Source organism: Proteiniclasticum sp. C24MP, from assembly GCF_043951855.1.
Classification (GTDB): Bacteria; Bacillota; Clostridia; order Clostridiales; family Clostridiaceae; genus Proteiniclasticum.
In genome coordinates, this window is record NZ_JBINJW010000010.1 from 1 (window position 1) to 57,671 (window position 57,671).

Here is a 57,671-nt window from a genome sequence, read left to right on the forward strand (position 1 = left end):
AACATCATAATGTAGAGATTGACTAGAAACTGAATATACAAAAGATTGTTATAACAGTCGCAATAAATAGTAACAGAAATAATGATATTGATAAAATAGGGTGGTATTTTGCAGAATGTTTCTTATAATTAAAGAAATTTTCTGATTTTGATTGATAATGTAATCAGTTACAGTTTATAATTTAATTGTAATCCTTAAATTCTGAATTTTCAAAATGAATTTGAAGGACATTCAAGCATTAGACAAATGAAGGAGGTTTACATGAACATTACAGACGTAAGAATCAGAAAAATTGCAACAGACGGTAAAATGAAGGCGATTGTTTCTGTCACCTTTGATAATGAATTCGTAGTTCATGACATCAAGGTGATCGAGGGACAGAATGGCCTGTTCATTGCAATGCCGTCAAGAAAGACTCCTGATGGAGAGTTTAAGGATATTGCACATCCGATCAACACCCAGACCAGAGAGAACCTGCAGACTTCTATTCTGTCAGAATACGAGAAAGTAAGATCAGAAGAAGAAGAGCCCATTGTCCATGAACCCATAGCAGTAGATTAAGGTGAGAAAAAATAACCCTCGTGAGTGTGGGTTATTTTTTCGTCCCATTACACGATTAATAGATTCTAAAGGAACAGGTGCAAATACCTCTCTTTTGTCAGTGAATCAGGTGAATTTGAATTTTAAGTGTATTTTACTTCGGTGAAAGTGCAATAACCGTTGCAATCGGTTGAAATAAAGAGGAACCTAAACTATAATTAAATAGAAAATCAAAGGCTTTTGGCACAGACGTGTCGAAAGCTCATTGTCATGTCGGTGAATATTAATTGAGGTGAAATATGGGTAAATATGCATTAATTCTGGCTGCAGGAGAAGGAAAGCGCATGAAATCAGCTACTTCCAAGGTCCTTCATAAAGTCTGCGGCAAGGAAATGGTCAATCATGTGATTGACATCATGAGGAAAGCTGGTTTTGAAGATGTCAATGTCATCGTAGGCAAGGGCAAAGACCAGGTGATGGCAAAGACTTCAGACAGACAAGTGAGTTTCTCCGTACAGGAGGAGCAGCTTGGTACAGGTCACGCGGTGTTATGTGCCAAAGAGTTTCTGGAAGGAAAAGAAGGAACCGTGGCAATCTTCACAGGCGATGCGCCTCTGATCCGGGAAGAAACCGTCAAGGAGATGCTTTCCAGTCATGAAGAGGGTGCCTACAGCGCGACACTGCTGACATCCATCATCGAAGATCCTTCAGGGTATGGTCGTGTGAAGAGAGAAGGAAATGATGTGGAGAAGATCATCGAGCATAAGGACTGCACCAGTGAGGAGCTTCTGCTTACGGAAGTCAACGCCGGAATGTACATGTTTGATGTGAAGGAGCTTCTTGCAGCGCTGGAACTTCTGAAGAATGACAATGCGCAGGGAGAGTATTACCTGACAGATGTCATTGAGATCATGAGAATGAGAAACCACAAGATCGGAGCGAGCATCACAGAGTTTGATGAAACCAGAGGCGTCAATTCAAGAGTGCAGCTAGCCGAAGCGGAAGCAATCCTCAGAAAGAGAATCAACCACTTCCATATGGAAAACGGCGTCACACTCATAGACCCGAACAGCACATACATCGGCGCAGATGTTGAAATCGGCAATGACACCATCATCTATCCGAACAATGTCATTGAAGGCAGCACGATCATCGGAAGCGGGGTCACTTTATATCAGAACTCCAGAATCGTGGATTCCGTGATTCATGATGAAGTCAGTATCACTTCCTCTGTGATTCTATCTTCACAGATCGGCAGAAAGACTACAGTAGGTCCTTTTGCCTACATCAGACCGGAATCGGTCATCGGTGAGGAAGTCAAAGTCGGAGACTTTGTGGAAATCAAGAAATCCTCCATCGGCAATGGAACGAAAATATCTCATCTCACCTATATAGGAGATGCTGAAGTAGGTTCCAAAGTCAATTTCGGATGTGGTACCGTAGTGGTCAATTATGACGGTAAGAACAAGTTCAAGACAGTCATCGAAGATAATGCGTTCATCGGATGCAATACGAACCTGGTGGCACCAGTCACAGTCCATAAGGGTGCATTCACAGCGGCAGGCTCCACCATCACGGATGACGTTCCGGATGAAGGTCTGGGCATTGCACGTGCGAAACAGGTGAATAAAGAAGGCTGGGTCAAGAAAAGAAAAGAAAGCGGTAAATATTAGGAGGATAATGTAATGATTAAGCAGTACAACAATTTCAAGGTTTTTGCGGGAAACTCGCATCCTGAACTTGCAAAGCAGATTGCCGACATCCTGGGCGTTAAACTTGGCGACAATAAGGTGGGCACATTCTCAGATGGTGAAATATTTGTGGAAACCAATGAAACGGTAAGAGGATGCGATGTCTTCATCGTCCAGTCCACCAACAATCCTGTAAATGACAACCTGATGGAGCTTCTCATCATGATTGATGCATTCAAGAGAGCTTCCGCTGGAAGAATCAATGCCGTCATTCCATACTATGGTTATGCGAGACAGGATCGAAAAGTGAAGTCCAGAGACCCTATCACCGCGAAGCTTGTGGCTGACCTTCTGACCAAAGCAGGTGCTGACAGAGTTCTCACCATGGATCTTCATGCAGCACAGATTCAGGGGTATTTCAACATTCCGCTGGACCACCTGCTTGGCATGCCGATCATTGCAGATTACTTCATCAAGAAGGGATTCATGGAGAATTCCGATGTGGTTGTGGTTTCTCCTGATCTTGGTTCCGTCACAAGAACAAGAAAGCTTGCAGAAAGACTTCATGCACCGATGGCCATCATTGACAAGAGAAGACCGAAGGCCAATGTGTCTGAAATCATGAACATCATAGGGGACATCAAGGGCAAGACCTGCATTCTCATCGACGATATGATCGATACCGCCGGAACCATCTCCAATGCGGCCAATGCGCTGATGGATCTTGGTGCGGTGGAAGTCTATGCGGCCTGTACCCATGGCGTACTTTCAGGACCAGCCATTGACAGAATCAATCATAGTGCAATCAAGGAACTGGTTATGCTGGATACCATTGCACAGCCTAAGAGAGAAGATATGCATAAGTTCACCTCCTTATCCGTGGCGCCTCTGTTTGCGGAAGCCATCAGAAGAATCACAGAGGATGTTCCGCTGTCAAAGCTTTTTGATTAGAATACATTTAAAATTTAAGAAGGTCTGCAAGGTTCAGATGATGAATCCTTGCAGACCTTCTTTTATCTTTTTCAGTGCTTCAGGGATGCATCGCTTTTCTTCCGGCCAGGGCTGAAAGAATGAAAAAGAGCATACCGAACGCGAATACAATGAGCATGAAAGTGAAAACGGAATGATCCTGCGCTTCCTGAAGGCTTCCGAGGGAGGAGATTCTGTTGTTGGCGGTGACGTACCAGTAAGTGGGGGTCACTTTCGCCATGGACAGGACACTGCTGCCCAGAAGTTCCTGAGGGACGAAAACACCGCTGATGAAGGAAGGTCCCAGAGAAACCACATTACTGACAGCGGAAATGGCGTTTCGGCTCTTAAGGAGCGTTCCGATGAGGAAACTCATGCCCATGGCTGTGAAAGAGAAGACCAGAGAGTTTCCCATATGGAGAAGTGTTGGAAGATCCGGCGTGCTGCGAGGATTCACCAGGAAATAGGCTCCGTTTAAAACCGACCAGGTAAGGAGGGTGAAGATGCCCAGGGCCAGATACTTCTGGAGACTGATGCTGCTTCTCTTCAGGGGAGACACTTCGGTTCTCGCATAGAGATCCTTATCTTTCCAGACCAGCATGATGAGGCTTGTGCCGAGAACCAGGATGGAAACCAGGGAATAGGACATGTAGTTGAAATAGAATTTTGCATACCCGTCTTCTTCTTTCTGATTCTGACTCTTCACTTCGACAGGCGTTCTCTCTTTGAGGGCGGAGACGGTCTTATCCACCAGGGCTTCTTCGCTGAGGGTTTCATCTGCCGCAAGATACAGGGCTGCCGTGCTGAAGAAGCTGTTCACGGCCAGATCCGTGTAGGTGTTGCCGAAGGTGCCGGAGATGGTCTCCTTTTCCAGAATCATTTCTTGGCTGCGCATGAAGCTTTGCGTAAAGCCTTCCGGAATACGGATCACGTAGGTCACGATTCTGAAATAGAGGGCATCACTGATGGTATCCTCTTCGTCTTTCAGCTCCACGATTTCGGCGGTTTCACTCAGATTTTTGACGAATCCTCTCACAAGAGGGGTATCTTCCTCTGCGAATACGGCCACAGGCGTCTTTACGGTTTCAAAGGAGGTGTATTCTTCTTCCTGCCGGCTCCCTTGGGATGCGAACAGGAGGGAAAGTCCGAGAAAGATGCCGAGGTAGATCAGAATGCTGGGATAGTTCCTCTTGAGAACCTTCATACTCACCTTAAATACTTGCATACTTACGCCTCCTTAGGACCATGTAGGTGCCCAGACTGAACACGATGGTCATGACAAGTAGAATGAGGATGTTCATGACGTAGCGGCCCAGATCCTCAAAGTAGTACAGGGAATAGAAGGAATCCGTGATGAGGTTGACGGGGTTGATATAGGCAAGAATCGGTGCCTTGTCATAGACGATGTATTTCATCTGCGCATACATCATTCCTGCCAGAAAGGACCCTGTCATGCTCACGGTGATGATGATGGCCACTTTGAGGTTTTCTCCCTTTTTCACCAGGGAGCTTACAAATGCACCGAAGGAGATACCGGTCATGGTGCCTACGAAGGTGGTCAGTACAATGAGAAGGACACGACTTCCGAAATCAATGCCGAGAACGAATCTCAGAAACAGCAGAAGGATGCTCATATTGATCATGAGCACCAGATACGAAGCGGAAGAGCTGGCGATGAAAGCCTTCAGCTTATGAACAGGTGCCACGTTGATTCTGGCGGCTCTGTCGGAGATGTTTGCCTGAATGTCCGTCACTTCGTCCGTTCCGAAAAATGCTCCATACATGCAGCTCATGGCGATGAGAGAATAGAAGTAGTTCAGGACCTGACTGGGTGGCGCTGTCTCTTTTTCCTTTTCGGCTGTATAGGTCTTTGTGTCTTCCAGCTCTGCGAAGACAGCCTGGAGAGATTGTGGATCAGCGGCGGTGACATCTTCAATGACGGCGAAGGTCTGATTCACATTGTCCAGAAAAAGTCTCAGGATGTTCTGGGAAAAGCCGGAGGACTTCACATGAAGACGTATGGGGTTTTCAGCGGTGATGTAGCCTCTGATCTTCCCTTCTTCCAGAAGCGACTCGGCTTCGTCAAGGGAGACCTCACGGAGCGTGAGAAGGGGGTCTTCACCCGCGGAAACTTCCTTCAGCACATCTTTCAGGAAAGGGTGATTCTCATAGGAATCATCCGTCACCACTGCAGTGGGAATGGGATCAAAGCCTTCACTGGAATCCAGATTCTGGAAAGCCAGATTGAAGAAGATGGAGAGAATGATGGGGAAAGCCAGGGTCCAGAAGATCATCTCCTTCGTTCTCAGGAGTTTCTTCAGGCGGTATTTGAATATATGTCCAAACATTTCATTTCACCTCAGTCCCGAAGCTCTTTGCCTGTGATTTCGAGAAATACGTCGTTTAAAGTAGGCATTTCAGAGTAGATGTTGGTGTAGCTGATTCTCTGATTACTGAGAAATGCCAGTGTCTTCTCCAGGATACCGTCTTCCTCTTCCGACCTGAGATGGACGGTGGGGCCACTCTGCTCGACGCTGTGAACACCGGGCAGCTTTTTCAGAAGTTCGATCTGATCTGCGGAGATTTTTTCTGCTTCGAAAGACACTTTCTTCCCCAGATGAATCATGGATTTCAGTTCCTCTTTGGTTCCCGTGGCAATGGCCTTTCCTTTGTCGATGATCATGATTCTGGAGCAGATGGTTTCCACTTCTTCCATATAATGGGAAGTATAGACAATGGTGGAGCCTTTTCTGTTCAGCTCCAGGATCCCTTCCAGGATTCTGTTCCGGCTTTGAGGATCCACTGCTACGGTAGGTTCATCCAGAAAAATCAGTTTCGGCTTGTGGGCGATGCCGCAGGCGATATTCAGCCTACGCAGCAGTCCCCCCGACAGCTTTTTCGGGATGAACTTTCTGAACTCATCCAGCCCGGTGAAGGAAATCGCCTCATTGACCAGTTCCTTCCTCTTTTTTCGGTCAGGGATATAGAGGCCGCAGAAATAGTCGATGTTCTCTTCCACGGTGAGTTCCGGAAAGACTGCCACATTCTGCATGACCACACCGATATCCTTTTTCAGATCATAGGATTCCGGTGTCATTTCCTTACCGAAGATACGGATGCTTCCTGCATCGTACTTCAAGAGGGAGAGGATGCAGTTTATGGCTGTGGTCTTCCCGGATCCATTGGGACCCAGAAGACCGAAGACTTCGCCTTCTTCGATGGCGAGATTCAGGTTGTCCAAGGCGAGGAGCTTGCCGTAGCTCTTTTTAAGATTTTCCACTTCAATGATCATATTGATGTTCCCCTTCCTGTTGTTAGGATTTTCACATACATTATAGACTAAAATATCTGCAGATGGATTAAAATCACATGAATTTATAGAAGATATTTAGAAGTGGATTCATTATTATAGTATGCATTCTGGTTTAATAAGCAGGCACGAAGGAGAGTGGAAACTGGAATTTCTAAATTTTAACAGATTATAATAAGTATAATCTGTTAATAATTGCCTCGTTGCATGAATTAATTGTTAAGTATATGATTTTAGTCTGAAAATCATATATCATGTAAGTAAGTAATGTTCATTAATTATGATGAACAGAAGATCCAAGTAAAAGAAAGGGGATTTAGAAAATGGAAGGTAAAATAGGAAAGATTCTGATTGTCGATGATGATGAGAACATAAGTGAAGTGCTGAAGATGTATCTGCAGAGCTCAGGCTATGACATCAAGGTGGCAGGAGACGGTAAGGTGGCACAGGAAGTGTTTGTGGACTACAAACCGGATCTTGTACTGCTTGATATCATGCTGCCCTATATTGATGGGGTGGATGTTCTGAAGTGGATCCGAAAGGACTACGAAACACCTGTCATCATGCTCACAGCCAAAGGCGACACCTTTGATAAGGTGCTGGGACTTGAACTGGGTGCGGATGACTACATGGTAAAGCCTTTTGAACCGAAGGAAGTGGTTGCCCGTGTCAAGGCCGTCATGAGAAGATTCAACACCGACGGCGGCGGCAAGGAAGTACTGAACTTCCCTGAGCTGAACGTGGATGTGAATTCCTACAATGTGGTCTACAAGGGTCAGGATGTGAAGATGCCACCGAAGGAGTTCGAGCTTCTTTATCATCTGGCTTCCAACAAGAACAGAGTATTCACACGAGAACAGCTGCTCTGCGAGGTCTGGGGATATGACTATCCTGGAGACTCCAGAACAGTGGATGTGCACATCAAAAGACTGAGAGAAAAACTTCATGGCGGTCCCAACTGGCAGCTTGAAACTGTCTGGGGCGTAGGATACAAGTTTGAAGTCAAATAAGAAGGGGTTACGAACATGAAAAACAGTTCTCTAGTAACAAAACTGGTAGCCACCTTTGCTCTGGTGGTGACCATTGGTTATGTATTGATAGCTGTTGTTCTTTCCATGTGGTTCCAAAGTTATTTTCTGGAAAAAAACAGAGAGGATCTGGAGGAGACAACAGCGCTTGCCTCCCCCAGTGTTCCTTTGTATCTGAATAAGGAAATCGATGACACGGAGCTGCTACGCAACCTTTCTCTGATCAAAGGGGTGGAAAAGGGGGATATTCTCCTTGTGGATGCCTCGGGATATATTTTCTTTGTGACCAACGAGGCTTATGACAGCCTTGTTTTCACGAGGTTCAATTTTCCGGACAGAGATCGGCTGGTAGAGGGCAATTCCATTGAAATCAACGGGGAAATGAATCCCATAACCAATGAGGAAATGTCATTATTCATAAAGCCGGTGCGGTCCGGCATGAGCTATCAGGGAGCCATTGTCGTCTATACGCCGCTGGAGACCATAAGAGAACCGCTCAATGACATCTATGTAAGAATATGGACCATCACCGCCACGGCGGTGCTCCTTTCTGTGATACTCATCTACTACATCGCGCAGAGGATGCTGTTTAAGCCATTGGCGGAGCTCAATACCATTGCCAGGAAAATCTCCAAAGGCGAAGTCACCCAGAGAGTGCTGGTCACATCCACCGATGAGATCGGACAGCTTTCCGAGTCCTTCAACAGCATGGCGGAGTCTCTGGAGCAGACGGACAAGAACAGGCGGGATTTTCTGTCCAACATTTCCCATGAGCTGCGATCGCCCATCACCTCCATGAGAGGATTCATTGCAGGCATCCTGGATGGAATCATTCCTATGGACAAGGAGAAGTATTATCTGAAGATCGTCTATGACGAGATCCAGAGACTCACAAGACTTGTCAATGATCTGCTGGATCTTTCAGCCATGGAATCGGGAAAGTTTTCTTTCAAGCTCACGGAGCTGGATATCAATGAGATCGTGAAGGTCTGCATCAGAAGATTCGAGACGAAGATTGACGATAAGGGATTGAAGGTGAATGTAACCCTGGAGGGGGATCACCTCTATGCGGCAGGAGATCGTGACAGACTGATTCAGGTCATCACGAATCTGGTGGATAATTCCATCAAGCATTGCCCGGACAACGGCAATATCAGAATACAGACAAAAACAAAAGCCAAGAAAGTCCATGTCAGTGTCTACAATGACAGTGAACCGATTCCTGAAGAGGACATCAAGTACATCTGGGACAGATTCTATAAAGGTGACAAGTCAAGAACCAATAAAGTGTCCACGGGTCTGGGGCTGCCTATTGTCAGAAATATCATCACGCAGTTCGGTGAAGATATCTGGGTGGAAAACAAAGGCCAGGGAGTCCTGTTCACCTTCACGCTGAGCATGACTTAGGAGAGTAATATGGAAGAGAATAAGAATCTGGATAAGGAAAACAAAGTAGAACAGGATGTTCTCAAAGAGCAGACAAGAACAGGAGAAATAAGATACAGACAGGATCAGAGATCAAGAATCAGAGGAGGAGTCCTCCAGTTCGTATCCCTTTCGGTCCTGGTGGTGCTCATTTCTTTTCTGACGGCCACTTTCGTGGCTAGAAGAATTCATTCGGATGCCTTTGTTATAGATGACAACAGTGATTTTGCCCAGGTGCTCAGAAAGTCTCTGGATAATTTCGAAAGCTCCTTCTATGACAGGACAAAGATCAGAGAAGTCTACGCCAATCTTTCCACGTCACTTGTAGGTGTGACAAATAATCCCGAACTGTTTTATGAAGACGCCTATGACAATGTCTATACGGGTGTGGTCATGAATGTGCAGGGATATATTCTTGTACCTTACGGGGCGGTGGAAAATGAGGAAGAAACGGTCTATGTGAGAACCGACAGAGATAATGACAGGATCTATCAGGCCGAAGTGATAGGACGTGATGTGACCATCGGGGTGGCACTGATTCGTGTGGAGAACATCGGTCTCAGACCACCTAAATTCTCCGATTCCACCACTGTTCGTACTGCCCAGAGCGTCATCGCCATGGGGAATCCTTTTGGAGAAAGTGATCGTGGTACGGTGACATTCGGTGTCATCTCCACGGTGAACAAGGCGTTTCATACCACCACCTATGATGAGCGGGAAGTGAAGGTCTATGCCATCGAAACCGACGCCATTCTCAATCACGGGAACAATGGTGGGGTGCTTGTGAATATGGAGGGAGAAGTCGTGGGCATCAACAGCCTGAGGCTCACAGAAGGACTTCAGAGCGGCCTTGGTGCCGCCATCACCTCCAATGAAGCCAGAAGCATCACCAGAGCCTTCATCAATACAGGGGAAGAGCTTCTGCCGTTCATCGGCATCTTCGGTGATGTGATTACGGACATTCCCGACATCGGTACAGGCTTCTATGTACAGAGGATCGCGCCGGAAGGAACAGCAGACCGTGCTGGCCTGAGACCAACGGACATCATTCTCAGTATCGATGGAAATCCTATTGAGACAAGCACTACGCTGGATGACTACATCAAGACGAAAAAAGTGGGCGATGTGGTGAAAATCAGGTATCAGAGAGTGGATGAAATCATCGAAGTGGATGCCACGCTGTACGGCACTGCAGTGGATTAATAGAGCACTTACTTAAGGGACTTGCAACAGTCCCTTATTTTCATGTAAACTATGAGACTACAGGGAAAGCGGCTGCGGAACCAGTCGACATAGGACAGAAGGAACTTGCACTCAACAAATACGGGATTAAATAGTATAATAAGGAAAACAGGGAATCAGGCTGAAACAGAAGATTCCTCGTATTTTCACGCTCAGGAGGAGAAAAAAATGTACCTAATTGCAGGACTTGGCAATCCAGGGAAAGATTACGAGCATACAAGGCATAATGCAGGATTCATGGTCATGGACAGACTTGCAGAGAAGCTTGGCATACAGTTTGACAGAAATAAATTCAAAGGAAAGGTCGCGGAAGGAAGAATCGGCAGCGAGAAGGTGGTGCTGCTGAAACCCCAGACGTTCATGAATCTTTCGGGGGAAAGCATCAGAGAAGCGGCAGACTTCTACAAGCTCGCGCCGGAAGAGGTCCTTGTGGTCTTTGACGATGTGAGCCTGGAAGTGGGCAAAATCCGGATCCGTAAAAAGGGAAGCGCCGGCGGCCACAACGGGATCAAATCCACCATACTTCACCTGGCGACGGAGAATTTCCCGAGGGTCAAAGTAGGTGTCGGTGCACCGAAACATGACATGGTGAAGCATGTGCTTGGAAAGTTTTCGCAAGAGGAAGCAGAGAAGATGGAGAAGACACTCAGTGCATCGAGAGATGCCGTCATCGCCATCCTTGAAAACGGCATCGATTCTGCCATCAGTGAATACAACGGATTTATAGCGGAGTAGGTGAAATATATGAGACTGGATGGATTAAGGCAGGAGCTCTATAAGGATCAGACCTTCAAAGAGCTCCGAAATGGAATAAAAGACAGGAAATATCCCGTGGGTGTATTCGGGGTTTCGGAGTCGGCAAAGGCTTTCCTCATTTCTGCACTGTTCGGAAAAGAAAAGGATAGCCTGTTTGTTTTCGCCTCGAAAGACATGGATGCGAAGAATCTCTATGAAGACCTGCTTCTCTATGAGAGCGAGGTCTATTACTTTCCTGCAAAAGAAGCGGTTTTCTATAACATAGATGCCATTTCCGGTGATCTCCGATGGGAGAGACTGAAGGTCATGAAAGAGCTCATGAATGACAGAAAGAAGATCATCGTGACCACCATTGAAGCTCTGGCAGCGACCTATGCTCCGTTTCACTATTTCAGCGAGTATTTCTTTAAAATAGAAAAGGACATGGAAATCGACCTTCAGGACCTGGCTAAGAAACTAACCAGCTCAGGGTATGTAAGATCAGAACTGGTGGAAGGCAAAGGTGAGTTCGCCTTACGAGGAGGGATTCTTGACGTATTTCCTCCGGATGGTGTGCTTCCTTATAGAATCGAGCTCTTCGGAGACGAGATCGATTCCATCAGAACCTTCAACGCCGAGACCCAGAGAAGCATAGAACAGGTGGATTCCTTTGAAATCTTCCCGGCCAAGGAGATCATTCTGGATGAGGCGCTCATGAAAAAGGGTGCTGAAGCCATGAAAAACGAGCTGGATTCCATCATCAGAGACAAAGCCAGGAGAAAGGGCTACGACAAGGAAGCTCTGGAAAAGCTGAAGAGCCACACTGCGGCAAACCTTGAGCATCTCAAGGAAGGGATGTTCTTTGACAGCATTGATGCTTTTCTTCCTTACTTTTTTGAAAAACCATCGACGTTTTTCGATTTCATCGGCAACGGGAAGATCATCATCGATGACACGGCAAACGCTTTAGGGAAGCTGGAGTCCACTTATACGGAGTTCACGGAGGACTATGAAGCGTTTCTGGCACGAGGCGAAATCATGCCGAGCCAGGGGAAGATGCTCATAGACAAGGACTTCCTCATTGATACCCTGAGGGACGGGCAGGTCATCACCCTGAATCAGTTCCAGAAGACGGAGCGTTTTCTGCCGCCAAGATCCCTTGTGAGCTTCAACCAGATGACCATCTACAACTATCAGGGTCAGCTGGATATGCTCATCAGTGACATCAAGGAACGGAAGAAAAGAGGCTACAGAGTGGTGATTCTGGCGGGAACCCGTCCCAGGGGAGAAAGGCTTGTGGATGTCCTGAGAGACAAAGGGATTGAATCGGTCTATAAGGATACTTTAAGCACGCTGGATTATGCTAATGTAGTTATAACTTTTGGGAATCAGCTGAGAGGGTTCGAATTTCCGGATCTTAAGCTTGCGCTTATCTCAGACAAGGAAGTCTTTGGAGAAGCCAAGCGAAAGAAGAAGAAAAAAGTCAACAAAGGAAAAGGACTTGCGAAGATCAACAGCTTCACGGAGCTGAAGAAAGGCGATTACGTTGTTCATGTGAATCACGGGATCGGTGTATTTCTAGGGATCAGGCAGCTGGAAGCACAGGGTCTCATCAGAGACTATCTTGAGATCCAGTATGACAGAAACGATAAACTTTTCATTCCGGTGGAGCAGCTGGATATGGTTCAGCGCTATATCGGCACAGAAGGCAAAGACCCCAAGATCAATAAGCTTGGCGGTCAGGAATGGAGCAAGGCCAAGGCGAAAGTCAAACGCTCGGTGGATGAAATTGCGGAAGATCTGGTGAAGCTCTATGCGGAAAGAGAAAAGGTGAAGGGATACCAGTTCAGCGATGATACGGAGTGGCAGAAGCAGTTCGAGGATGAGTTTGCCTATGAAGAAACAGAAGATCAGCTGAAATCCTCTGAAGAAATCAAGAAGGACATGGAAGAGGCCAAGGTCATGGACAGGCTCCTCTGTGGAGACGTGGGGTACGGTAAAACGGAAGTGGCCATGAGAGCGGCATTCAAGGCTGTGATGGATTCAAAGCAGGTTGCTGTCCTTGTGCCCACCACCATTCTGGCGGAGCAGCACTATCACTCCTTCCGGAAGAGATTCAAGGGTTATCCCATGAAAGTGGACATGATCTCGAGATTCAGAAATCCCAAGGAGCAGAAAGAGACGCTGAGAAAACTCAAGGAAGGCAATGTGGACATTCTCATCGGAACCCACAAGATTCTCTCCAAGAGTGTTCAGTGGAAGGATCTGGGACTGCTCATCGTGGATGAGGAGCAGCGATTCGGGGTTGCCCATAAGGAAAAGCTGAAAAGCGCAAAGAAGAATGTGGATGTGCTTACACTCTCCGCAACGCCGATTCCAAGAACCCTTCATATGTCCCTTTCTGGCATACGGGACATCTCGCTCATCGAGACACCTCCGGATGAAAGATACCCCATTCAGACCTATGTGGTGGAATTCAACGAGCAGCTGGTAAGAGATGCGATCTTAAGAGAGAAGGCGCGTAACGGCCAGGTGTACTTTGTGCATAACAGAGTGGATGACATCCATGTGGTGCACAGCTATCTTTCAAAGCTGGTACCGGAAGTGGTATTTGATGTGGCCCATGGTCAGATGAATGAGAGAGAGCTGGAAAACGCCATGAAGAACTTCATGGAGAACATGACCGATGTGCTCATCTGCACCACCATCATCGAGACGGGGATGGATATACAGAACGTCAACACCATCATCGTGGACAATGCCGATAAGCTGGGACTGTCACAGCTATATCAGCTGAGAGGCAGAGTAGGCAGAACCAACAGAATCGCCTATGCCTATCTGACGTACAAGAAGGATAAGGTGCTCACTGAAGTTGCGGAAAAGAGACTTCGTGCACTGAAGGATTTCACAGAGCTTGGTTCAGGATTCAAGATCGCCATGCGGGATCTGGAGATCCGAGGTGCGGGAAATCTCATGGGAAAAGCGCAGCATGGCCAGATGTCTGTCGTAGGATATGACCTCTATGTGAAGATGCTTGATACCGCCATCAAGATGATCACCGGCGAAATCATGGAAGAAAAGGTGGACACCACCATCGACATGAAGATCGACGCCTACATTCCATCTTCCTATATTGCGGAAGAGATGCATAAAATCGAGGTCTACAAGCGTATCGCTTCCATGGAAAGCGAAGAGGATTATGAAGACATCAAGGAAGAGCTTCTGGACCGCTTCAGTGATATACCGGACTCGCTGTACAATCTCATGGACATCGCGAGACTGAAGTTCTATGCGAACCGTGCCGGCGTGCTGGAGATGAGAGATCGCGGCAGAGATATTCTGATCACCTTCGCATCTGCCGAGAAACTGACACCGGAGAAGGTGGATGTATTCCTGAAGAAGTATGCGGCAAGAACGGAGTTCCAGAGAAAGGAACCTGCCGTGGCGTTCAAAATCACGGAAAAGGAAAAATATCAGACCATGGATGCCCTGACGAAGCTCATGAAAGAGCTCATAGAGACGGACGCAGTTGCAAAAGAGGCCTAAAGCCTATATAATATTAAAATGTGTCAATGAAATGTAACATAAAGAGTTTATAATGATATGAACCAGAAAAAGAGATTAAAAAAGAGAGGGAATTAACTTGATTAGTTTAAAGAAAAAAGTGCTCACAACCCTATCTGTATCTGTATTAGCCATCGCGCTTGCAGGCTGCGGACTAGTAGAAGAAACACCTGAATCCATTGAAGGAACAGTTCTTGCGGAAGTAGGCGATGAAAAAATCACACAGAAGGATGTGGATGCGGAAGCGGTATCCTACATGGACAGCCTGAAGGTCACCTACGGGGAAGACATTCTCGAGCAGGAAGAAGGCAAGGAAGTCGTCAAGCAGCTGAAGGTGGATATTCTGAACAGCCTTGTGGAGATGAGAATCATCGACAAGAAGGTGGAGGAATCCGGTATGGAAACAGATACCGAGGAAATCACCAAAGCCATCGAAGAGAGAATCGAGCAGGTGAAGGCAGCTTATCAGGCAGAAGAAGGCGCTTATGAAAAAGCTCTGGAAGATGCGGGATTCACAGAAGAAAGCTACTATGAATTCGTAAAAGAAGATGTGATCAGACAGAACTACTATGTGAAACTCATGGAAGATGTGACAGTGACAGAGGAAGACATCAAAGCCTACTATGAAGAAAACAAGGCGGCTTTCATGACTCCGGCTGGAGCAAACATCTATCATATCTATTTCGGAACCGATGACGCCGCCAAAGCGGAAGCGGAAGAAGTGCTGAAGATGATCAAGGAAGACGGAAAAGATTTTGCGGAAGCAGCAGAAGAGTTCGGAAACGATATGTCTGCAGAAGCGGGCGGTCTTCTTGGGTACTATGCTTATGACAATCAGGAGCTTTATGCTGACTTCATGGACCATGTGAAAGTCCTTGAAGAAAATGAGATTTCCGATGTGGTGAAATCCTCAGCAGGATACCATATCATCAAGGTGGATACCGTTCAGAAGGAAGCTGTACAGCAGTCCCTTGAAGAAGTGGAAGTTGCCATCTCCTCCAATCTTCAGACAGAATTGAAGAACGAGAAGTATGCTGCCTCCATGGAAGAGTGGAAAGAAGAATACAACGTCAAGATCTACGAAGATAAAATCAGATAATGATGAAAATGCACTGCCTGTCAGCGGGTTCTCCGCTGGCAGGCAGTTTTTCTCGTGATGATTATCTCGCTTATTCAGTTTTGACAGAAAGAATAGGGGCTGCTCACGCAGCCCCTTTGATTCTGTTCAGTTTGATTTACACTAGATGGAAGTCTTTTTCTTCCTGAGTAGTGTGAATCCTGCAAGTGCAAGCATAGCGCCGAATCCGTACCAGATGAAGCTGCTCTGTGCACCGGTCTTTGGTAGTGTTGGTTTAGGTAGTGGAAGTGGTTCCACTTCTTCGATTTCCAGTATATTCACAACAGTGAGTTCTACTGTTTCACCGTCTTCATCGAGGGTGACTGTCTTTTCCTCATCGTCCATGATGTAGTCTTCTGGAGCGTAGATCTCTCTTACCGTATAGGTTCCAAGAGGTAATACGATCTCTGCGATCCCATCTTCATCAGTGGAAACTGTGTCGATGAGTACGCCGTCTTCATCTTCGATTTCAAAGATCACGTCTTCCACTGGGATGTCGAAGTCATCTATCTTCACGATACGCAGGGTTCCTCTAAGCTGTCTGTTCATGATGTTGTAGCCTTCTACGGTAGGCTCGTAACCTGAAAGGGTTTCCTCTGTTACGGTGTAGGTGTATGGGATGCCGTCTTCATCGAATTCTGGTAGGTCTGTAAAGCTGTAGAGCCATTTACCTTCTTCGTCTTCCGTAACCAGCATTTCATTGATTTCCACTCCGTTTCGAAGCAGGTTGATGGTGATGCTTTCCGGTCTGTTCAACAGATCATCCCAGGTCTTTTCACCGTTCACATTGGTGATTCCGGTTCTTGTATTCTGGATATCGAATCCTACGATGAAGGTGTTGTAGCCTTCTACAGGCAGTTCTTCGATTTCATAGAGATACTCGATTCCTTCTTCGTCGAATTCTGGAAGGTCTTCGAAGAGGTATGTCCATAGTCCTTCTACTTCTGAGACTTCCATTCTGTCGTATTCTTCACCGTTTCTCATGAGAACTACGGTGATGGATTCAGGTCTTGCTTCCTCATCTGCATCAAACCAGGTCTTTTCTCCTGCGATGTCGATGATGCCTGTTCTGAGGTTCGTGAAGGTATAGCTGCCGTCTTCGTTCATTGTCATGGTTCCCGTATATCCTTCCACTGCTTCTTCTTCCAGGAAGTATTCGATGGGGTATCCCTTATCGTCGAATTCTGGAAGGTCTTCAAAGGTGCCTTTCCATTCGTTTTCAGCATTCAGTACCAGAGCCTTCACGAATTCCATTGATTCTGAGGCCGAAGCTTCTTCTGCATCCGCTGCCAATACTTCTTCCATGTCCACTTTTCTGTATAGATTGACAGTGATTTCTTCTATCGCTCTTTCTCCGTTATCCAGCCAGATTTTTTCTACTGGAATGTCGATCATGCCTGTTCTTAAGTTGAAGATGTCAAATCCATCATAAGATGTTTCGTATCCTTGTACGGATACTTCATCTATGGTGTATTCATAAGCGATGCCCTTGTCATCGAATTCCGGAAGGTCTTCGAAGAGGTATGTCCATAGTCCGTCAACTTCTGAGACGTCCATTCTGTCGTATTCTTCACCGTTTCTCATGAGAATTACGGTGATGGATTCCGGTCTCATGCTTGTGCCTTCCTCATCCAGCCAGGACTTGGTTCCGCTTACGCTTGTGATGCCTGTTCTGAGGTTTGTGATGGTAAAGCTTCCGTCCTCGTTTTCCACGATGGAGGTGCTGTATCCATCCACTGGAATTTCTTCCAGGAAGTAGTCGATCAGGTAGCCTTTTTCGTCAAATTCAGGAAGATCCGTAAAGGTGTCTTTCCATCCATTGGCTGCGTTCAGTTCCAGTGTGTCCACTAGTACCAGCGCTACAGCCGATGGGGTGACGATTTCAGCATTCATTTCCATTGGCGGCTGACTTGTAACCTGTTTGTATAGATTAACAGTAATTTTATCTATGGTTCTTGTTCCGTTATCAAGCCAGATTTTTTCTACAGGGATGTCGATTTCGCCGGTTCTAAGGTTTGTGATGGTGAATCCGTCCACTGAGCTTGTGTAGTACTCAACGGCTTTTTCTCTGATCGTGTAGGTGATTGTCTTTCCATCTTCATCATAGATCGGTTTATCTTCGAAAATGTAGGTCCATCCTGTTTCTTTTGTGATTTCTGCTGTATCAACTACGGTTCCGTTTGCCAGAAGACTTACTGTGATGCTCGAAGGTCTGGCAGAAGGATCATCACCATCCAGCCATAGCTTTTCAACTGGAATGTCTTTGTCTCCGGTTCTGGTGTTGGTAATGGTGAATCCGCTTACTTTACCGCTGTATCCGTCGATGTTGTTCTCTGTGATTGTGTAGGTGATCTTCTTTCCGTTTTCGTCAAATTCCGGTACTTCAATGAATGTGTATTTCCACTCCATGAGGCTTGTGAGTTTCGCCTCTTCGACCTTCACGCCATTGGCAAGAAGATTGATGGTGATGAATTCAGGCCTTCCTTCAGGTCCTTCATCCTTCCAGAATTTTTCGACTGGTATATCTCTTTCGCCGGTTCTTACATTTGTGATGGTGTAACCGTCAATACTTGTGTTGTATCCGGTCACAGCTTCTTCAGTGATGGTGTAGACAATGAGTTTACCCTTATCATCGTATTTATCCAGATCCTCAAAGATGTATTCCCAGTCCATACCCGCTGTGATATCCATACTGTCCACTTTCATGCCATTGGCAAGAAGATTGACGGTGATGAACTCAGGTCTTGAAGAGGTGTCATTGTCATCCATCCAGACCTTATCCACGGATACTTCAGTTGTGCCGACTCTTACATTGGTCACTTCGAACCCGTCTACTGTTCCGATGTATCCAGGCACCTCGCCTTCAGTGATGGTGTAAGTGATGGCTTTTCCTTCTGTATCGTAGGCTGGTTTATCTATGAAAGTATGTTTCCAGCTGCCTTCAGCGGTGAGCTGAATTGAATCCACCTGGTTGCCATTTGCGAGGAGATAGATTGTAACGCTTGAAGGTCTTGCTCCAGTGGCGTTGTCATCCAACCAGATCTTTGAAACGTCGATATCGGTGGTTCCGGTTTTCGTGTTCGTTACTTCGAATCCTTTCACGTCACTCTTGTATCCTTCTACAGGATCTTCAGTGATGGTGTAAACAATAAGTTTACCCATATCATCATATTTGTCCATTTGTGAGAAGGTATACTTCCAGTCCATGTCTGCTGTGATGTCCTTCTGTGCGACTTCTTCGCCATTGGCGAGAAGATTGATTGTGACGCTGGAAGGTCTTCCTTCAGATCCGTCATCCATCCAGAATTTTTCTACTGGGATGTCGACTTTTCCTACTCGGAGGTTCGTGATGGTCAGTCCGTCGATGGTAGGGGTATAACCCGTCACGGCATCTTCGGTTACGGTATACTTGATGAGCTTACCGTTTTCGTCATATTTATCCAGATCTTCAAAAGTGTGTTTCCAGCTCATTAACGAAGTGAGTTCAACAGAATCGATTTTCACTCCGTTGGCAAAGAGGTTGAAGGTGACGCTTGGAGGTCTGCCGGATGGGTCGTCTCCGTCTTTCCAGAGCTTCATGACTTCCACATCGGTCAAAGCTGTTCTTACGTTTGTCACGGTGAGTCCGTCGATGGAGGTTTCATACCCATCAACAGGAGCTTCCTTCACGGAATACTTGATGAGCGTGCCATCATACTTTGTCTTTGGAAGATCCTCGAATGTGAAATTCCAGTTCGGGCTGTATACTGTCTGTGTTCGTACAGCGACTGGATCATCATCTGCATATAAATAGTAGGTTAAGGATGATGGTCTTCCGGATGTGTCGTTGTCATCTTTCCATACTTTAGTTACTTTGATGTCCGTCATTGGTGGTGTATAAGTATTCTTGATTGCAATGGTAAACACTTGAACACCTTCAACTAAAGTCGGGCCGGTCACATCCACTGATGAGCTGTAACCTTCTCCCAGGTTGACTTCTTTTGCGGTATAGGTATAGATTCTTCCTATATTATCTGTGAAGTCAAGATCTGAAATGGTCTTTGTAGGATTTTCGGTTGTCAAAGTGAATGCATTTCCCACAGGTGCGTAGGTGGTGTCGTCTGCATCTTTCAGTTTTCTGTAAAGCTGAATGGAAACATCATCCATGGGACCATTTTCCCAGGTCTTGCTGACCTCGACTTTTGCTCTAGGTATATGAATGGTTAGTGTTCCGTAGATCCAGTGTCCCAGACCCTGCTCGGATTCGTAGGTAATAGCATAACTGCCGCCGGTTACGCCGAGCTTCAGGATTTCGCTTAACGGGAATTCAAAAACACTCAAATGAGCATCCTTGGTGTTTCCTTGCGTCTCATTGGGATAGTAAGTCTTATCTACAGTCACGGTATCACCGGGATCGAATGCAGTGAAAGTGGTGGATCTGTAAGAGTTTCCTCCGTTTGCCAGTACGATCGCTTCTGCATCATGGGTGCTTTCAACCATAAGATATACAGTGGAGCCGTAGGTCCAGAATGCTTTGGCATAAGTGTGGTCATTGATCGAAGTGCCAGTGATGTCTGCATCGAGAATGATGTTATTCTGTACATCATATGGATAAGAGGTATCCGCAGCATTGACTTTAACCGCACCAGGGAAAACCATAGCGAATGCAATGAAAAAACTTAAGAGTGACCGAAGTGTTTTGCCGACTTTCATTATTTTCACCGTCCTTTGTTTAGTGTGTCGAAATATGACAGATATGAACGCTTGAATGGCTGTTCATGGTGTTTCGCATGAGGTTGTTGAAGATTCCTTCTGTTCACACTGTCACCTTATACCCATATTCTACTTTATTCGACATAGCTTATCAATATTAATTGAATCTGAAAAGATAATTATTAATAATTAGACGATAAATTTACGGTGAATTCATCGTAAACATGTGATGATTTATAGCAGAGAGGCATATAGTGCGATTAAGATGATGCGCATTTCAATAAATTAACAATATTATTTAATATTTTATTAACTTTACACGCATTTTCTTGTTATTTTTAATATTCGAATATAATTGAGAGGCTAATAATAATGTTTTGTAAACTAAAACCGATTTGTATTAAATATAATATGAAACAATTATTTAAGATAGTGTCAAAAAATTATCACTATAAGTTTATTGCTATTTTTATAATTATAATTAATATTATGCAATTACATGGATAATGATTATCAATTAAATGCAAGGATTTTAATAGAATGATAAAAGCTGGAAGCGTGATACTCCTTGGATTATCAAACAAATACTGGATATTTGCTGTACAAAGATGATGAAACTTAAGAAAAGATGCCTGTTCTTTTCGAAGGCAGATTGTATGAGCATTAAAGGTGTTTCTGATCTGTTTTTTTGTCATGACACCTGAATCCGGGTGTTATGATTCTGCGGGATCTGCAGGAAGGCTTCATAAAAATGTGTGCTGTGATATAATTGTCCTAGTATATTTGTACGGTCTGTACAAAATAAGCAGAGGTGAAAAGATGATACATATCGTTGGTTTAGGTCCAGGGAATATTGATGCGCTCACAATGGGTGCGGTAAAGCTGCTTGGTGCATATCCGCTTTATCTGAGAACGGAAAAGCATCCCACAGTGAATTATCTGATGGAAGAGGGGATCGCTTTTGAAACATTTGACTTTCTGTATGAAGAGGCAGAGAAGTTTGAGGATGTCTATGAAGGGATCAAAGAGAAGATTCTCGCTCTTGCAGGAAAGGAAGAACTTGTCTATGCGGTGCCGGGGCATCCGCTTGTAGCTGAAAAGTCTGTGATTCTTATTATGGAAGCCTGCAGAAAAGCGGGGATCGCTTATAAAATCTATCCATCTGTAAGTTTTGTGGATACCATGCTGGAAGCCCTTGAGATTGATCCCATCAGTGGTCTGCGCATCGTGGATGCGTTGACGATAGAAGAGGAGACTCCGGATTTTTCCAAAGGTAGCATCATAACGCAGGTGTTCTCGCCGTATATGGCGAGCAGGGTGAAGATTGCCCTGGGGCAGTATCTGGATGATGAAGATGAAATCATCTATGTAAGAGCAGCGGGAACCGAAGAAGAGGTTCTGAGGCGGATTCCGCTTTATGAGCTGGACAGGCAGAAAGATGTGGATGATCTGACGAGCGTATATGTTCCGCCATTTAAAGGAAGGTATGATTTCTACAGCTTCATGAGGATTGTTGAAAGACTTAGAGACCGCGACAGTGGTTGTCCCTGGGATATGGAGCAGACCCATGAATCTCTCAGAAGATATCTTATTGAAGAAAGCTATGAAGCGCTGGAGGCGGTGGATCTTAAAGACTATGACGCTCTGGCGGAGGAGCTGGGTGATGTGCTTCTTCAGATTCTGCTTCACGCAACCATCGGAAAAGAGGAAGGGGAGTTCACGGTGCATGATGTGATTCGCGCAGTATCGGAAAAGATGATCTACCGTCATCCTCATGTGTTCAACAAGGAAAAGGAACTTACTGCGGATGAAGTGCTGGTCCAATGGGAAGAGCTGAAGAAGAAGGAAAAGAGTGAGGAATCTCTCAGTGACTCGCTCAGCGGGATCTCGAAATACTATCCGAGTCTCTCCAGGGCGGAGAAAATCCAGAAAAAAGCAAGGAAATACGGGTTTGACTGGGATGAGATTTCCTTTGTATTCAATAAGGTAGAGGAAGAGATTGAGGAAATCAAGGAAGCTATGGAGGAAAAGGATCCGGAAAAGGTGGAGAAAGAGCTGGGAGATCTGCTCTTTTCGGTGGTGAATCTCTCGAGGTTCCTGGAGGCGGATCCTGAGCTTTCGCTGAACAGAACTTCAGATAAGTTCATCCGTAGAATTCGCAGAATGGAAGAGCTTTTATTGGCTGAGGGACTCACTTTTAAGGATCTTCCCCTCGAAGAACTGGACAAATACTGGGAAATAGCGAAAAAAGATGAAAAAAATTAAAAAAAACGCTTATAAATAAAGGGTTTCAGGGTTTTTAATAGAATAATAACAGTAGATTCCATTATAAAACAAAAACAAGGAGGAATTTATTGTGAACAAAGCTGAATTAATCTCTGCATTAGCTGAATCAACCAGCTTCACCAAGAAAGATTCTGAGGTTTTCCTGAAGGCATTTCTTGACACAGTGGTTGGAACACTTGAGAAGGGTGACAAAGTTCAATTAGTTGGATTTGGTACCTTCGAAGTAAGAGACAGAAAAGAAAGAGTTGGAAGAAATCCAAGAACGAAGGAAGAAATCAAGATACCAGCATCAAAGGTACCTGTTTTCAAACCTGGTAAAGAATTCAAAGAAAAGGTGAACGTTGTTCCTAAGAAGAAGAAGGCAGCACCTAAGAAGAAAAAATAACTATAATCAGAAACATAGTATTAAAGATGTAGGGAATTCGATTCTTCTACATCTTTTTTCATCTTATGCAATGAAATGGCTTCTGGAACAGGGCTATATTCGTTGAAAATCGAAGTTTTGCTTCACATTAGAGCAATCAAAATATATAATATACACAATGAATGAAAACTATGTTTATTCATGAAGAATGAGGTGAAGAAGTTGAGACTAGATAAATTCCTGAAAGTATCCCGGATCATCAAGAGAAGAACAGTGGCAAAGGAAGCCTGCGACGGAAAGAGAGTTTCCATCAACGGGAAGATCGCCAAGGCGGGTTCTGAAATCAATGAAGGGGATATCATAGAAATTACATTCAAGGAAAAAGGAATCAAAGCGAAAGTGCTGAAAATACAGGAGCATGTAAGAAAAGAAGAGGCATCTGAGATGTATGAGATTCTGGAAGGTGAAGAAGATACAGACGAAGAAGGCGAATAAAGCGTCTTGAAGTTTGGAGGAATACCATGAAAATCGGGAAAGTGTTCGTAAGAGTGTTTCTGATACTGTTTGCAGGTGTCATTGTTTTTACGGTATATAGACAACAGGTCATGATGAATAATATCGAAAAGAATATCGCGCTGCAGCAGGAAGAATTAGTAAAAGTTATGGAAGAGAACGAAAAACTGACTAATTTGGTAGACAGCACCCGGACGGAAGACTATACTATAAGAAGTGCCAGAAGTAGGCTGGGTTTATTAAGACCAGGTGAAATTCCGGTAATTGACTCGTCAGGAGACTGATTGGGTTTCATTATATACTTTATTTATTTAAAATTTAAGGAGGATTCTTATTAACATGACCTTAGAGGTAGGAAACATTGTAGAAGGAACTGTAGTAAATATTACTAACTTTGGAGCTTTCATAGATCTGAACGGAAAGACGGGCTTAGTCCACATTTCAGAGGTAGCTGATACCTATGTTAAAGACATCAAAGAATTTATCAAAGAAGGCGACAAGGTACAGGTCAAAATTTTAGGAATTGATGATAATGGAAAAATCAGTCTATCCATAAAGCAGGGCGTCGCAATAGAGCAGAAAAGATCATCCAGACCTGCAGAGGTTGAGTGGACTGCTCCAGAAAAGAAGAAGCCTGCATCCAGTGATTTTGAAGATATTATGTCTAAATTCATGAAAGAAAGTGAAGAAATCATGTCTGACTACAAGAAGAAGCAGGAAGTCAGAACAAAAAATAGAAAAGGGTAAACCCTAGTCTATCAAAGAGAATAATGAGAGTGGAAAATAATACCTGGTTTGCCCAGGTATTATTTTTATTTTTAATGTTGACAAGGCATAGACCATGATATATAATTAATTTTGTCGCTGAGATGAGGCGGCAGCATATGTGGCGGAATAGCTCAGCTGGCTAGAGCATTCGGTTCATACCCGAAGGGTCGCAGGTTCAAGTCCTGTTTCCGCTACCATTTCTTTTATATATGCTGGAGTGGCGAAACTGGCAGACGCACAGGACTTAAAATCCTGCGGTAGCGATACCGTACCGGTTCGATTCCGGTCTTCAGCACCAACTTAATTTAATATCGCGGGGTGGAGCAGTTGGCAGCTCGTCGGGCTCATAACCCGAAGGTCGTAGGTTCAAGTCCTACCCCCGCTACCATTGAGAAACAGTCTGATGTGTCAGGCTGTTTTTTCGTATGTGGAATTCCGGCTTTGTAAACAGTGCTTCATTGAAAGTTCACAGCGGGATTTCCTGATCGTGTTATAATATTCACGAAAAAATGGAAAGGAGCGAATAAAGATGAAACAGGCAATGCTTGCGATTGAGGTCAGACAGCAGCATTATCAGCCAGTGCTCAGTATCAGAACGCGTACGGACGTTACCCGTCTTCCTGACCTTATTGCTGATTCCTACAGCAGAATCGGTGCGTACCTGAATGAGCTTGATATCGAACCTGAAGGGGCTCCCTTTATTGCGTATTATAACCGGGATATGAATGATCTGGATGTGGAAATGGGGTTTCCTGTGGATGATGTGATTCCTGGAGACCGTGATATGTGTCCGGGAGAGATTGAAGAAGGCAGAATGGTCACCTGTATGTATGTGGGGCCTTATGAAGGTATGAAAGAAGTCTATGGTGAGATGCACAGATATATCGAAGAGAAGGGTCTTCAGACCAAGGGACCAGCTTATGAAACATACTATAATTCTCCCGAAGAAGTGGAGAATCCGGAAGAGCTCATGACTAGAATTGACTTACCGGTATATTAGAATTTGACCGACAGCACCAGTGCTGTCGGTTATCTGTTATTAGGGGTGACATATTCTCTCTTAATGATACAATAGCAATAATGTAAAAAATACACATTTTGGAGGAGATATGAAAGTAATGATTGTTGGGGCAGGCAAGCTGGGTGTGAAACTGGCCGAAGCCATGACCAATGAAAATATGGGTTCTGTTCTTTTGCGTTAGAAAGGAGAAATGGGTCATGGAAATCAGAGAGTTGAGTATTGACGAAGTGGAGGAAGCACTTCTTCTTATTAAGGAAGTGTTTCTTGCAACGGAAGCGAAAGAATGCACTCCTGGAGGTGTCAGTGTCTTTCTTGATTCGCTTAAAGTATCTGATTTCATTGCCATGATCAGGGAGGAGCAGTATATTCTGCTAGGGGTTTTTGATGAAGAGGACCGCTTTGCGGGTGTGCTGGGTGCAAGGGGTGGATTTCTTGCGTTGCTCTTTGTAAGTCTGGGTTGTATGGGTCGGGGTTACGGGAAAAGACTATACAGGTTCTATGAAGATAGACTTCTTTCTGGTGAGGTGGCTTATAGTAAGATTTCAACAAATTCTTCCCTTGGTGCAGTATCTTTCTATGAGAAGTTGGACTTTTACTCTACAGGTGATCAAGAGCAGATTCATGGGATTCCTTTCGTGTCCATGGAGAAGATGCTTTCTCGTGAAGATGGATACACCATATCAAAGACCTGAAAGAAGGAAAAAGATCAAATAAATCAAACATTAGCATTCAGATCAAGGGGGCTGGGTGCTTTTTCTTATGGTTGTATGCACAAGAGGGTATGAGGAGCCTCTTAAGAGAGTATGGTTTAAGTTGAGTTAAAGAGAATCGAGTTTTATCGCTTCTCATTCAGGTATAAAGATGCAATATTTCAGTTAAAGACAGTTCGGATTGGATTCTTCAATAATTTTGAGTGAAACGATGGTAATTCGATCTATTAATTAACGTGATACATAAATAAAAGGACCAGAGAAAATCACTGATGATTTCCTCCGGTCCTTTTATTTTCGGCTATAACACTTCTTACATCCAGAGTGCAAGAACAAGTGCAACTGCTGATATGCCTAGGGTGCTGACTCCTAAAGTCTTATACTGCTTTGGTTTCTGGTATTCCATCAGGTTTCTGTTTTTCTTCGGCACGGATTTCATCTTTGCCAGAGTGAAGAAACTAAGGACGAATATGCCAAATGAGCATGCAGCGATGATGAACAGAAATGCACGCAGTATTTCTCTTAATTCCATAATGTACCTCTCCATTTCCCATTGGGACAAGATTATTTTACATTAGATAGTATAGCATAACTTACCCGGAGAAGTACAAAATGTTATTTTCTTCACATCAAATGCTTCCAAGAAATGCCTCGTATTCTGCCACGAACTTTTCCGGTTCCTCGATCTGAGGACTGTGACCGGACTTTTCAAAGACTGCCTCTTTGAAGATGCCGCCTTCTTCCGCGTACTTTTCAAAAACGGTTCTGGTCTGGGTCACCATGGGCTGTGGCGGATAGACTTCAGCGCCTGGCCAGCCTGGGATGACGCCCAGTTGTCCCAGAAAGCCCACATCACTGAAGGAGGTGTCCGAGACGATCTTATCCTGGGTTCCTCTGAACCAGATGACTGGAGGTTTTGGACTGATCTGTGTAATACCGGTGAGGTTCACATACTTCGGACTCATGGTGTTTCCCACACCTCTGGTACCGGGCCCGAGGAACGGCCATTCAGCTACGGGAGTCGCATCTCCTGGATAGAAATCGTCCCCGATCTCCATGAGGAACATGGATTTCACGAAAAGGTTCTGAAGTTCTTCGGTGATCTCATAGTCGCTGCCGAAAAGTCCTTTCAGCACGTTAGGTGCCGAGGCTGGATTATCCGCACTGACATCCTTGTTTCTGAGGCTTTCCACAAAGGCCTTGTTCACAAGACCTCCACCGGTTCCTGCGTGGGACGCATGGGTCACTTCTCCATCCTTTCCTCTGGTTCCGGAGAAGCCGTAAGGGGAAAGAGGGTTGATGAGTCCAAGGCTTTTAACGTCTTCCGGATAATCCATGGTGTACTGCATGGCGACGCCACCGCCCATGGACCAGCCTATGATATGAGGCTTTTCGATCTTCAGTGTTTCCACAAAGCTTCTGATATCCTCCGACCAGGTCTTCATGCCCTTCGTGGAGTCAATAGGCAGTTTTTCCGTATAGCCATATCCTCTAAGATCCGGTGCAAAGATATGGAATCTGTCTTTCAGAGCATCTATGGTAGGGGTGAAAAAGAGGCTGGAAGAGGTGTTTCCATGGATGAGAACCAGAGGTTCCTTCTCCTTGTCTCCGGCTTCCAGATAGGAGACCACAAGCCTTCCGGTGCTGATTTCTTTCTTTTCTACTTGGGACATCATATACATCCATCCTTTCAAAATCATAGTAAAGGTTATTTTAGACCAAGTTTTCCGCTATGTAAACAGTTTCTAGAAAATCATCTGAATGGAAGAAAAGAGAAAGACCTAAAAAGGTCTTTCCCTGTAGCTTCTGATTTCCTGGGTGAGAAGGGGCAGGATTTCAAGGACATCACCCACTAGACCGATGTTGGAGGAGCCGAAGATCGGTGCATCCGGGTCTTTGTTGATGGCGATGATGTAATCTGACTTCTCCATTCCGGCCATATGCTGGACGGCGCCCGAGATGCCGCAGGCGATATACACTTTCGGTTTGACGGTTTTTCCCGTCTGGCCTACCTGGAACTCCTTGTCGATGCGACCTTCATCCACAGCGGCTCTTGAACCTGCCACTTCAGCACCGATCATATCAGCACATTCTCTGAGAACATGGAAATTATTTCCCACTCCACGCCCACCGGAAATGATGATGTCCGCCTTGGCGATGTCTATGGCCATGTGGTCCTTCGGGAGCACTTCAAGAATCCTTACGGAATCTCTGATGGTCTCAGGCTGGACTTCTCTTTTCTCTATTGTGAAAAGTCGATGCTCATCTATGGGAAGGGCATCCATGACACCGGGTCGTATGGTGGTCATCTGAGGTCTCTTTGTCTCATTGATGATGGTGCCGAAAAGATTGCCCCCGAAGGCAGGCCTAGTGACATACAGAAGAGAGGAGTGCTCATCTTCCGGATCAAATTCAAGTTTTGTGGCATCTGCTGTGAGGCCTGTGTCGCAGCGCGCTGCCAGTCTTGGTGCCAGATCTCTTCCAAGTACTGTGGCCGGAACAAGGAATATATCCGGCTTATCGGTCCTGATCAGTTCATCAAGAAGTGTGGTATAGACTTCCGTGCTGTAGGAATGAAGAGATTCATGATGAATATTTATGATCTGATCCGCACCTCGGTAACCGAGTTCTTTGAGTGCTTCCTCACCTGGTGCACCGAGAATCACTGCTATGACGCTGTAACCCAGATTCGTTCTGTTTTCCTTCAGCCTTACGGCTTCACCGAGAAGCTCAAGGCTTGCATCGTGGAGCTTATCTTCATGATGCTCTATAAAAATATAGATGTCGCGATAGGATTTAATATTCATAGTGAGCCTCCTTCTTTCCGATGAAGTTGTTGTCCATGAGCATTTCAAAGATCTTTCTGGCGGATTCCTTGGGTTCCAGAGAAAGGATGTCCGAGTTCTTGTGGACTTCTTTTGTGAAAGTCTTCTTCACTTTTGTAGGAGAACCCTTCAGTCCTATGGTCATGGGGTCCAGGTTCAGGTCATCGTATTTTATGATGCGGATGTCCTTGTCGAAAGCTTCCATGATCTTCTTCACATGCATGTATCTTGGCTTTGCGATGGTGCTTAAGGTGGTGATGAGGCAGGGCATGTCGGATTCGATGATCTCATATCGGTTCTCCAGCGCTTTCTTCACTCTGATCTTCTCTTTGCTGATTTCAAGAATCTCATCCACGTAGGTGATCTGAGGAAGATTCAGTTTTTCTGCGGTCTGAGGTCCCACCTGGGCGGTATCGCCGTCAATTGCCTGTCTTCCCGCGATGATGAGATCATAATCCATGGTAGCCAGAGCTGCACCGATGGTGTTGGATGTGGCCCAGGTGTCTGCACCACCGAACCTGCCGTCACTGATCAGGATGCATTCGTCTGCGCCCATGGCGTAGAGCTCTCTTAGCATGGACTCCGCCTGAGGAGGCCCCATGGTGACGCAGATGATCCTGGCATCCTGATGATCCCTGATCTTCAGAGCAGCCTCGAATCCTGCCAGATCATCCGGATTCGTGATGGTGGGTACACCGGTGCGTATGAGGGTTCCTCTTTCCTTATCGATCTTCATTTCTGTGGTGTCGGGTACCTGTTTCAGTAAAACAACAATATTCATGATTTCCACTCTCCTTTACTTCAGCACAGATGCGGCAATGACCATCTTCTGCACTTCTGTGGTGCCTTCATAGATCTCAGTGATCTTCGCATCACGATACATTCTTTCCACGGGATACTCTCTTGTATAGCCGTATCCCCCCAGAAGCTGTATGGAAGTTCTTGTGCTTTCCATGGCTACGTCTGAAGCATAATACTTCGCCATGGCCGCTTCTTTGGAATAAGGAAGTCCTTTGTCCTTGAAGGAAGCTGCGCGATAGGTGAGGAGTCTGGCTGCATCTATTTTCGTCTGAAGCTCTGCGATCTGGAACTGAGAGTTCTGGAAAGCGGATAGAGGTTTTCCGAACTGTTTTCTTTCTTTTGTGTATTTTATGGCTTCATCCAGTGCACCCTGAGCGATGCCAAGAGCCTGAGCTGCGATTCCGATTCTTCCGCCATCCAGTGTATTCATGGCGATCTTGAATCCCTTGCCCTCTTGTCCTAGAAGGTTCTCTTCCGGAACCAGAACATCTTTGAAGATCAGTTCTGTGGTGGAGCTTCCCTTGATGCCCAGTTTGTGCTCTGTCTTACCGATGGTGAATCCTTCCATGCCTTTTTCCAGTATGAAAGCGGAAATACCACGGGTTCCTTTGGTTTTATCGGTCATGGCGAAAATGATGAAGATATCCGCATAGCCACCATTGGTGATGAAGATCTTTGAACCATTGATTCTGTAATGAGATCCTTCTTTCACGGCAATGGTCTGCTGCATGGCGGCATCACTGCCGGCATTGGGCTCTGTAAGGCCGAAGGCTCCGATTTTTACACCGGATGCCAGAGGCACAAGATATTTCAGTTTCTGGGCTTCGGTTCCGAAGCTCTGCAGTGGACCGCATGCCAGTGAAGTGTGAGCGGAAAGAATGACGCCTGTGGTTCCGCAGAACTTTGACAGCTCTTCCACAGCCATGGTGTAGATTAGGTTGTCCCCGTCGGATCCTCCGTAGACGGAAGAAACGGGGATGCCCATCATACCGATGGAAGCCATTTTTTCGACGGTTTCCGAGGGGAATCTTTCCATTTCATCCACTTCGGCCGCGATGGGCTTCACTTCATTCATTGCAAAATCCTTGAACAGTTTAAGAGAGAGTGCCTGCTTTTTACTCAGATCAAAATCCATTTTAGTCCTCCTACTTAGGTGGCATGACGGTAGCAGATCCTTTTACTACCACTTCACCCTGCTGATTGTATGCGATGGTTTCCAGTTTTATGATGTTTTTTTCTTCTATGATTTCTGTGACGGTGGCGACCGCCTTGATGGTATCCTGAACACGTACCGGCTTTGTGAATTTAAGCTCCTGCCCCAGATAGATGGTTCCAGGTCCTGGAAGGAGTGTGCCGAGGATGGTGGAAAAATAGGACGCGGTGAGCATGCCGTGAACGATTCTGCCTTTGAACATAGTGTCCTTGGCGTACATCTCGTTGAAATGTGCTGGATTGAGATCTCCGGATACACCTCCGAACAGTACGACGTCTGTTTCAGTTACGGTTCTTTCATAGCTTTCGCTATCTCCGATCCGGATTTCCCTGATGGTCTTTCCTTTCATAGTTACCTCCCGTATGATAATCGGTTCACAAAATCATGCAGTGAAAATGTTTAACATGATGAACCTTTCATGTTTAATCCCATTATAAACTTTTAAATCGGAAATTCAATAGGTAATGAGAAAAAACTGTTATTTTTTTAACATGGATCTGATTTGAGAAAAAAAGCACCTGTTTACAGGCATCTCTATGGATCTGCCTCTTTCATTATAATTCAGGTTTCCTGAAATGCCTATGGAAAAGGAGAAAGAAGGACAGGAGAAAAAATGACAGAACGAATTGTTAAATGTATAACGATATGTATATAATGGTTCTATGTGCCAGAAGGAAATCGGATCATTGTCTGAAATAGACAAGATTGTTGCTTTGTTCACGTAAATGCAGATATAACCAGGAGGAATCAGCATAGAACCTGAATTCATATATCGAATAAACACGGTAAATAGCATTGATATACAAGGGAATAATCTGATTTCTCATATTGTATTAAAGATGCGATCTGTGTGAGAGAATTATCATATGGAAGGAGGGGCTCTTGTGAACCTTTACATTGGTTTACATAAAAAGTGCGAATGTGTTTAAAATTGAGATGTTCCATTGGTGAAATTAAAATTTGAAGGTGATTTCAGTTGGAATTCATTAAAAGTATGCGCTCTTTGTTAAAATAGTTGACTTTGGAAACGCTATCATTTACTCTAAACATGAAGAGTGATTCATATTTCATGTTGGTGATTCTGAACGGATTCCTGAAAGAGAAACTATAATCAGATTCAACTATGTGTGATGGAACCAAATATAATATCAGGAGGGAATACTAAGATGAGATTACAAGACAAAGTTGCAGTAGTTACCGGAGGAGCAAGAGGACTTGGGCAGGCCATGGCGGAGCTTTTTGCCAGTGAAGGTGCCAAGGTAGTGGCAGTGGACATGGGAGACCTGTCCTATGAAAACCCCAATGTGGAAGGCTACAAGCTGAACGTCACCGACGTGGAGGCATGCAGAGCGTTCACAGAATATGTCACAGAGAAGTATGGCAGAATCGATATCCTGGTGAACAATGCAGGTATCACAAGAGATGCGCTGACCAGAAAGATGACAGACGAAATGTGGGATCTCGTCATTGATGTGAACCTGAAGGGTGTCTTTAATCTTACAAGATTCGTGGGACCTAAGATGCAGGCAGACGGAAAAGGTTCCATCATCAATATCTCCTCTGTAGTGGGAGAGTTCGGAAACATCGGACAGGCGAACTACGCGGCCACCAAAGCAGGCGTCATCGGCATGACCAAGACCTGGGCCAAGGAATTCGCCATGAAGGGTGCCCAGGTAAGAGTCAATGCGATTTCTCCTGGATATACCATGACAGACATCCTAAAGACCGTACCACAGGATCTTCTGGACAAGTTTGCGGCGCAGACCATGCTCGGCAGACTGGCACAGCCTGAAGAAATCGCAAGTGCAGCGCTTTTCCTGGCATCCGATGAAGCATCCTATATCACTGGACACAACTTATCCGTTAACGGAGGAATGAGACTGTAAGGAGGAATATCATGGCAAACGTTGGAATTGTCGGTACCGGCATCTACATCCCTGAAACTTACATCACAGGGGAAGAAATTGCGGAAAAGACCGGCGGTGTCTGGGCGAAGGAAGCGGTGGTCGAGAAGCTTGGTATCAGGAAGAAGCCTGTACCAGGTGAAAAGGACGGAACCCAGGAAATGGGCGCACTGGCTGCACTGGATGCATTAAAAAGAACCGGAGTGGATCCTCTGGACATCGATGTGATTCTCTGTGTCGGAGAAGAGTGGAAGGAATATCCCTTGACCACGTCTGCGCTCTATATTCAGGACCGCATCGGAGCGGTGAACGCCTGGGGCATCGATCTGGCAAACAGATGCTGCACCACCGTATCCACCATGAAGATCGCGAAGGATATGCTCATGGCAGATGACTCGATCGACACGATCCTCATCGTAGGCGGATACCGAAACGGTGATTTCGTGGACTACACGGACAAGAACATGTCCATGATGTACAACCTGGGTGCGGGCGGAGGAGCCATCATCCTGAAGAAGAACCACGGCAGAAATCTTCTTCTGGGTTCCCACATCATCGCGGATGGTTCTCTTGCAAGAACCGCCGGCGTGGAAATCGGTGGAACCTGTAATCCCATCACACCGGAGAATACAGAGGAAGCATACAAGAGCTTAAGACTCATGGATGCAAAGAAAATGAAAGACAGACTCAATGAAGTATCCATGCCCAACTGGTACAAATGCATTGACGAGTCTCTTAGAAAATCAGACCTTGAAAGAAAAGACATCGACTTTCTGGCCATTCTTCATATGAAGCGCTCGGGTCATCTGGCCATGCTGAGTGAACTGGGCATGAAGGAAGACCAGTCCATCTATCTGGAGGACTATGGACATATCGGTCAGATCGACCAGATCCTCTCTCTGCATCTGGCACTGGAAGAGGGCAAGGTTAAAGATGGAAGCGTTGTTTCCATGGTGGCTGCCGGCATCGGATATGTCTGGGCAGCGAATGTGATCAAATGGGGTGAGAGCTAATTGAGTACCTTTATACAGATTATATTAAGAAGTCTTGAGACGGGAAGCATCTATGCTTTGGCCGCTCTTGGTATCATCATCATCTACAGAACATCCTACACCACAAACTTCGCACAGGGTGTTGTGGCCATGTTCAATACCTTCGTGGTCACCTTTCTCTTCAATAAATTCGGACTGCCCTTATGGTTGGCAGTGATTGGAGGAATCTTAAGTGCGATCCTCACGGGTTTCCTCATCGACGTTCTGATCCTGAGGCATACGAAGAATGTTTCGCCGGTGGCGAAACAGATCATCACCTTGGGGCTCATCATGATCGTATTAGGCCTGGCTCCGATTTTTTTCGGGGTGGACCCTTTAAGGCTGCCAAGGCTCATTGAAAGTGGTGACCTGGGGATCCTAGGAGCATCCATCTCCTATAATGGACTGTTCAATATCGCTTTAGGTCTGGCCATCATGATGGGGATGTTCTACATTCTCCAGAGAACCAAATGGGGGCTGGCCATCAGAACCACTGCTTCCAATGAGTATGTGGCAAGACTCATGGGTGTGCCCACAAAGAATGTGACCATGGCTGCCTGGGGTGTCGCGGGTGTACTTGGTGTCATCGCGGGAGTCATGACGGCGCCCATGACCTCAGTGACCCTGAACCTCATGGATGAAGTGCAGATCACGGCACTGGTTGCCTGTGTGCTGGGTGGATTCCAGACCTTCCATGGACCCGTCATCGGGGCCTATATCATGGGTATCGTGAGAAACCTGCTGCTGTTTTATGTCTCCTCCGTATGGGGTGGACAGATTCTATACATTCTTATCCTGATTTTCATAGTGTTCAGGCCCTATGGACTGATCGGTAAGAAGATTGTGAAGAAGGTGTAAGATGAAGAGTATGAAAGCAAAGAAGAATATATTTCAGAAGCATCCTGCAATCGGATTTATCCTTTTCGGATTACTCCTTGCCCTGATTCCTACACTGGCTGAAATGGGCATCATGAAAAACGGGTATGTGACCACCATCGGTGGAACACTGATCTATGCCATTGCGGCTTTGGGACTGAACATCCTGCTTGGATGGTCCGGCCTCATCTCCCTTGGTACAGCCGGATTCATGGGGCTTGCAGCCTACATATCGGCATACCTTACAGTGGATCTGAACCTGCCCTTCGAAGTTTCCTTTTTCCTGGCAGTGCTCATTCCGACCCTCATCGGTATACTGGTAGGGCTGGTCTCGCTGAAGATCGAGGGACTCTATCTTGCCATTGCAACGCTTGCAGTAGCGGAAGTGCTTCGAAAGACCTTTGAGGAGCTTGGGAAATATACGGGAGGATTCAGCGGAAAATCCGCCGAGTATCCTACACTGTTTGGTGTTCTTGAACTGGACCGAACCACCATGTTCTACTTCATCATTTTTGTTCTTGTGATCATCATGATCCTCACATCCAATATGATGAAAGGAAGACTGGGCAGAGCACTGAACGCCATGAGAGGCAGTGAAGCTGCAGCACAGGCCATGGGTGTCAATCTATTGACGCACAGACTCATCGCCTTCGCACTGGCCACCATTTTTGCAAGTGTTGCGGGTGTACTCTATGTGCACTTTGTGAAGTTTTCGTATCCATCTACCTGGAGCCTGGCCATGTCACTGAATTTCCTGGCCATCATCATCATCGGTGGTCTGCGATCCATCTATGGAACCGTACTGGGGGCCTTCATTGTATACGCCGTACCGGATATGTTCCTGAAGCAGATTCCCTTTTTCGAGGATCTGTCCTACGTACTGAACGGAGTGCTGATCATTCTGGTCATCATCTTCTATCCCAATGGACTCATCAGTATCGGCTATGACATCAGAAAACTTTTCAGAAAGCTGACGAAAGGAGGGGCGAAGAATGAGTAAAATGGAAAATCATGTGCTGACAGTGGATGGATTATCCATCGCATTCGGCGGCCTCAAGGCCGTAGATGATCTCTCCTTCGATATTAAGAATAACGAAATATATGGACTCATCGGTCCCAATGGAGCAGGTAAGACCACAGTGTTCAACTGCATCACCCAGTTCTACAAGCCGGACAAAGGAGACCTCAGATTCAAGGGGCATGACGATCAGGTCGTGGACCTGACGACAAAGCCTGTACATGACATCATCCGGCAGGGACTTGTGAGAACCTTCCAGAACGTGGAACTGATAAGAGAGCTGAGTATCATTGATAACGTGCTCATCGGTGGACATATCGACTTCGAAGCCAACACCCTTTCTCAGGCGCTGAGGCTTCCCAAAGCAAGAAGAGAGGAAAAGAAATACAGGGAAGAAGCGGAGAAGATCCTGGACGACCTGGGTATTCTCGATCGAAAAGACATGCTTGTGGGCGGACAGCCATACGGAATCCTGAAGAAGGTGGAATTTGCCAGAACACTGATGGCAAGACCGAAGCTCATCATCCTGGATGAACCTGCTGCAGGACTCAACGACAGTGAAACCATTGACCTGGCAAGACTCATCAAAAGAATCAGAGACCAGTATGACTGCTCGATTCTACTTGTGGAACATGACATGAGACTGGTCATGGACGTCTGTGACAGAATCTGCGCCATCAACTTCGGAAAACTCCTTGCCATTGGAACACCAAAGGAAATACAGGGAAATAAGGCTGTTCAGGCAGCATATCTAGGAGTGGAGTAATATGAGCGAAAAGAAAATCGCACTGGAAATCAAGAATCTCAAAGTAAGCTACGGAGCCATCCAGGCCTTAAAGGGCATTGACCTTACGGTCTACGAAGGCGATGTGGTGGCGATCCTTGGTGCCAATGGTGCAGGAAAGACCACAACGCTGAAGAAGATCAGCGGTATCATCGATGGAGAAGACGGATTCATCAAGCTCTACGGGCAGGACATCACGAAGATGGAACCGGAAAAGATCGCGCGACTTGGCATCTCCATGTCGCCGGAAGGAAGAGCCGTATTCAAGGACCTCACCGTGGAGGAAAACCTCAAAGCAGGTGCCTTCACACTGAGGGACAAGGAGAAGATCAGAAAGAACTTCGAAAGAGTCTACAGATATTTCCCGGTCCTTGAAGAAAGAAAGAATCAGGTTTCCTCAACCCTTTCAGGTGGAGAGCAGCAGATGCTGGCCATCGGAAGAGCCCTTATGAGCAGCCCTAAGGTGCTGCTGCTGGATGAACCTTCTCTGGGACTTGCTCCGCTGATTGTCCAGGACATCATGAAGATCGTCAAGGAGATCAAGGAAGAGGGCACAACCGTTGTCATCGTGGAGCAGAACGCCGCTCAGACACTGAAGATCGCAGATTACGGATATGTCATAGAACTGGGGAAGGTAAGTACCCATGGTAAGGCATCTGTTCTGGCTGACGATCCGAAGCTTGTGGAGGCTTACCTCGGCAAGCACTAGCATTCCTATTTAATGTACTGTTAGGGTACTTAAATAATATACCATTCACAACATACCAGACTATTATTTTGAAGATGACAATGGAAACCATTGTTAATTTTAAGGAGGAAAAATCAATGAAAAAGATCGTTTCTATGTTAGCATCCCTGGCATTAGTCGCATCCCTTGCCGCTTGCGGTGAAAAGACAGAAACACCAGCAGAGACTCCTGGGGAAACACCAGCTGAGACTCCAGCAGAAACTCCAGAAGAAGATGAGGAACCAGCACAGGGTGTTACAGACACATCCATCCTGGTAGGTAACTCTGCTGCCACATCAGGTGCTTATGCACCAGTTGGTGTACCTTTCAACGCCGGTATCGAAGCTTATTTTGCCATGATCAATGATGCTGGCGGAGTAGACGGAAGAATGATAGAATTTACACATATCGATGATGAATTCGACCCTGTCAAGGGTAAGGCTGCTCTTTCCACACTGGTGGAAGATGAAGAAGTCTTTGCACTTGTTGGTCACTTCGGAACACCAGTAGTTGGTGCCACCATCGAAGACATCAAGGAATATGGAGTTCCTGCAGTGTATTTCGCAACAGGAATCGGTCAGCTTTACAACGATAAGGCTGAAGGAAGAGACAAGGGAATCTTCCCTGTACAGCCGATCTATCAGACCGAAGGTCAGATCATGGTTGCTCGTGCAGTAGGTGACTTTGATGCACAGAAGATCGGTGTCATCTATACGAACGACGATGCCGGTAAGGACCTCTATTCAGGTGTTGAAGCCAAGGCGAAGGAACTGGGCATCGAAGTTGTAGCGGAACAGGTTGCAGCAGGTGCTACTGACGTATCCTCTGCTGTCACATCCATCAAGAATGCTGAAGTGGACTTCATCATCGGAGCTGCAATTCAGGCTACCATTCCTACCATCGTAAAAGAACTTGCTGCACAGAACGTGAACAAGGATGTCATCACAACCTACGTGAACGTTTCTCCAGTAATTTCAGAAGCGGTAATCAATGAAATCGACGGGAAATTCGACGTATACGGACTTGGCTGGGTTGACCTGGTGGAAAATGCGGATTCACTGACTGCATTTGCTGAATGGGCTCCAGACTATGCAACAAACGTATATGCCATGACCGGATGGATTGCTGGACACTTCTTTACAGAAGGTCTGAAAAGAGTAGAAGGAACAGTCACTTGGGACAAATACATGGACGCACTTGAAAGCGAACCCATCAAGAACCCATTTGGTGGACTCATCGACTATTCAGAAGGACTACGAGCAGGTACTCAGGAAATGAACCTGTCCAAGGTTGGTATGGTTGAGGGAGCTCCTGGCTGGGAACCGGTTGACGGACTTCAGTCCATGGATTCACTTCTAGGAAACTGATAGAATCATAAAAAAATAAAAAGACCGAAAAGTACCGTGGGACACACGGAGGAATCTGATTGTTTCAGATGAGGCAACCCACCGATCTTAATCGGCGGAGCATGTGTCTACACCTGTGATTCTGGTCTAGGATAGGGGCAGGCGGATAACCTGCCCTTATTTTTAAAATGAACCCTGATAGGAGGAAATGTTAAGATGTCGTATAAAGATAAAGTCATAACCTTAGAACAGGCGCTGGACATGATAAAACCTGACATGAATGTTGTAACAGGGCTTGGTGCAGGAGAAGCGCAGCTCATCATGAACAGCATCCATACCATTGCAGATCGCGTGAAGAATGTGACCATAACCAACTGCCTGTCCATGGCTCATGGTGATTTTCTGAGTGAGGATTACGTGGACAGCTTCAATATAGACGGCTGGTTTTTTTCACCCCCACTGAGAAAAGCTTTTAAGAATGGTAATATCTCCTTTATTCCCAATCATCTGCATCTGGCAGGATGGAAAAGACTTGCGCATGTGAAACCGGATATTTTTGTGGGCACAGCTTCCATGCCTGACAAGCATGGATTCATCTCCCTTTCCACATCCAACACCTATGAGTCTCAGATGATCGAGAAGGCGGATGTTGTTATTCTTGAGATCAACCCCAACTATCCGAGAACCTTCGGAGATGTGGAAATCCATTATTCCGAAATCGATTATTTCATCGAAGCGGATTATCCTGTTCCGGCGCTTCCCGATGTGGAGCCCAATGAAAAGGACAAGAAGATCGGAGCCTATATTGCTGAGCTCATCAACGACGGAGACACCCTTCAGCTGGGCATCGGCGGAATCCCCAATGCCGTAGCCTATGCCCTGAAAGACAAGAAGGATCTGGGCATTCATACGGAAATGATGACCTCTGGAATGGTGGAGCTCATTGAAGCAGGGGCTGTGACAGGAAAGAAAAAGACCCTGCATAAGGGAAAGCATGTGGCGACCTTTGCCTTAGGAAACAAGAAGCTGTATGACTTCATAGACAACAATCCTTCGGTCATGATTCTCAATGGAAAGTATGTCAATGATCCGGCGGTCATCGGACTGAATGACAACATGGTTTCCATCAATACCGCAATGGAAGTGGATCTTTCCGGGCAGGTCTGCTCTGAATCCATCGGACACATCCAGTTCTCCGGAACCGGCGGACAGGCGGATACGGCCATCGGAGCACAGAATGCGAAGAACGGAAGAAGCTTCATTGCGCTTTATTCCACAGCCATGGTGAGAAATCCCGAGACCGGCGTGAAGGAAGAGAAGTCCAAGATCGTACCCCTGCTGAAAAGAGGAGCCATCGTGACGCTGTCACGAAATGATGTGGATATGGTGGTTACAGAGTACGGTGTTGCACACCTCAGAGGCACCAACGTGAAGGAAAGAATTGAAAGACTTATCGCCATCGCGCATCCGGATTTCAGAGATGAGATCATGAAGGAAGCCCATGAAATCGGTCTGATTTTCGACAAGTAGGAGGAGTATATGGCATATTTCAGCATAAAAGGAAAAAAGGTCTACTATGAGACCCATGGGGAAGGAAAGCCGCTGATTCTTCTTAACGGCATCATGATGTCCACGAAAAGCTGGACCATCTTCAAGGAGGCATTCAGTCACCAGAACAGACTGATTCTCGTGGACTTTCTGGATCAGGGGCAGTCAGATAAGGTTTTTGAGCCCTATACCCAGGACCTTCAGGTGGAGGTTCTGAAGGGGCTCATTGACGAGCTGGGGTATGAAAAAGTGAACATTCTGGGCATTTCCTACGGAGGAGAGGTGGCACTGCAGTTCATTGTGAAGTATGAGCATCTGGTGGACAGGCTGGTGCTGTTTAACACCACCTACCGCACAAGCCCATGGCTGAAAGACATCGGAGATGCATGGAATCTTTCCAGAGACAACGCCATGGACTACTACCTCACAACCATCCCTGTGATCTATTCCCCTGCCTTCTATAACAGGAACAGGGCATGGATGGAAGCAAGAAAGAAGCTTCTGACAGATACGGTATTCAGTGACAAGGCGTTCATGGACTCCATGGTGAGACTCACCATCAGCGCGGAGAACCATGATGTGAAGGAAGCACTGAAGGGGATCAAGACAAAGACGCTCATCGTAAGCAGCGAGCATGACTTTGTGACACCGAAGGAAGAGCAGCAGGAGCTGCACAGGCTGCTTGAGCACTCGGATTATGTGCTTCTGCCAGATACGGGACATGGCTCCATGTACGAGCAGCCGGCGCTTTTCACAGCGCTTACACTGGGCTATGTCAACGCAGTGGATCTTTCCATGAGTATTCTTTAGCAGAGAAGCATTGGGACTGTTTCATATTTCCGTTTTATATGGTAGAATTTTAACTGATGTAAAACAAAAGCCCAGCCCATTTTACCAAAGAGAAGGACTGGCAGTTAGGAGAAACACTTGGAAGAGTTTGTAAATTTACCGAAAACCAAAAGAGGACAGAAGACTTTAGACAACATCGTACGTGCTGCGGAAGAACTGTTTTATGAAAAGGGCTATCATGCCACATCCATCATTGATATCACCAATGAAGCGGATATCGCACTGGGCACTTTCTATATCTATTTCAAGGATAAGTACAGCTTATATAAGTATCTTCTTTTAAGCTACAGCCATGAAATCAGAAAAGCCATCGCAGTGGACATTAAATCATCTCATACCAGATTCGAAGCGGAGAAGATCGGTCTCAAAGCATTTCTTCATTTTATTCGGAAAAACAAACATGTATACAACATCATCTGGGAATCGCTGTATATAGACAAAACATTGTTTGTGGATTATTATGAGAGCTTCGCCGACAGATATGCTCAGGCGCTCAAGAAAGCACAGGGCGAGGGAGAAGTGGTCAATGTGGACCCGGTTATCCTCAGTTACCTCCTTATGGGGGTGTCGAACTTCATCGGTCTGAAGTATGTCATGTTTGATGAGGACAATGAAGAAGAGTTTGATACGGTTGTGGATAAAGTGATGGAGATTCTAAGAGCTGGAATGTTCCTTTCTGCAAAATAGAATATCATGAGGCCGTTAGAGAAAAAATGTAACCCGGAAAATCATCCCTGAGGATGAATTTTCCGGGTTTTTCATTCGTGGTCCGATGAAGGGGAAGAGCTCCTTTTCATTCTTTCACTGAAGCAGATACAGGATCAGCAGATGCAGGGGATAGGCGGTATAGAACCCGTATTTCAGAAGAATGTTTCTCGGGCCGGGCTTGCCGTTATAGGCCGCGATGAAAGGAACGGCAAGAATGGAATAGTACTGAAGTCCACCTGAAAGCAGGACATTGAGAATACCGATGATTAGGAGCATCAGGAGCACTTTCGGCAGTCCCTCCACCTTTCTCAGACCGTAGAATGTGAGAATATAGAGGATGCCCAGCATCCCATAATCCGTATGAAAGTACTCGGACAGGAACATTGCCAGAAGAAGACCTGCCACTGAAATCAGAGGTTTCTTCCCGAAATACGCTTCTATGGCATGGACAGCCAGGAGACCAAGGAACAAGGTGAAGAAGATGTTCTGATGGGTATTGTTCATGCCACCGAAGAATGCGTAATCAAAGGGGATTTCGGAAACCAGTGCGAACAGAAGCAGCCTGATACTGTATTTCTTCACATCTCTGGTGTGGAAGTATCCTTCCACCAGAAGAAAACAGTAGATGGGAAAGGCGATTCTGCCTATGATTCTGAAATTGGGCTCATAGGAAAAGAAGATGGCACCTACATGGTCTATGATCATTGTAATCAGTGCAATAAGTTTCAATAATGTATTATTCATAACAACAGCTCCTACTCTGATTATAGGGATGGCTACTTATTTAAGAAAGTCTTTTCATCAGAAAATGCTCAGGAAGAAAGAGTAAAGTCTTTTCCTGAGCATTTTCGCTTATTCGTCTGCTTCAAGCTGCTTTCTTTGGAAACCAGGGGAAGAACTTACTGGTTCTTCTGGCATAAGCCTTGAAATCCTCACGGTCCTTGTACTTCTTCTCCAGAAGTGGTACGCCTGATACGAAAAGGAGAAGAAGGGTCATGATGATGGGGCTGATGATGAAGGGGAGATCGTTGAGTTCTCTTAATGAGAGCAGGAAGATTCCCCACCACTGAGCGGCATCTCCGAAGTAGTTGGGGTGACGTGTATAGGCCCAGAGCCCTTCGGTCATGAGTTTTCCTTTATTTTCCGGTTTCGCCTTGAAGGATTTCAGCTGTTTGTCTCCAACGGATTCAAAGAGGAATCCGATGACCCATACGACGATTCCGATGTAGCCAGTAAGGGTCAAGCTCTGCATGGAGGAGCTGTTGGTACTGATGATGGGCAGTCCTACGATAAAGGAAAGGGCACCCTGAAGCACGAATACATGAAGGTAGGCTTTCAGCATGGGGAAGGAATCGCCCCATCTCTTTCTCATATTGATGTATCGGAAGTCCTCGGGTTTGTTCCAGTTTCTTACAGTGATATGGAAGAACAGTCTCAGGGACCAGATGAGTATCATGGCTGTGAGCACATAGGAACGGATTCCAGGCTCATTGCTTACTAGCAGTGTGTAGAGCGCAACCAGTAGAAACGAGGGTCCCCAGAAGCTGTCCACGATGGAATTGTTTTTCAGGATCTGTGCGACTGCAAATAGGATGGTGAAGAACACCAGAAGAAGCAGCGCACTGCCTATATATGGATTCATGAATCTCCTTTCTCGCACATGTAAGATACGGCAACGGTTCCGACACCTGCGCTCATTCCTACGATGGTAGAAATGTTCATGATATATTCCGGTTCAAAGCCCAACAGGGCCTTCGCTTTTTCATTCATTTCAAGTGCACGCTTTTCATCATTGGCGTGCAGGATAGCAAAGCGGGTGATTTGCTTGTTTGTATGATCTTCATCCATAATCTGGATGATTTTGTCCATGTTCGATTTTATGCTGAATGCTTTCGCTGCAATACTGCCTTTTCCTTCTTCGTCCAGTGAAACCACAGGTTTGAGATTCACAATGGAGCCTGCAAGTCCTGCAGTCTTGTTGAGTCTTCCGGATCGCACCATGTACTTCAGATTCTTCACGCTGACAAGGATTCTTGTGTCTTTTTTCAGGGAGTCGATTTCCTGGACAATCTCTTCTAGAGATCTGCCCTCCTGAATCAGCTCTGATGCCTTCATGACCAGAAGTCCTTCAGCACCTGAGTTCTGCTTTGAATCGATGACGATGATATCCTTGCCCTCTTTTCTGAATCGATCTGCTGCTTTGTCAAAGACCCCGTGGGTTCCACTCTGGGCTTTGGCCACGGTGATCACGAGAATCTTGTCATAATGAGAGGCGATGGTTCCGAGATAATTCTCCACCACCTTCGGATTGGGCTGAGCGGATTTGGGATATTCTTCCACCTGGTCCAGCAGGGGATAGAACACTTCCGGTGTCATGGTCACCTTATCGAGATAAGTGGAGCTGTCAAAGAGCAGGTTCAGCGGCATCATATGGATCTGATGCTCATCCATGTACGCCAGTGGAAGATCCGCAATGGAATCGGTCACCAGGGCAATGGGGTATTTTCTGTGATAGGCATCTTCGTTCTGACGGATCATGTCGTCCGCTTTCTGCTGCAGGATGATTCCCTTTGTTTTCAGAATCTGGAAGATCTGAGTGGGCTCGTTGGTATGAATATGAACCTTGGCTTTTCCTGTGTTTCCAGCCACGATGAGAGAATCTCCATAGGGTTTCAGTTCATTCCTGATTTCGTCAAGGTCCAGATCCTTCCCGGAAAGAAGTGCTTCCGTACAGAACCTTTCATGAATCACGTCGTGATCATGAGAAGGATATTCCACAAAGTCGATGTCTTCCTGATCGATTTCATGATCGGAAACGAAATGACCGGTCTTCAGGAACTGCGTGAAGCCTTCCACGAAATAGACGAAACCTTTTGCGCCAGAATCCACCACGTTGGATTCTTCCAGAATCTTCAGCTGATGAGGGGTCTCCTTCAATGAGGCGATGGCCACCTGAGCCGAACTGGATAGAAGTTCATGAAAATCCTTGGCGTGGTCCTTGTACCTGTCGATGGCATCCGCCCAGTCCTTGATGACGGTGATGATGGTGCCTTCCACGGGGTTTGAAATCGCATGATAGGCGTGGGGGACGGCACTCTTCACCATATCGGCGAAGCTGGCCATGGTGAGATTGTCATCGCTTCGGATGCTCATGAAGATCCCGTTGATGTACTGCGCGATGATGATGCCCGAGTTTCCTCTTGCTCCGTTCAGCGCCGCATCGGCGATGGAGTTCATGGTTTCCTTCACAGTTTGAGCGATTTTCGCTTCCTGCATGATGGTATGCATCGTATGTGCAAGATTACTTCCTGTATCCCCATCAGATACGGGAAAGACATTGATTTCATTCAGTACTCTTTTGTTTCTGATGACTTCCTGAGCCCCGGAAAGAAAAGAATAATAGATTTTCTCACTGTCTAAATAGGTTATACTCATAATCGTCGTACTCCTTCCAGCTTATCGAATATTGAAGAGGTTCGTTGCCACATAATAGGTGATACCTGCGGTGGCGGCATTTAAAAAGGTTCCCCAGATCAGATCGATGATGGTGATGGTCACAGGCCAGTCCTTTAGTGTAGCCAGGTTCGTCAGATCATAAGTCCCGTAGGTGATGAATCCGAAGAATCCGCCGACAATGATGGCGTAGATCAGGCTCTCTTTTTCAATCGCCGGGTTGATGACGAAAAATACGAGTCCGGCAATGAACATGGCGTAGAAAATAAGTGCTGCAGGCCAGTTCACAGGTCCCATGAGATGTCCCAGGTATTCCTTGTAAAGCTTTTTGGATATGACACCCAGCCAAACGATGTCAACGAGAAAGAATATGACCAGAGTCATGAGATAAAGTTTTAAAAATTGCATAGCGGGTTCCTCCTTGGCATGTTTTATGTGCTTCAGTTATATATACTTATTATAATTCAGATTTATTTCAGATTGTTGTACAAAATGTTATTATTTTGACTTTTCTGTATGTTTCTCATCGATTTCTTTATACAGAATCGGAGAGGTGCCGAAGAAAAGCTTTGCTGCAAGCGCTTCATTTTCGAGAATCCTCAGTTCCTCCAGGAGTGTTTCATCACCTGAAGGGTCTTCCGGTGTTTTGATGCCGGCAACAGGGGTCTTTGTTTTCTTCAGCTGATTGCTGTAGTTCTTCCAGAGACTGTTTCTGATTCTGGCGGAACTAGAGGGTAGTGCAAGGATGGATAAGATGGCCTCTCTGTACTTTTCGATGGTATCCTTTCCTGTATCCAGAGGCAGGGCGGCCATGTCTCTGCCCAGTTGTCTTGCCTTGGTGTTATAGATTTCCTGACAGAGAAATTTCAGAATATACCATGCTTCATAGAGTTCTGAGAGACTTCTCAGTGGAAGATTTCTCAGCCAGGTGTAGGCCATGGTTCTTCTTTTAAAGTCCCAGAAGGCGATGGGGTCTTTCAGGATGTCCACCGGTGCAGTAATAGGATGTTCTTCTGAAGAATCCGCTCCTGTGATGAAGGCGATCTCCTTGCTGCTTTCTGATTTCTCATTGGGCAAAAAGCGCAGTTCCGGATAGGTTTCTTCGAGTTTTTTCACCGTATGTTCCTGAAGCATGTCTTTCCTGATGCCCAGATGGGTTTTTCTCTTCGTGATGATGTTTTCCTTACGCATGGTCATCTCTGCTCCTTCTGATCTTAGCCTCTACATTCTCCACATAGGCTCTGATGTCGAATTTCCGCTCAAGCCCATTGGCATTCATGTAGCGTACTTTTCCAAAGACCGGCCGCTCTTTCCAACCCCTGTCGTGCTTTCCGAAGCACCAGGCCACACCTGCAAATCCGTTGGGATCTCTTCCGTCCAGATTGTATTTGTTGTTGAGATAAAGAGCTGTTTCATAGGCTTTTTCCGGGGTTTCAGTCCATTCGATGATTTTCTTGCCCCAGTACATCCGCATATACCCCTGCATCTTGCCCAGATGGACCATTTCCAGCTGGGCCGCATTCCAGTATGGATCATGGGTCTTACCCTGCTCCAGTTCTTCTGTTGAGTAGAGGTAAGGCCTCTCATCCTTGCTGTGTGCAAGCAGTGTATCTTTCGCGAAGGAGGTGATGGATGCGAAAGAGTCGTAATGGGGATTGCGCAGCACAAAGTTCACGGCCAGCTCTCTTCTTACGATCAGCTCATCCAGAAACACTCTTTTGCTTTCCGAGTGATGATCCGATAGGGCAAGGTAGATTTCCAGAGGAGAGATCTGTCCGAAGTGGAGGTAGGGGGATAGATCCGAGCCCAGATCCTCTGAAGGTTCGTTCCTCTTTTCTGCATAATACTCCAGCCTGTTTTCCACGAAATCATCCAGTCTTCTTCTGGCTTCCGCGTATCCTCCTTTATACAGGTGGGACACTGGAGCTACTTCTCCATTGACGCTCAGTGCGCTCAGGATGTCCTCAGCATTCTCAAAGGGAATGGAGGAGAGAGGGAGCTTCATGGAAAGGGAGGATTTCTTCATCTCTCTTCTTTCCAGGGGCGGTGCGTACTCCAGTATGAGGCGTTCGATTTTCCTTCTTATGGTTGCTGCCGAATACTCCTCCTTCATGGAAGTTTCATCGGCGGGAACCAGAACGTCCGATTCCACCTGGAGCATGGGACAGGAAACAGCTTCTGCCGCTTCCGCTCTCCACTGGCGCTGGATCTTGAGATAGCCACGATCCGTGACAAGAAGTGCTGCCCTTTCGGAGAGTTTTACGGCCCCCGTGGAAGGTGTTTCATTCAGAACGATGAACTGGATGTCCATGTCTGTGAGCGCCTTCTTCACTTCCAGAAGCCCTTCCACCATGAAATGGTAGTGCCTTTCATAGCTTTCCGGGTAGGAAGCGGTAAGACCGAAATAGACCACCAGGGGCAGATGAAGCCTTGCCGCTTCATCCATGGCGAAAGCCAGTGCATGATTACAGGATATTCTCTGGGAGGCCTGCATCCAGTAGAGGATGTAGTCCCCCTCTCGAGGGTCCAGGGTATTGAGTTTCTGTATTCGTCCTTGTGGAATCATGCTCTGGCCTCCTTCTGATTTAGATATCCATTCCGACCTTACCGTCGGCTATTTCTATGATTCTGTCGGCTTTCTCCGCGATTCTTCTGTCATGGGTGATGATGACGAAGGTGGTGCCGAACTTCTCGTTGATGTCTCGTAAAAGGTTGTAGATGGTTTCTGTGGTGTCAGAGTCCAGATTTCCCGTGGGTTCATCCGCAAGGATGATCTTGGGATTGTTCATGAGGGCTCTTGCGATGGCTGTTCTCTGCTGCTGTCCACCGGACATGTTGGTGGCCAGGTTGTTCTTCACCTTTTCAAGACCCACCAGATTCATGAGTTCATTGGCGCGGTCCAGGGTTTCCCTGCTGACCTTTTCATCTATGATGCGGTGTGGCATCAGCACATTTTCAAGGGCTGTGAACTCCGGAAGGAGATAGTGGAACTGGAAGATGAATCCCATGGATTTGTTTCTCAGATCCGCCAGTTCATCCTTCTTCATCTGGTCTGTTCTCTTTCCGCCTATGTACACTTCACCGCTGGTAGGCTTGTCCAGCGTACCGACGATGTTCAGCAGTGTGCTTTTACCGCTACCGGACTGTCCGATGATGGAAGTGAAGCTTCCCTCCTGGATGTCCAGATTCAGGTCATAAAGGACCTGAGTCTTCACTGTGGTTCCGTATATTTTATTGATGTTTTTCAGTTCTATGATATTCTTACGCATTTCTGATCACCTCGATGGGGTCCAGTCTGGAGGACTTTCTGGCTGGAATGAGTGCAGCGACGACAGATGCAATGACTGCAATGACTGCAGAAAGTGCAATGAACATAGGGTCAATGAACAGCGGTACCACTGGTGTTCCATCCGGATTCAGGGCAAACTTCGTAAAGGCGAAGGCCAGAAGGAGTCCAAGAATGACACCCAGAACTGCGCCTGCAACGCCTAGAAGCAGTCCCTGGAACAGGAAGATGAGACTGGAGGTCTTATCTCTTATGCCCATGGCTTTCAGGATACCGATCTGCTTGGATTTCTGTACTACGGTGATGGCAAGGATACTTGCGATACCAAGGAGCACGGAGATCATGACAAAGACCTGAATCATGAGACTGGAGACGCTCTGTCCGTTGAGTCCGCTGAGAAGATCCTCGTTCTGGTCCTTCCAGTTGTCCACCAGCAGTTCATCACTGCCCAGTCTGTCGCTGATGGATGCGGCCACAGCATCTGCTGCGAACACATCTGTCACCTGCATGTCGATGCTGGTCACACGATCTTCAAAGGAGAACATGTCCTGGGTTGTGGCAAGATTCGTGATGGTCCAGGAGCTGTTCAGGGACGATACGCCCAGGTTGAAGATTCCAGTGACGGTAAAGGTGTGGGTTTCGCCGAAATTGGCCACCACGTCGATTTCATCTCCGATATCGATGCCCGACTCGTTCTTGAGATCGATACCGATGAGGACTTCATAGTCATTTTCAGGAAGAGTTCCTTCCACGACGCTTTCTTTGATGTTGTAAAGCGCATCGGATTCATCGATGTTGAATCCTCTTACAAGGATGCTGTAGGTGTCATCCTCGTGATTGATCAGTGCCGGACCGTCTGCTGCGACGGAAAGGTTGATCACCTGATCTTCCTTGTCTGTTATGGAGGAGAGGATTTCATCATATCCTTCGATGAGTTTGTCCTCGTTGGTTGCTGTGATGCTTATCTGAGGCTGATTGCCGATGGTGGTATCCACCAGAGACTTCTGGAGTCCCTGAATCAGGGAGCCGATGAAGATCTGAACCGAGACACCGATGGCGATGCCAAGGGCAATGAGAACGGTCTGACCTTTACTGGATTTCAGAAACCGTAATGCGATTTTAAAGGGTAGTTTCATCTATATGTCCTCCTGCAAGTGAAATGATGTCATCGAAAGTGGTCAGATAGTAATCTGCGCTAAGAATCTCCGCTTTCTCGCCGAGCTTTGAGATGGCATTACCGCCTACGATGATTTTCACGTTATTGTCTACTTCTCTGATTCTTGCAATAGTGTTTCTTGTGGAAATCAGATGGTAGGGATTGGAAATGCTGATGGCGATATAATCAAGCTTCTGGGTTTTCAGACCTGATACGAAGACTTCTCTTGGCGTGTTGCTGCCCACATAGGTGGCTTCGTAGCCCAGCATGGTGAAGTAGTCTGTGATCATTCTTGCCCCCAGCTCATGATACTCATCGGTGGGGCAGATGACGGCGATCTTTTTTCCGCTCTTCACGCCATATTTTTCGTCCCGATCTCTGATGACATAAGGATAGACATTTTCAATGATGGTTCTGATGATGGAGGTTCTGATATGTTCCTTCCAGATGTCCACTTCTTCGTTTCCGCTGCTCTGCATGGAGTTCAGGGAAGGGGTCAGAATCTGTTCGTAAACCTCAATGACACTGAGTTTTCTTTCTTCAAGTATTTCTTTAATGTAAGCCAGAGATTCTTCTCTGTTTTCGGATTCAATGATTTCATTGAATCTCAACAAGTAATCGTTCATAACACACCTCTTTTTTAATAATCGTTATCCGTTATGTTCATAATATAACACGTAATGAAATATTGCAATCAATTTAATTGTATAACTTGCTCATTATCACAAAACGTGATTTAATAGGAGAAAGATCAGAAATCGAATAAGAATATCACATAATGAGTGTATAAACAGAGAATATAAAGAGAGGAGGATAAGTGCTCAGAGACAGTGGGCATGAAAGAAGATGAACAGTGAATTCACCATCAGAATCAAAGAACTGAGAAAAAGAAACAATCTGACGCAGAAAGATGCGGCGAAGCTTCTTGGCATCGGACAGACCACCATTGCCAATTATGAAAATGGAACCAGAGTGCCGGATCTTATGAAGGTGTCGGAAATTGCGGATCTATATAAGGTATCGGTGGACTATCTGCTTGGACGTGAGGACTATGCCCGGAAGGTGGAGGAAAAGAAGCAGGAAGAGGAAAAGCCGGATTATTCCTATGAAGAGTATATGAAGAGTCTTCTGGATGGAGACAAGAAAACCGTGAGAAAAATTCTCCTTTCCTTCCTTAAGAAGGGCGTTCCGTCCAGAATCATCTACGAGGACTACATAAGGCGGTCGCTCACTGAAACCGGGGATTTGTGGGAAAAGGGTGAACTGCCTATTTGGAAAGAGCACTTCATCTCTGAAATCTCTCTGGAGAACATGGCGCTGATCAAAAGACGAAAGTACAAGGAAAACGAAGATCGAAAGCCGATTCTTCTTCTGACTCCGGGAGCGGAGCAGCACAACATCGGCCTCAAGATGGTCGGGGATATGCTGGAGTCCAATGGTCATAATGTGATCTATCTGGGCAACCTGATTCCTACAGATAACATCATTCAGGCCATCGAAGAGAAGAAGCCCTACGCCATCATTCTCTCTGTGACCATCGCCTATCACATTGACTCCGCAAAGAATCTCATCGATATCCTGAAGCAGAGATTCGGAACGAAAACACCGACGATTCTCATAGGCGGCAGCGCATTTGAGCATGTGGAGAATGTGGCTACCGTAACCGGCGCTGACAAGTACTGCAGAGACATTGATGAAATAGAAAAGAATCTGAGAAGAATATGAGGAAGAGTCAGAAGCAGTATGCTGTCAGGGACAGCAAACTGCTTCTTTCGGTTGGAATGATATTGATTGAATCAGCCGAATATACTAGAATGAATAGCAAAGAGAGGTGACATATTTGAATTACGATACCGGAACCATCCTCTTCGCCTTTATGCTGACCGTATTTGCGGGTCTTGCAACAGGAGTGGGAAGCCTTATGGCTTTCTACACGAAGAAAACGAACAAGAAATTTCTATCTGCAGCCTTGGGGTTCTCAGCAGGAGTCATGATCTATGTATCTCTGATCGAGATTTTTGTGAAAGCAAGAGAGTCTCTGGAAGCGGTGCATGGGGAAAGCCTGGGATATCTTTATGCCACGCTGTCCTTTTTCGGAGGTATCTTCGTCATCGCCATCATCGACAAGCTGGTGCCGAAAGCGGAAAATCCGCATGAACTGAAGGATCCCAGCGAAATGGAAGCGCTGCCCCAGCATGAGAAGGATGCCCATGAATCCCATCAGCTGCTTCGAATGGGCCTATTTTCGGCCCTGGCCATCGCCATCCATAACTTTCCGGAAGGACTGGCCACTTTCATTGCGGCTCTGGAAGACCCCACCATGGGTGTGAGCATTGCAGTAGCCATCGCCATTCATAATATACCGGAAGGTATTGCAGTCTCTGTGCCCATATTCTATGCCACCGGAAGCAAAAGAAAGGCGTTCAAGTTTTCTTTTCTTTCCGGTCTGTCAGAACCCGTCGGCGCCATCATTGGCTACTTCCTTCTGAGAAGCTTTCTGAGTGATTCCATGTTTGGTATTGTATTCGGCATGGTGGCGGGAATCATGGTGTATATTTCTCTCGATGAACTCCTACCCACAGCAGAAAAATACGGAGAACACCATATCGCAATCTATGGACTGATCACGGGAATGATGGTCATGGCAGCAAGTCTGGTACTGATCAGCTGAAGAACCTGATGATCTGGGCTAATGTAGAAAATCTGAAAAAGACTGTTTCCAATGAGAAATTCCTCTCTCTGGAAACAGTCTTTTTCATGAAATGGTCGGAGTGACAAGACTTGAACTTGCGACCTCTTGACCCCCAGTCAAGCACGCTACCATCTGCGCTACACCCCGACGAACAAACTAATTATAGCTTATCGGCATGGAACATTCAAGGTCTGATTCGAGAATCTAGTGAAGGCAGTGAATATTAAAAGAGAAGAACAATGTTTACAGTATCTTTCTACAATATTAATTAAAGTGCTGTGGAAGAATTGTATAATAAAGTAAACCATAGTTTAGTCGAAAGGAGATGGATTGCCATGCTGGAAGCAAAAGATGCTTATTGCATCAACTGTGAGAAGATCACATACTTCATTCGTGTGGAAGAAGGATATGAGTGCCAGAACTGTAAAGGGATCAACACCATGAGAGGGCCGAAAGATCTTAGTGAAGATCCGTCGCTGAAAGCGGACACTGTGGTGGATCTGTATCAGCCAGATGATATCGAATAGAGAAAACCACAAGAGGCAAGGCTTTTTTAAACCTTGCCTTTTTCATTGATATCAAAGAAAAAAGAAGGTAAACTAAGAAGGTACATTAGAAAAGAGTATTATTATGGAACGATTATGCCCACGGAGGAGCAGAAATGATTCTTGACAGAGTGAGGGAATATATTCTCGTAAACAACTTAATAGAGGAAAACGAGAAAGTGCTCATCGCTTTTTCAGGTGGTACAGACTCACTGGCGCTGCTGGGAATCCTTCAAGAGCTGAGAGAAGCGCTTCATATAGAACTGGGTGCCTGTCATGTGAATCACATGCTCAGGGGAAAAGATGCGGAGGAGGATGAAGCCTTCTGCAGAGAAACGGCAGAAAGGCTCTCCATACCTTTTTACAGCACTGCAGTAGATGTGCACGCTCATGCAGAGGAAAAAGGAATGTCCTTTGAAGCGGCTGGTAGAGAAATCAGGTATGCATTTTTTAAGGAAATTATGGTAAACCATAACTATGAGAAGTGTGCCACAGCACATCACCTGGATGATCAGGTGGAAACAGTGCTGCTGAATCTCATGCGAGGCAGTGGTCTCAATGGACTCACGGGCATGTCTTCAAAAAGAGAGCAGTATATCAAGCCTCTTCTTTTTCTGAAGAAAGAGGAGCTCAGCGCTTATCTCGAGGATCATCAGATGATTCCGAGAGAAGATGATTCCAACAGGATCAGCATCTATCAGCGAAATAAAGTGAGAAATGAACTGATTCCTTATATCAGAGAGAATTTCAATGAGGATTTTCCGGAAACCATATGGAGAATGTCGGAGCTTCTGAAGGAGGATCTGGATTATATCCAAAGGCAGATGGGAAAAATGAAAAGCCTTTATGTCAGGGAAGGAAAAAACAGGAGCGTTGTCATCGAAAAGGATGCTTTTCGGGAACCGAAGGCCATGGTCACAAGACTGCTTTTTGATGCCATCAGCAGCGTAAAAGGCGATTTATCCGATATTGAAGAAGTTCATATCAAGGATATGATTGCCCTTCAGACAAAAGAGACAGGGAAACTCATCGATATCAAAGATGCAGTGATTGCCAGAAATGATTATGGAAATCTCATCATCGAGAGAAAAAAAACGGATACAGAAAGGGAAGAAGAAATGCTTCATGAGGAACTGAAAATTCCAGGAACCTACGTGGTGGATGGAAAGACCATCCGATTCCGGTTTGTGGAAAGAGACCAGATCGTAAAAGACAAGAAACTGAGATTCTTCAACGGAGATCTCATGGAGGAAACCGTCATAGTGAGAAACCGTCAGGAAGGAGACCGGATGAGACCCTTCGGGATGAACGGATACAGAAAACTGAAGAACATCCTCATCGACAAGAAAATCAGCAGAGAGGATCGGGACAGACTTCTGATATTCCAGAATCGCAATGATGTGTTCTACATCGGATCCATGATCATCAGTGATGATTATAAAGTGAAAGACAGTACAGAGAAGATTCTCGAAATCGGAATCTTCGAGGAGGAAGCAAATGATTGAAAATGATGTAAAAGAAGTGCTGATCAGCAGAGAAGAGCTGGCAGAAAAATGCAGAGAACTTGGGGCAAAGATCAGTCAGGACTTTGCAGGAAAAGATCTCGTTCTGGTGGGGATTCTTAAAGGATCAGTGGTATTCATGACAGATCTCATGAAGGAAATCACCATCCCCTGCAATATTGAATTCATGGAAGTATCCAGTTATGGAACAGGAGCTGTGAGCTCTGGTGTCGTGAAAATCAACAAGGATCTGGATATGGATATCACCGGAAAGAATATCCTTATTGTGGAGGATATCATCGATACGGGACTGACTTTAAGCTATCTTGTCAATTACCTGAAGACAAGAGGTGCTGCAGGAATCGATATCGTATGCCTTCTGGATAAGAAGGACAGAAGAACCAATGATATTCCGGTAACCTACGTGGGCTATGAAGTTCCTGATGAATTCATTATCGGGTATGGCATCGATTATGCCGAGAAATACAGGAATCTTCCTTATGTGGCATCCCTGAAGGAAGAAGTTTATCAGAAATAACGTCGATTATCCTTTATTCTTTCGGGATTTACCTGTAGAATAAATAGTATACAATTTAATTTAAAGAGCATTCTTTAAAATGAGCAAAAGAAAGGAGCAGGCAAAAAAGTAGAATTGCCTGATGAGCGTATGAATACAAATCGTAAAGTACCCAATATGTTCAGCTTTGTAGCGGTGATCATGCTGTTTTTCATCGCCATGCTGTTATTCAACAACGTGGACAATCAGCTGAATTCCATTTCATTTAATGAATTCACCACTGAGTATAAAGCGGACAGGATCAAAGAAATCAATATCTCCGATGATGGTATGACCATCAAAGGAATCAAAACCGATGATACCACTTTCACAACGGTGGCAGCACCTGAAAGACTGGCGCAGTTTCTGAATGAGGAAGGGAAGGAAGAGGTCATTGAAAGATACACACCAAGATCCGATTTCTCCCTCTGGACCATTCTGACACCAGTGCTTCTTCTGGGTGGTGTAGCTATGTTCCTGATTTTCATGAACAAGCAGAATCAGAGCATGGGCAACAGCAACAGAAGCGCCATGAATTTCGGTAAAAGCCGTGCCAAGATGGCAAACCCCGACAATAAATCCGTCACATTCAAGGATGTGGCCGGTGCGGAAGAAGAAAAATACGAGCTGGAAGAAGTAGTGGAGTTCCTCAAGAATCCGAAGAAGTATCTGGACCTTGGCGCAAGAATTCCAAAGGGAATCCTTCTCGTAGGACCTCCTGGAACAGGTAAGACGCTTCTTGCCAAAGCGGTGGCAGGAGAAGCTGGTGTTCCGTTCTTCAGCATTTCCGGTTCAGACTTCGTGGAAATGTTCGTCGGTGTCGGAGCATCCAGAGTAAGAGACATGTTCGAGCAGGCCAAGAAGAATGCCCCTTGCATCATCTTCATCGATGAAATCGATGCGGTGGGCAGAAAAAGAGGCGCAGGTCTTGGTGGTGGACATGATGAAAGAGAACAGACACTGAATCAGCTGCTGGTGGAGATGGACGGTTTCGGCATCAACGAAGGAATCATCATGATCGCGGCAACCAACAGACCGGACATCCTCGATAATGCGCTTCTGAGACCCGGAAGATTCGACAGACAGATTGCAGTGGGTTATCCCGATGCACAGGGAAGAGAAGAGATTCTTAAGGTGCATATCAGAAAGAAGCCTCTGGGCGAAGATGTGAATCTGAGTTCGCTGGCCAAAATGACCACAGGCTTCACAGGAGCCGACCTTGAGAACCTCACCAATGAAGCGGCCCTTCTTGCGGTGAGAGCAAATAAGAAGTTCATCACCATGAGAGAGCTGGATGAAGCCATCACAAGAGTCATTGCAGGGACGGAAAAGAAGTCAAGACTTGTTTCCGACCATGAAAGAAGACTTACGGCGTATCATGAAGCAGGTCATGCCATCATCGGCAGAGTGCTTCCGAATATGGACCCCATCCATCAGATCAGCATCATTCCAAGAGGAATGGCTGGAGGATACACCATGCACATTCCTACAGAAGACCGCTCCTATATGAGCAAATCAAGGCTTCTGGACATGATGGTCTCCCTTCTGGGTGGACGAGTGGCGGAATCTCTTGTGCTGAAGGATATTTCCACCGGAGCCAAGAACGACATCGACAGAGTGTCGAAGATCGCAAGATCCATGGTCACGGAATACGGAATGAGTGAAAAGGTGGGCACCATCTCCTTTGGAGAGGACCAGGAAGTGTTCCTGGGTAGAGATTTCAGCAAGTCCAAGAACTTCTCGGAAAAGATGGGTGAGCTCATCGACGATGAAGTGAAGGAACTGGTGGATACCGCTTATAAGAAGGCGGAAGAAATCCTTACGGAAAACATGGATAAACTTCATATCCTGGCGGCCAAGCTTCTGGAGTTCGAGAAGATCGAAGCGGAAGAGTTCGAAGAACTTTTCACCACCGGTCAGATCACAAAACGTGTCCATGCGGATGCGATTCCAGTGAAGGAAGCGAAGAAGGCACCGGAAACAGCTGCGGAAGAAAAGGCTGAAGAAGAGGACTTTAAAGGAACACCTGTGACCGAAAGCTGAGTATATAATAGAAGATGATAATAGGCAGATGTTCTGCCTATTATTTTGTGAGGAAATGTAAATGATTACAGAATCTCAGGGAAGCGCTTTAATCCAATCACAAGGGATGTTATAATGGTATTTGAATTGGAGGTTTTTATGATCGATGAACTGAGACCGGGAATGGTCTATGAGCATTCAAGAACTGTAACGGATAAAGATACGGCAGAAGCCCACGGATCAGGAGATCTTGCGGTTTATGCGACACCAGCTCTGGTGGCATTGATGGAATATGCGGCCAAGGAGCTTGTAAAGCCCCGACTTTCGGAAGGCGAAACCACTGTGGGCGTAAGAATGGAAGTTTCTCATCTCAAAGCCACAGCAGTGGGAAGTGAAGTGCGTGCACGAGCGGTGCTCCTGGAAGCGGAAGGCAGAAAGCTCAGCTTCCGCATGGAAGCATATGATGGAGAAATACTCATCGGAGAAGCCCTTCACGAGAGAGTAATGGTAGACGCGGAAAGATTCATGCGTAAAATCAGCAAATAATATAAAACAATTTAGGAGGTACACTTTGAAAACAGATATTCAAATTGCACAGGAATCAACCATGCTTCACATCAGAGATGTGGCAGGACAAATGGGACTCACGGAGGACGATCTGGACTTTTACGGAAAGTACAAGGCGAAGATTTCTCTGGACGTACTCAAAAGAGAAGAGGATGCAGAGGATGCGAAGCTGATTCTGGTCACAGCCATCAATCCTACTCCTGCAGGAGAAGGAAAGTCTACAGTCACGGTAGGTCTAGGTCAGGCACTGACGAAGATCGGCAAGAAAGCAGTGATTGCACTGCGTG

At 45.9% G+C, this 57,671-nt stretch carries 53 protein-coding genes and 4 tRNA genes (1 of these 57 running past the window's edge); 37 read left to right on the forward strand and 20 right to left on the reverse strand.

Features of this window, described 5'->3' with window-relative positions:
- Window positions 1-261 precede the first annotated feature (261 nt).
- From spoVG to ACHAL6_RS08605, 3 genes are all read left to right on the forward strand, one after another.
- Window positions 262-561 (forward strand): septation regulator SpoVG, encoded by a 300-nt coding sequence (spoVG, locus tag ACHAL6_RS08595; protein WP_395270089.1) that lies wholly within the window; start codon window positions 262-264, stop codon window positions 559-561.
- A gap of 278 nt (window positions 562-839) precedes the next feature.
- Window positions 840-2,213: a bifunctional UDP-N-acetylglucosamine diphosphorylase/glucosamine-1-phosphate N-acetyltransferase GlmU gene (gene glmU, locus ACHAL6_RS08600; RefSeq protein ID WP_395270091.1), complete on the forward strand. Its 1,374-nt coding sequence runs from the start codon at window positions 840-842 to the stop codon at window positions 2,211-2,213.
- Window positions 2,214-2,225: 12 nt separating this feature from the next.
- Window positions 2,226-3,182 (forward strand): ribose-phosphate diphosphokinase, encoded by a 957-nt coding sequence (locus tag ACHAL6_RS08605; protein ID WP_395270093.1) that lies wholly within the window; start codon window positions 2,226-2,228, stop codon window positions 3,180-3,182.
- A 79-nt stretch (window positions 3,183-3,261) separates the two neighbouring features.
- Here the strand turns inward: ACHAL6_RS08605 and ACHAL6_RS08610 are convergent, their stop codons facing one another.
- From ACHAL6_RS08610 to ACHAL6_RS08620, 3 genes are read right to left on the reverse strand one after another with little or no spacing between them, the layout of a single operon-like run.
- The gene (locus tag ACHAL6_RS08610; protein ID WP_395270095.1) at window positions 3,262-4,425 is read right to left on the reverse strand and encodes an ABC transporter permease; all 1,164 of its coding nucleotides are present in this window, start codon (window positions 4,423-4,425) and stop codon (window positions 3,262-3,264) included.
- Window positions 4,412-5,548, reverse strand: a complete 1,137-nt coding sequence (locus ACHAL6_RS08615; RefSeq protein WP_395270097.1) for an ABC transporter permease — start codon at window positions 5,546-5,548, stop codon at window positions 4,412-4,414. Before ACHAL6_RS08615 ends, ACHAL6_RS08610 begins: the two co-directional genes overlap by 14 nt.
- A gap of 11 nt (window positions 5,549-5,559) precedes the next feature.
- Window positions 5,560-6,492 carry an ATP-binding cassette domain-containing protein gene (locus ACHAL6_RS08620; RefSeq protein WP_395270099.1) on the reverse strand — a complete coding sequence of 311 codons (933 nt, stop codon included), beginning with the start codon at window positions 6,490-6,492 and terminating at the stop codon, window positions 5,560-5,562.
- Between the two features lie 341 nt (window positions 6,493-6,833).
- On the opposite strand from ACHAL6_RS08620, the gene ACHAL6_RS08625 reads away from it, so the two are divergent.
- From ACHAL6_RS08625 to ACHAL6_RS08650, 6 genes are all read left to right on the forward strand, one after another.
- On the forward strand, window positions 6,834-7,520 hold the full coding sequence (locus ACHAL6_RS08625; protein ID WP_207599522.1) for a response regulator transcription factor: 687 nt from the start codon (window positions 6,834-6,836) through the stop codon (window positions 7,518-7,520).
- Between the two features lie 15 nt (window positions 7,521-7,535).
- Window positions 7,536-8,945, forward strand: a complete 1,410-nt coding sequence (locus tag ACHAL6_RS08630) for an ATP-binding protein (protein WP_395270100.1) — start codon at window positions 7,536-7,538, stop codon at window positions 8,943-8,945.
- Window positions 8,946-8,954: 9 nt separating this feature from the next.
- Window positions 8,955-10,166: a S1C family serine protease gene (locus ACHAL6_RS08635; protein ID WP_395270102.1), complete on the forward strand. Its 1,212-nt coding sequence runs from the start codon at window positions 8,955-8,957 to the stop codon at window positions 10,164-10,166.
- Between the two features lie 207 nt (window positions 10,167-10,373).
- A complete protein-coding gene (gene pth / locus ACHAL6_RS08640; RefSeq protein ID WP_395270104.1) occupies window positions 10,374-10,940 on the forward strand; it encodes an aminoacyl-tRNA hydrolase in 567 nt (188 codons plus the stop codon).
- Between the two features lie 9 nt (window positions 10,941-10,949).
- Window positions 10,950-14,486, forward strand: a complete 3,537-nt coding sequence (mfd, locus tag ACHAL6_RS08645) for a transcription-repair coupling factor (protein WP_395270105.1) — start codon at window positions 10,950-10,952, stop codon at window positions 14,484-14,486.
- Window positions 14,487-14,583: 97 nt separating this feature from the next.
- Window positions 14,584-15,603 carry a peptidyl-prolyl cis-trans isomerase gene (locus ACHAL6_RS08650; RefSeq protein WP_395270107.1) on the forward strand — a complete coding sequence of 340 codons (1,020 nt, stop codon included), beginning with the start codon at window positions 14,584-14,586 and terminating at the stop codon, window positions 15,601-15,603.
- Window positions 15,604-15,744: 141 nt separating this feature from the next.
- On the opposite strand, the gene ACHAL6_RS08655 is transcribed toward ACHAL6_RS08650, so the two are convergent.
- On the reverse strand, window positions 15,745-20,313 hold the full coding sequence (locus ACHAL6_RS08655) for a Cna B-type domain-containing protein (protein ID WP_395270109.1): 4,569 nt from the start codon (window positions 20,311-20,313) through the stop codon (window positions 15,745-15,747).
- An 819-nt stretch (window positions 20,314-21,132) separates the two neighbouring features.
- Between ACHAL6_RS08655 and mazG the strand changes: the two genes are divergently transcribed.
- The 10 genes from mazG to ACHAL6_RS08705 all read left to right on the forward strand — a co-directional run bounded on the left by mazG (window position 21,133) and on the right by ACHAL6_RS08705 (window position 25,957).
- Complete coding sequence (gene mazG, locus ACHAL6_RS08660) at window positions 21,133-22,578, forward strand: nucleoside triphosphate pyrophosphohydrolase (RefSeq protein WP_395270110.1); 1,446 nt, start codon at window positions 21,133-21,135, stop codon at window positions 22,576-22,578.
- 91 nt (window positions 22,579-22,669) lie between these two features.
- Window positions 22,670-22,984, forward strand: a complete 315-nt coding sequence (locus ACHAL6_RS08665) for an HU family DNA-binding protein (protein WP_395270111.1) — start codon at window positions 22,670-22,672, stop codon at window positions 22,982-22,984.
- A gap of 201 nt (window positions 22,985-23,185) precedes the next feature.
- Window positions 23,186-23,458 carry an RNA-binding S4 domain-containing protein gene (locus ACHAL6_RS08670; protein WP_395270113.1) on the forward strand — a complete coding sequence of 91 codons (273 nt, stop codon included), beginning with the start codon at window positions 23,186-23,188 and terminating at the stop codon, window positions 23,456-23,458.
- Window positions 23,459-23,484: 26 nt separating this feature from the next.
- The gene (locus ACHAL6_RS08675; RefSeq protein WP_395270114.1) at window positions 23,485-23,760 is read left to right on the forward strand and encodes a septum formation initiator family protein; all 276 of its coding nucleotides are present in this window, start codon (window positions 23,485-23,487) and stop codon (window positions 23,758-23,760) included.
- A gap of 55 nt (window positions 23,761-23,815) precedes the next feature.
- Entirely contained in the window at window positions 23,816-24,223 is a 408-nt protein-coding gene (locus ACHAL6_RS08680; protein ID WP_395270116.1) for a S1 domain-containing RNA-binding protein, read from the forward strand.
- Between the two features lie 141 nt (window positions 24,224-24,364).
- A tRNA-Met gene (locus tag ACHAL6_RS08685) sits at window positions 24,365-24,441 on the forward strand.
- A 14-nt stretch (window positions 24,442-24,455) separates the two neighbouring features.
- Window positions 24,456-24,542 (forward strand) — tRNA-Leu (locus tag ACHAL6_RS08690).
- 14 nt (window positions 24,543-24,556) lie between these two features.
- A tRNA-Met gene (locus tag ACHAL6_RS08695) sits at window positions 24,557-24,632 on the forward strand.
- A gap of 141 nt (window positions 24,633-24,773) precedes the next feature.
- Window positions 24,774-25,244, forward strand: coding sequence for a GyrI-like domain-containing protein (locus tag ACHAL6_RS08700; RefSeq protein ID WP_395270117.1), 471 nt, complete (start codon window positions 24,774-24,776; stop codon window positions 25,242-25,244).
- 218 nt (window positions 25,245-25,462) lie between these two features.
- Entirely contained in the window at window positions 25,463-25,957 is a 495-nt protein-coding gene (locus ACHAL6_RS08705; protein WP_395270119.1) for a GNAT family N-acetyltransferase, read from the forward strand.
- 331 nt (window positions 25,958-26,288) lie between these two features.
- Here ACHAL6_RS08705 and ACHAL6_RS08710 read toward each other — a convergent pair whose 3' ends face one another.
- The 6 genes from ACHAL6_RS08710 to ACHAL6_RS08735 all read right to left on the reverse strand — a co-directional run bounded on the left by ACHAL6_RS08710 (window position 26,289) and on the right by ACHAL6_RS08735 (window position 31,163).
- Window positions 26,289-26,507 (reverse strand): hypothetical protein, encoded by a 219-nt coding sequence (locus ACHAL6_RS08710; protein WP_395270120.1) that lies wholly within the window; start codon window positions 26,505-26,507, stop codon window positions 26,289-26,291.
- Between the two features lie 97 nt (window positions 26,508-26,604).
- Window positions 26,605-27,651, reverse strand: coding sequence for an alpha/beta hydrolase (locus ACHAL6_RS08715; RefSeq protein WP_395270122.1), 1,047 nt, complete (start codon window positions 27,649-27,651; stop codon window positions 26,605-26,607).
- Between the two features lie 105 nt (window positions 27,652-27,756).
- The gene (locus ACHAL6_RS08720) at window positions 27,757-28,782 is read right to left on the reverse strand and encodes an electron transfer flavoprotein subunit alpha/FixB family protein (RefSeq protein ID WP_395270123.1); all 1,026 of its coding nucleotides are present in this window, start codon (window positions 28,780-28,782) and stop codon (window positions 27,757-27,759) included.
- Window positions 28,772-29,581 carry an electron transfer flavoprotein subunit beta gene (locus tag ACHAL6_RS08725; protein ID WP_395270124.1) on the reverse strand — a complete coding sequence of 270 codons (810 nt, stop codon included), beginning with the start codon at window positions 29,579-29,581 and terminating at the stop codon, window positions 28,772-28,774. The genes ACHAL6_RS08720 and ACHAL6_RS08725 overlap by 11 nt, the downstream gene beginning before the upstream one ends.
- Window positions 29,582-29,596: 15 nt before the next feature.
- Entirely contained in the window at window positions 29,597-30,736 is a 1,140-nt protein-coding gene (locus ACHAL6_RS08730) for an acyl-CoA dehydrogenase (protein WP_395270126.1), read from the reverse strand.
- Window positions 30,737-30,746: 10 nt separating this feature from the next.
- Complete coding sequence (locus ACHAL6_RS08735) at window positions 30,747-31,163, reverse strand: MaoC family dehydratase (protein WP_395270127.1); 417 nt, start codon at window positions 31,161-31,163, stop codon at window positions 30,747-30,749.
- An 817-nt stretch (window positions 31,164-31,980) separates the two neighbouring features.
- Between ACHAL6_RS08735 and ACHAL6_RS08740 the strand changes: the two genes are divergently transcribed.
- From ACHAL6_RS08740 to ACHAL6_RS08785, 10 genes are all read left to right on the forward strand, one after another.
- On the forward strand, window positions 31,981-32,700 hold the full coding sequence (locus ACHAL6_RS08740; protein WP_395270129.1) for a beta-ketoacyl-ACP reductase: 720 nt from the start codon (window positions 31,981-31,983) through the stop codon (window positions 32,698-32,700).
- An 11-nt stretch (window positions 32,701-32,711) separates the two neighbouring features.
- Window positions 32,712-33,731, forward strand: coding sequence for a 3-oxoacyl-ACP synthase (locus ACHAL6_RS08745; protein ID WP_395270131.1), 1,020 nt, complete (start codon window positions 32,712-32,714; stop codon window positions 33,729-33,731).
- Window positions 33,732-34,607, forward strand: a complete 876-nt coding sequence (locus ACHAL6_RS08750; protein WP_395270132.1) for a branched-chain amino acid ABC transporter permease — start codon at window positions 33,732-33,734, stop codon at window positions 34,605-34,607.
- Between the two features lies 1 nt (window position 34,608).
- On the forward strand, window positions 34,609-35,625 hold the full coding sequence (locus ACHAL6_RS08755) for a branched-chain amino acid ABC transporter permease (RefSeq protein WP_395270134.1): 1,017 nt from the start codon (window positions 34,609-34,611) through the stop codon (window positions 35,623-35,625).
- Window positions 35,618-36,409 carry an ABC transporter ATP-binding protein gene (locus ACHAL6_RS08760; RefSeq protein WP_395270136.1) on the forward strand — a complete coding sequence of 264 codons (792 nt, stop codon included), beginning with the start codon at window positions 35,618-35,620 and terminating at the stop codon, window positions 36,407-36,409. The genes ACHAL6_RS08755 and ACHAL6_RS08760 overlap by 8 nt, the downstream gene beginning before the upstream one ends.
- Before the next feature lies 1 nt (window position 36,410).
- Window positions 36,411-37,136, forward strand: coding sequence for an ABC transporter ATP-binding protein (locus ACHAL6_RS08765; RefSeq protein WP_395270137.1), 726 nt, complete (start codon window positions 36,411-36,413; stop codon window positions 37,134-37,136).
- A gap of 116 nt (window positions 37,137-37,252) precedes the next feature.
- Window positions 37,253-38,521: an ABC transporter substrate-binding protein gene (locus ACHAL6_RS08770; RefSeq protein ID WP_395270138.1), complete on the forward strand. Its 1,269-nt coding sequence runs from the start codon at window positions 37,253-37,255 to the stop codon at window positions 38,519-38,521.
- A gap of 195 nt (window positions 38,522-38,716) precedes the next feature.
- Complete coding sequence (locus ACHAL6_RS08775) at window positions 38,717-40,030, forward strand: acetyl-CoA hydrolase/transferase family protein (RefSeq protein ID WP_395270140.1); 1,314 nt, start codon at window positions 38,717-38,719, stop codon at window positions 40,028-40,030.
- Window positions 40,031-40,039: 9 nt separating this feature from the next.
- Window positions 40,040-40,858, forward strand: a complete 819-nt coding sequence (locus tag ACHAL6_RS08780) for an alpha/beta fold hydrolase (RefSeq protein ID WP_395270142.1) — start codon at window positions 40,040-40,042, stop codon at window positions 40,856-40,858.
- A 117-nt stretch (window positions 40,859-40,975) separates the two neighbouring features.
- Window positions 40,976-41,584, forward strand: a complete 609-nt coding sequence (locus ACHAL6_RS08785; protein WP_395270143.1) for a TetR/AcrR family transcriptional regulator — start codon at window positions 40,976-40,978, stop codon at window positions 41,582-41,584.
- Between the two features lie 114 nt (window positions 41,585-41,698).
- Here ACHAL6_RS08785 and ACHAL6_RS08790 read toward each other — a convergent pair whose 3' ends face one another.
- From ACHAL6_RS08790 to ACHAL6_RS08830, 9 genes are all read right to left on the reverse strand, one after another.
- A complete protein-coding gene (locus tag ACHAL6_RS08790; RefSeq protein WP_395270145.1) occupies window positions 41,699-42,349 on the reverse strand; it encodes a TraX family protein in 651 nt (216 codons plus the stop codon).
- Between the two features lie 121 nt (window positions 42,350-42,470).
- Window positions 42,471-43,247, reverse strand: coding sequence for a DUF1295 domain-containing protein (locus ACHAL6_RS08795; protein ID WP_395270147.1), 777 nt, complete (start codon window positions 43,245-43,247; stop codon window positions 42,471-42,473).
- Complete coding sequence (locus ACHAL6_RS08800) at window positions 43,244-45,040, reverse strand: DAK2 domain-containing protein (RefSeq protein WP_395270148.1); 1,797 nt, start codon at window positions 45,038-45,040, stop codon at window positions 43,244-43,246. Before ACHAL6_RS08800 ends, ACHAL6_RS08795 begins: the two co-directional genes overlap by 4 nt.
- A 21-nt stretch (window positions 45,041-45,061) precedes the next feature.
- Window positions 45,062-45,466: a DUF2177 family protein gene (locus tag ACHAL6_RS08805; RefSeq protein ID WP_395270150.1), complete on the reverse strand. Its 405-nt coding sequence runs from the start codon at window positions 45,464-45,466 to the stop codon at window positions 45,062-45,064.
- 90 nt (window positions 45,467-45,556) lie between these two features.
- A complete protein-coding gene (locus ACHAL6_RS08810) occupies window positions 45,557-46,249 on the reverse strand; it encodes a hypothetical protein (protein WP_395270152.1) in 693 nt (230 codons plus the stop codon).
- Window positions 46,242-47,624 (reverse strand): deoxyribodipyrimidine photo-lyase, encoded by a 1,383-nt coding sequence (locus ACHAL6_RS08815; protein ID WP_395270153.1) that lies wholly within the window; start codon window positions 47,622-47,624, stop codon window positions 46,242-46,244. Before ACHAL6_RS08815 ends, ACHAL6_RS08810 begins: the two co-directional genes overlap by 8 nt.
- A 19-nt stretch (window positions 47,625-47,643) precedes the next feature.
- On the reverse strand, window positions 47,644-48,327 hold the full coding sequence (locus tag ACHAL6_RS08820; RefSeq protein ID WP_395270155.1) for an ABC transporter ATP-binding protein: 684 nt from the start codon (window positions 48,325-48,327) through the stop codon (window positions 47,644-47,646).
- Window positions 48,320-49,480, reverse strand: a complete 1,161-nt coding sequence (locus tag ACHAL6_RS08825; protein ID WP_395270156.1) for an ABC transporter permease — start codon at window positions 49,478-49,480, stop codon at window positions 48,320-48,322. The genes ACHAL6_RS08820 and ACHAL6_RS08825 overlap by 8 nt, the downstream gene beginning before the upstream one ends.
- The gene (locus tag ACHAL6_RS08830) at window positions 49,464-50,126 is read right to left on the reverse strand and encodes a B12-binding domain-containing protein (protein WP_395270158.1); all 663 of its coding nucleotides are present in this window, start codon (window positions 50,124-50,126) and stop codon (window positions 49,464-49,466) included. The genes ACHAL6_RS08825 and ACHAL6_RS08830 overlap by 17 nt, the downstream gene beginning before the upstream one ends.
- Before the next feature lie 220 nt (window positions 50,127-50,346).
- On the opposite strand from ACHAL6_RS08830, the gene ACHAL6_RS08835 reads away from it, so the two are divergent.
- Together ACHAL6_RS08835 and zupT are read left to right on the forward strand one after the other, a co-directional pair.
- A complete protein-coding gene (locus tag ACHAL6_RS08835; protein WP_395270159.1) occupies window positions 50,347-51,225 on the forward strand; it encodes a helix-turn-helix domain-containing protein in 879 nt (292 codons plus the stop codon).
- Between the two features lie 115 nt (window positions 51,226-51,340).
- A complete protein-coding gene (gene zupT, locus ACHAL6_RS08840) occupies window positions 51,341-52,171 on the forward strand; it encodes a zinc transporter ZupT (RefSeq protein ID WP_395270160.1) in 831 nt (276 codons plus the stop codon).
- Window positions 52,172-52,263: 92 nt separating this feature from the next.
- On the opposite strand, the gene ACHAL6_RS08845 is transcribed toward zupT, so the two are convergent.
- A tRNA-Pro gene (locus ACHAL6_RS08845) sits at window positions 52,264-52,339 on the reverse strand.
- Window positions 52,340-52,527: 188 nt separating this feature from the next.
- Between ACHAL6_RS08845 and ACHAL6_RS08850 the strand changes: the two genes are divergently transcribed.
- From ACHAL6_RS08850 to ACHAL6_RS08875, 6 genes are all read left to right on the forward strand, one after another.
- Window positions 52,528-52,719 (forward strand): hypothetical protein, encoded by a 192-nt coding sequence (locus ACHAL6_RS08850; protein WP_395270161.1) that lies wholly within the window; start codon window positions 52,528-52,530, stop codon window positions 52,717-52,719.
- A 134-nt stretch (window positions 52,720-52,853) separates the two neighbouring features.
- Complete coding sequence (gene tilS, locus ACHAL6_RS08855) at window positions 52,854-54,242, forward strand: tRNA lysidine(34) synthetase TilS (protein ID WP_395270162.1); 1,389 nt, start codon at window positions 52,854-52,856, stop codon at window positions 54,240-54,242.
- Entirely contained in the window at window positions 54,235-54,777 is a 543-nt protein-coding gene (gene hpt / locus ACHAL6_RS08860; RefSeq protein WP_395270164.1) for a hypoxanthine phosphoribosyltransferase, read from the forward strand. The genes tilS and hpt overlap by 8 nt, the downstream gene beginning before the upstream one ends.
- Window positions 54,778-54,906: 129 nt before the next feature.
- A complete protein-coding gene (ftsH, locus tag ACHAL6_RS08865) occupies window positions 54,907-56,838 on the forward strand; it encodes an ATP-dependent zinc metalloprotease FtsH (protein ID WP_395270166.1) in 1,932 nt (643 codons plus the stop codon).
- Between the two features lie 138 nt (window positions 56,839-56,976).
- Window positions 56,977-57,363 (forward strand): thioesterase family protein, encoded by a 387-nt coding sequence (locus ACHAL6_RS08870; RefSeq protein ID WP_395270167.1) that lies wholly within the window; start codon window positions 56,977-56,979, stop codon window positions 57,361-57,363.
- A gap of 25 nt (window positions 57,364-57,388) precedes the next feature.
- A protein-coding gene (locus ACHAL6_RS08875; RefSeq protein WP_395270168.1) for a formate--tetrahydrofolate ligase crosses the window boundary here: on the forward strand, window positions 57,389-57,671 show its 5' end (the start). Its footprint extends 1,385 nt past the window's final position; 283 of the gene's 1,668 nt are visible here — the first part of the coding sequence; its start codon is at window positions 57,389-57,391; its stop codon lies beyond the right edge, outside the window.

Bases quoted from the DNA above. Each gene is read 5' to 3' on its own strand.
- ACHAL6_RS08800 (WP_395270148.1), bottom strand. From the start codon at position 45,040: ATGAGTATAACCTATTTAGACAGTGAGAAAATCTATTATTCTTTTCTT.
- ACHAL6_RS08705 (WP_395270119.1), top strand. From the start codon at position 25,463: ATGGAAATCAGAGAGTTGAGTATTGACGAAGTGGAGGAAGCACTTCTT.
- ACHAL6_RS08810 (WP_395270152.1), bottom strand. From the start codon at position 46,249: ATGCGTAAGGAAAACATCATCACGAAGAGAAAAACCCATCTGGGCATC.
- ACHAL6_RS08815 (WP_395270153.1), bottom strand. From the start codon at position 47,624: ATGATTCCACAAGGACGAATACAGAAACTCAATACCCTGGACCCTCGA.
- ACHAL6_RS08760 (WP_395270136.1), top strand. From the start codon at position 35,618: ATGAGTAAAATGGAAAATCATGTGCTGACAGTGGATGGATTATCCATC.
- ACHAL6_RS08770 (WP_395270138.1), top strand. From the start codon at position 37,253: ATGAAAAAGATCGTTTCTATGTTAGCATCCCTGGCATTAGTCGCATCC.
- ACHAL6_RS08720 (WP_395270123.1), bottom strand. From the start codon at position 28,782: ATGAATATTAAATCCTATCGCGACATCTATATTTTTATAGAGCATCAT.
- mfd (WP_395270105.1), top strand. From the start codon at position 10,950: ATGAGACTGGATGGATTAAGGCAGGAGCTCTATAAGGATCAGACCTTC.
- spoVG (WP_395270089.1), top strand. From the start codon at position 262: ATGAACATTACAGACGTAAGAATCAGAAAAATTGCAACAGACGGTAAA.
- pth (WP_395270104.1), top strand. From the start codon at position 10,374: ATGTACCTAATTGCAGGACTTGGCAATCCAGGGAAAGATTACGAGCAT.
- ACHAL6_RS08740 (WP_395270129.1), top strand. From the start codon at position 31,981: ATGAGATTACAAGACAAAGTTGCAGTAGTTACCGGAGGAGCAAGAGGA.
- ACHAL6_RS08730 (WP_395270126.1), bottom strand. From the start codon at position 30,736: ATGGATTTTGATCTGAGTAAAAAGCAGGCACTCTCTCTTAAACTGTTC.
- hpt (WP_395270164.1), top strand. From the start codon at position 54,235: ATGATTGAAAATGATGTAAAAGAAGTGCTGATCAGCAGAGAAGAGCTG.
- ACHAL6_RS08610 (WP_395270095.1), bottom strand. From the start codon at position 4,425: ATGCAAGTATTTAAGGTGAGTATGAAGGTTCTCAAGAGGAACTATCCC.
- ACHAL6_RS08830 (WP_395270158.1), bottom strand. From the start codon at position 50,126: ATGAACGATTACTTGTTGAGATTCAATGAAATCATTGAATCCGAAAAC.
- ACHAL6_RS08820 (WP_395270155.1), bottom strand. From the start codon at position 48,327: ATGCGTAAGAATATCATAGAACTGAAAAACATCAATAAAATATACGGA.
- ACHAL6_RS08630 (WP_395270100.1), top strand. From the start codon at position 7,536: ATGAAAAACAGTTCTCTAGTAACAAAACTGGTAGCCACCTTTGCTCTG.
- ftsH (WP_395270166.1), top strand. From the start codon at position 54,907: ATGAATACAAATCGTAAAGTACCCAATATGTTCAGCTTTGTAGCGGTG.
- ACHAL6_RS08850 (WP_395270161.1), top strand. From the start codon at position 52,528: ATGCTGGAAGCAAAAGATGCTTATTGCATCAACTGTGAGAAGATCACA.
- ACHAL6_RS08680 (WP_395270116.1), top strand. From the start codon at position 23,816: ATGACCTTAGAGGTAGGAAACATTGTAGAAGGAACTGTAGTAAATATT.
- ACHAL6_RS08835 (WP_395270159.1), top strand. From the start codon at position 50,347: ATGAACAGTGAATTCACCATCAGAATCAAAGAACTGAGAAAAAGAAAC.
- ACHAL6_RS08765 (WP_395270137.1), top strand. From the start codon at position 36,411: ATGAGCGAAAAGAAAATCGCACTGGAAATCAAGAATCTCAAAGTAAGC.
- ACHAL6_RS08675 (WP_395270114.1), top strand. From the start codon at position 23,485: ATGAAAATCGGGAAAGTGTTCGTAAGAGTGTTTCTGATACTGTTTGCA.
- ACHAL6_RS08755 (WP_395270134.1), top strand. From the start codon at position 34,609: ATGAAGAGTATGAAAGCAAAGAAGAATATATTTCAGAAGCATCCTGCA.
- ACHAL6_RS08870 (WP_395270167.1), top strand. From the start codon at position 56,977: ATGATCGATGAACTGAGACCGGGAATGGTCTATGAGCATTCAAGAACT.
- ACHAL6_RS08780 (WP_395270142.1), top strand. From the start codon at position 40,040: ATGGCATATTTCAGCATAAAAGGAAAAAAGGTCTACTATGAGACCCAT.
- mazG (WP_395270110.1), top strand. From the start codon at position 21,133: ATGATACATATCGTTGGTTTAGGTCCAGGGAATATTGATGCGCTCACA.
- ACHAL6_RS08790 (WP_395270145.1), bottom strand. From the start codon at position 42,349: ATGAATAATACATTATTGAAACTTATTGCACTGATTACAATGATCATA.
- ACHAL6_RS08615 (WP_395270097.1), bottom strand. From the start codon at position 5,548: ATGTTTGGACATATATTCAAATACCGCCTGAAGAAACTCCTGAGAACG.
- ACHAL6_RS08620 (WP_395270099.1), bottom strand. From the start codon at position 6,492: ATGATCATTGAAGTGGAAAATCTTAAAAAGAGCTACGGCAAGCTCCTC.
- ACHAL6_RS08795 (WP_395270147.1), bottom strand. From the start codon at position 43,247: ATGAATCCATATATAGGCAGTGCGCTGCTTCTTCTGGTGTTCTTCACC.
- ACHAL6_RS08745 (WP_395270131.1), top strand. From the start codon at position 32,712: ATGGCAAACGTTGGAATTGTCGGTACCGGCATCTACATCCCTGAAACT.
- tilS (WP_395270162.1), top strand. From the start codon at position 52,854: ATGATTCTTGACAGAGTGAGGGAATATATTCTCGTAAACAACTTAATA.
- ACHAL6_RS08655 (WP_395270109.1), bottom strand. From the start codon at position 20,313: ATGAAAGTCGGCAAAACACTTCGGTCACTCTTAAGTTTTTTCATTGCA.
- ACHAL6_RS08700 (WP_395270117.1), top strand. From the start codon at position 24,774: ATGAAACAGGCAATGCTTGCGATTGAGGTCAGACAGCAGCATTATCAG.
- ACHAL6_RS08825 (WP_395270156.1), bottom strand. From the start codon at position 49,480: ATGAAACTACCCTTTAAAATCGCATTACGGTTTCTGAAATCCAGTAAA.
- ACHAL6_RS08725 (WP_395270124.1), bottom strand. From the start codon at position 29,581: ATGAATATTGTTGTTTTACTGAAACAGGTACCCGACACCACAGAAATG.
- ACHAL6_RS08635 (WP_395270102.1), top strand. From the start codon at position 8,955: ATGGAAGAGAATAAGAATCTGGATAAGGAAAACAAAGTAGAACAGGAT.
- ACHAL6_RS08605 (WP_395270093.1), top strand. From the start codon at position 2,226: ATGATTAAGCAGTACAACAATTTCAAGGTTTTTGCGGGAAACTCGCAT.
- glmU (WP_395270091.1), top strand. From the start codon at position 840: ATGGGTAAATATGCATTAATTCTGGCTGCAGGAGAAGGAAAGCGCATG.
- ACHAL6_RS08775 (WP_395270140.1), top strand. From the start codon at position 38,717: ATGTCGTATAAAGATAAAGTCATAACCTTAGAACAGGCGCTGGACATG.
- ACHAL6_RS08735 (WP_395270127.1), bottom strand. From the start codon at position 31,163: ATGAAAGGAAAGACCATCAGGGAAATCCGGATCGGAGATAGCGAAAGC.
- ACHAL6_RS08805 (WP_395270150.1), bottom strand. From the start codon at position 45,466: ATGCAATTTTTAAAACTTTATCTCATGACTCTGGTCATATTCTTTCTC.
- ACHAL6_RS08715 (WP_395270122.1), bottom strand. From the start codon at position 27,651: ATGATGTCCCAAGTAGAAAAGAAAGAAATCAGCACCGGAAGGCTTGTG.
- ACHAL6_RS08625 (WP_207599522.1), top strand. From the start codon at position 6,834: ATGGAAGGTAAAATAGGAAAGATTCTGATTGTCGATGATGATGAGAAC.
- ACHAL6_RS08710 (WP_395270120.1), bottom strand. From the start codon at position 26,507: ATGGAATTAAGAGAAATACTGCGTGCATTTCTGTTCATCATCGCTGCA.